The organism is Pseudomonas sp. MF6776, from assembly GCF_016613125.1.
In the GTDB taxonomy this organism is placed as follows: domain Bacteria; phylum Pseudomonadota; class Gammaproteobacteria; order Pseudomonadales; family Pseudomonadaceae; genus Aquipseudomonas; species Aquipseudomonas iridis.
The window spans coordinates 230,687-286,787 of the sequence record NZ_JAENSQ010000001.1 but is presented as its reverse complement, the minus strand read 5'-3'; the positions used below and the strand labels follow the sequence as shown (position 1 = coordinate 286,787).

Here is a 56,101-nt window from a genome sequence, read left to right as displayed (position 1 = left end):
ACGTCGGTGACTTCGGCGCGAGTCGGGGCAGGGGAGAAGCGCATCGACTCGAGCATCTGCGTCGCGACGACGACAGGTTTGCCGAGTTCGCGGCAGGTGGTGATGATGTTTTTCTGGATCTGCGGCACGCTCTCGGCCGGGACTTCTACGCCCAGATCACCGCGAGCCACCATGATCGCGTCGCTCAGTTCGGCGATTTCACGCAGTTGCTCAACCGCCGACGGCTTCTCGATTTTCGCCATCAGGAACGCTTTGTCACCGATCAGTGCGCGGGCCTCGAGAATGTCTTGCGGGCGCTGCACAAACGACAGCGCGACCCAATCCACACCCAGCTCCAGACCGAAACTCAGGTCACGGCGATCCTTGGCGGTCAACGGGCTGAGTTCGAGCACCGCTTGTGGCACGTTCACTCCTTTGCGATCCGACAGTTCGCCGCCATTGAGCACGGTGGTGTCGATCGCGTCGGCGTATTTGGTGACCACGCGCAGGCGCAGTTTGCCGTCGTCGAGCAGCAGATCCATGCCCGCTTCCAGCGCTTCGATAATCTCCGGATGGGGCAGGTTGACCCGGCGCTCATCGCCCGGTGTTGCGTCCAGATCGAGGCGGAATGCCTGGCCGCGATGCAACTGCACCTTGCCGTCAGCGAATTTACCGACGCGCAGTTTCGGCCCTTGCAGGTCCATCAGAATGCCCAGCGGATAGTTGAGCTGGCGCTCGACTTCGCGGATCCACTGATAGCGCTTGGCGTGGTCGGCGTGATCACCGTGGCTGAAGTTGAGGCGGAAGATGTTGACCCCGGCCTCGACCAGTTCGCGGATAGCGTCGATGCCATCGACCGCAGGCCCGAGGGTGGCGAGGATTTTGACCTTTTTATCAGGCGTCATGATTTAGAGTTCTCAAGGATCAGAATGGCGCGGAAGTCGTTGACGTTGGTGCGGGTCGGCTCGGTGACGATCAGCGCGTCGAGTGCCTGGAAGTAGCCGTAGCCGTTGTTGTTATCCAGTTCGTCGCTGGCGCTCAGGCCAAGGGCGGCGGCGCGGGCGTAGCTGTCCGGGGTCATGATGGCGCCGGCGTTGTCTTCCGAGCCGTCGATGCCGTCAGTGTCACCGGCCAAGGCGTAGACGCCGGGCTGGCCCTTGAGGCTGTCGGTCAGGCTCAGGAGGAATTCGGCATTGCGGCCGCCACGGCCATTGCCGCGCACGGTCACGGTGGTTTCGCCGCCGGAGAGAATCACGCAAGGTGCGGCCAGTGGCTGGCCGTGGTTGATGATCTGGCGGGCGATGCCGGCGTGGACTTTCGCCACTTCGCGCGACTCACCTTCCAGGTCGCCGAGGATCAGCGTGCTGAAACCGGCCTGACGGCATTTCACCGCTGCGGCATCCAGCGATTGCTGCGGGCGGGCGATCAACTGGAAATGACTGCGAGCCAGGCTTGGGTCGCCGGGTTTGACGGTTTCCGACTCGGGGCTTTGCAGCCAGGTGCGTACCGATGCCGGGATTTCGATGCCGTAGCGCTTGATGATCGCCAAGGCTTCGGCTGACGTGCTCGGGTCGGCCACGGTCGGGCCGGAAGCGATGACCGTGGCGAGGTCGCCCGGTACATCGGAAATCGCATAGGTATAAACAGTCGCCGGCCAGCAGGCCTTGCCGAGTCGGCCGCCCTTGATCGCCGAGAGGTGCTTGCGCACGCAGTTCATCTCGCCGATGGTCGCGCCGGATTTGAGCAGGGCTTTGTTGATCGACTGCTTGTCGGCAAGCGTGATGCCTTCGGCTGGCAGGGCGAGCAGGGCAGAGCCGCCACCGGACAGCAGGAAGATCACGCGGTCGTCTTCGGTCAGGTTGCTGACCAGGTCCAGCACGCGTTTGGCTACGGCCAGACCGGCAGCGTCCGGCACTGGATGCGCGGCTTCGACCACTTCGATTTTTTCGCACGGGGCGCCGTGACCGTAACGGGTCACAACCAGGCCAGATACTTCACCCTGCCAGCAGCGCTCGACCACTTGCGCCATGGCGGCGGCGGCTTTGCCGGCGCCGATGACGATCACCCGACCGGTACGATCGGCTGGCAGATGGGCTTCGAGGACTTGCTGCGGATGGGCCGCGTCAATGGCTGTAGCAAACAGCTCGCGCAGCAGTTGTTGCGGATCGACCGACATGGCGGGCTCCCGGAATTCTTGTTATTCGAAAGGGCAACTCAGATCCCTTGTGGGAGCGAGCCTGCTCGCGAAGGCGGTGTGTCAGCCAACATGGATGTTGAATGTGCAACCGCTTTCGCGAGCAGGCTCGCTCCCACAGGGTTTGCGTAGGCTTTATTTCTTGTCGCGAATCGAGAAGTTGGCCATGTGTTCCAGACCCTTGATCAGCGCCGAGTGGTCCCAGTTGCTGCCACCGATCGCCGCGCAGGTGCTGAACACTTGCTGAGTGTTGGCGGTGTTCGGCAGGTTGATGTTCAGCTCCTTGGCGCCTTGCAGGGCCAGGTTCAGGTCCTTCTGGTGCAGGCTGATGCGGAAGCCTGGATCGAAGGTGCCTTTGATCATGCGCTCGCCGTGTACTTCGAGAATTTTGGACGAGGCGAAACCACCCATCAGCGCTTCACGCACCTTGGCTGGATCCGCACCGTTTTTCGAAGCAAACAGCAGCGCTTCGGCGACGGCCTGGATGTTCAGGGCAACGATGATCTGGTTGGCGACCTTGGCGGTCTGACCGTCGCCATTGCCACCGACCAGAGTGATGTTCTTGCCCATGGCCTGGAACAGCGGCAATGCGCGTTCGAAGGCATCGGCGTCGCCACCGATCATGATGCTCAGGGTCGCGGCTTTGGCGCCGACTTCACCGCCGGACACTGGCGCGTCGAGGTATTGCGCGCCTTTCTCGTTGATTTTCGCTGCGAAAGCTTTAGTGGCGGTCGGCGAGATCGAGCTCATGTCGATGACGATTTTGCCTTTGCTGATGCCGGCCGCAACGCCGTCGGCGCGGAACAGCACGTCATCGACCTGCGGGGTATCCGGGACCATGACGATGATGAATTCAGCTTCCTGCGCGACTTCGCGCGGGTTGGCCAGAGCGACGGCGCCAGCGGCAACCAGGTCGGCAGGCGCGGCGTCGTGGTGCGCCGACAGGAACAGGCTGTGACCGGCTTTCTGCAGGTTCGCCGCCATTGGGTGGCCCATGATGCCGGTGCCGATAAATCCGATTTTAGCCATGAGAAAATCCTCTTGTTTTTGTCTTGCTCAAGCAAATAGGGGGAGTTGCTTTTATGTGGGAGCGAGCCTGCTCGCGAATGCGATATGCCAGGCGCCACTGATGGTGAATGTGCCGGCCTCTTCGCGAGCAGGCTCGCTCCCACAGGGTTTTTGCAGTGTTCTTAAATCGCGTTGTGGGTTTTCAGCCAGCCCAGACCCGCCTCAGTGGTGGTCAGTGGCTTGTATTCACAGCCAACCCAACCCTGATAACCGATGCGATCAAGGTGTTCGAACAGGAAGCGGTAGTTGATTTCACCGGTGCCTGGTTCGTTGCGCCCCGGGTTGTCCGCGAGCTGCACATGGTTGATCTCGCCCAGGTGCGATTGCAGGGTGCGGGCCAGATCGCCTTCCATGATTTGCATGTGATAGATGTCATATTGCAGGAACAGATTGGCGCTGCCGACCTGCTCGCGAATCGACAGGGCTTGCGCCGTGTTGTTCAGGTAGAAGCCCGGAATGTCACGGGTGTTGATCGCTTCCATCACCAGTTTGATGCCCGCCGCTTGCAGCTTGTCGGCGGCGTACTTGAGGTTGGCGACAAAGGTCTTTTCAACGGTGGCATCGTCAACGCCCTGCGGACGAATACCGGCCAGGCAGTTGATCTGGGTGTTGCCCAGCACTTGTGCGTAAGCAATCGCCAGATCAACCCCGGCGCGGAACTCTTCAACCCGATCAGGCAGGCACGCGATACCGCGCTCGCCCTTGGCCCAGTCACCGGCCGGCAGGTTGAACAGCACTTGGGTCAGACCGTTGGCGTCGAGCCTGGCCTTGATTTCGGCAGAGCTGAAGTCGTACGGGAACAGGTATTCAACACCACTGAAACCAGCCTTGGCGGCGGCGTCGAAACGGGCAAGGAAATCCTGTTCGGTGAACAGCATGGACAGGTTGGCTGCGAAACGCGGCATGGTGGTCTCCCGTAAATCTTGTGAGGTTCCTCTCGTGGGAGCGAGCCTTCTCGCGAAAGCGGTCTGTCAGCCAACATCGGTGTTGGATATGAAGTCGTCTTCGCGAGCAGGCTCGCTCCCACAAGGAGAGCGGTCAGCAGTTAATCAAGCAGCGAAATCGCCGTTGGCGCATCGTTGCCGACCAGCGCCAGGTCTTCGAATTCGTTGACGGCGTTGATCTCGGTACCCATGGAGATGTTGGTCACACGCTCCAGAATGATCTCGACGATCACCGGCACCTTGAACTCTTCGATCATTTGTTCGGCCTTGCGCAGGGCAGGGGCGATTTCCGATGGTTCGAACACACGCAGTGCCTTACAGCCCAGGCCTTCGGCAACTGCGACGTGGTCAACACCGTAACCGTTGAGTTCTGGCGCGTTGAGGTTATCGAAGGACAGCTGCACGCAGTAGTCCATTTCAAACCCACGCTGTGCCTGACGAATCAGGCCCAGGTACGAGTTGTTCACCACGACGTGGATGTAAGGCAGTTTGAACTGAGCGCCGACCGCCAGTTCTTCGATCATGAACTGGAAGTCATAGTCCCCCGACAGGGCCACGACTTTACGGCTCGGATCGGCCTTGACCACGCCCAGTGCGGCCGGAATGGTCCAGCCCAACGGACCAGCCTGACCGCAGTTGATCCAGTGACGCGGCTTGTAGACGTGCAGGAACTGCGCGCCGGCAATCTGCGACAGACCAATGGTACTGACGTAGCAGGTGTCTTTGCCGAACACCTGGTTCATCTCTTCATACACGCGCTGCGGTTTGACCGGCACGTTGTCGAAGTGGGTCTTGCGGTGCAGGCTGGCTTTGCGCTGCTGGCAATCCTGCAGCCAGGCACTGCGGTTTTTCAGCTTGCCGGCCGCTTGCCACTCACGGGCGACTTCGATGAACACGGTCAGCGCGGCAGCGGCGTCGGACACGATGCCCAGATCCGGTGTGAATACGCGGCCGATCTGCGTGCCTTCGATGTCGACGTGAATGAACTTGCGACCTTCGGTATAGACGTCAACCGAACCGGTGTGACGGTTGGCCCAACGGTTACCGATACCCAACACCACGTCGGATTTCAGCATGGTCGCGTTGCCGTAGCGGTGCGAAGTCTGCAGACCGACCATGCCGACCATCAACGGGTGATCGTCCGGGATGGTGCCCCAGCCCATCAGGGTCGGGATGACCGGGATGCCGGTCAGTTCAGCGAATTCAACCAGCAGATCGCTGGCATTGGCGTTGATGATGCCACCGCCGGCCACCAGCAATGGACGCTCGGCCTGATCCAGCAAAGCCAAAGCTTTTTCAACCTGAACGCGGGTCGCGGTCGGCTTGGCCAGCGGCAGAGGCTGGTAAGCGTCAATGTCGAATTCGATTTCAGCCATCTGCACGTCGAACGGCAGGTCGATCAGCACCGGGCCTGGACGGCCGGAGCGCATTTCAAAGAACGCTTTCTGGAACGCGTACGGCACTTGGCCCGGTTCCAGAACAGTGGTCGCCCACTTGGTCACTGGCTTGACGATGCTGGTGATGTCGACAGCCTGGAAGTCTTCCTTGTGCATACGGGCGCGGGGTGCCTGGCCGGTAATGCACAGGATTGGAATCGAGTCGGCCGAGGCGCTGTAGAGCCCGGTGACCATGTCGGTACCGGCAGGGCCGGAAGTCCCGATGCACACGCCGATGTTGCCGGCCTTGGTGCGGGTATAGCCCTCGGCCATGTGCGAGGCGCCTTCAACGTGGCGAGCAAGGACGTGATCGATGCCACCGACTTTCTGCAAGGCGGAGTACAGCGGGTTGATTGCAGCGCCCGGAATGCCAAAAGCGGTATCAACCCCTTCACGGCGCATCACCAGAACGGCGGCTTCGATTGCTCTCATTTTGCTCATGGTTTTGTGCCTCTTTACGTTTTGTAATTGTATACAAGTGGCTTTGCGCAGAGTTTATTCACGGCGGACGGCGCAGGTCAATCCATTTTCTCAAGCGACTGTTTCATTCGTCGGAAGCCGGTTCTGCTGTGGCTTTTCGTCGCATGTGGCGCTTTTCGAGAATTATTGTATACAAAAAAATAACTCATTGTGTTCTATTTGTTGTATCGGACTGCGGCACTTAAGCGCAGCTCCACGACTTTCCCTATAACAAAATGAGGACGGCACCATGAGCGCTTTAACCTTGAAAGTCGCAGTCAACCTGGTCAACGAGGCCATCAGCGCAGGGCGGGGCATCAATGCCGCGCCGTTGACCATCGCGGTACTCGATACCGGCGGCCACCTGATCACCTTGCAACGCGAAGACGGCGCCAGCCTGCTGCGCCCGCAGATCGCCATCGGCAAAGCCTGGGGCGCGATTGCGCTGGGCAAGGGCTCACGCCTGCTGGCAGTGGATGCTCAACAACGCCCGGCGTTCTTCGCGGCACTCAACAGCACGGGGCAGGGCAGCGTCGTGCCGGCACCGGGCGGTGTGTTGATCCGCGATCAGGCGGGGAATTTGCTGGGTGCGATCGGGATTAGCGGCGACCTGTCGGACATTGATGAGCAGGTGGCGATCAAAGCGGTGCAGGCGCTGGATTTGAGGGCGGATGGGGGGGTGGCTGCTTGATCTTAAGCGTCTGACCGATAGTCATCGCTGGCAAGCCAGCTCCCACAAGGTTTTGTGTAGTTCACCCGTTCTGCGTTCAACACAAAAACCTGTGGGAGCTGGCTTGCCAGCGATGGCGGCCTGATGGACACATGAAGAAAAAAGACTAAGTCAGCCAGATGGATCACTGAGGTCTAGCCTTCTGATGAACTCATCATGAAGGGGCAATGGATTGCCTGATCTCCCCGCATCACATCGTCTGCGAGCCGGCCGTTATGCCGAGCCCAACAGAGTCTATCTACTGACAACCAATACACTGAATCGCGAGCCGGTTTTTGCCGATTTTGCGTTGGGTAGATTGGTAGTTCACCAATTGCGCCGGGCACAAGATCTTGGGTTGGCAAAATCACTGGCGTGGGTAGTCATGCCTGACCACTTTCATTGGCTCGTTGAGCTGGAGAGCTGCTCACTGCGCAAGCTGATGCGCGAGACCAAGTCCCTGATTACTCGGGAGGTGAATCTTTGTAGTGGCAGAAGTGGGCAGCTATGGCAACAGGGCTATCATGACCGGGCACTTCGAAAGGAGGATGATTTGGTGAAAATGGCGCGGTATATCGTCGCCAACCCACTGCGGGCTGGTCTGGTTGAGAAGCTGGGCGACTATCCGCTGTGGGATGCCATTTGGATTTGATCTGACACCGGGTTGCCCCTATCGCTGGCAAGCCAGCTCCCACAGGGACCAGTGTCGTTCACAGAATTTGTGTTCGGCACAGAAACCTGAGGGAGCTGGCTTGCCAGCGATGGCCGCGACTCGGTCTCAATCCGGCTCACACCCCTTCAACACCAACCGAGTTATGGTCTGCGCCGCCGCTTCATAATCCGCTTCATCCAGTTTGTCCTTGCCGGTGATCGCCGAGATCTGCCAGTCGAAGTCGGCGTAGGTCTGGGTGGCGGCCCAGATGCTGAACATCAGGTGGTTGGGGTCGATCGGGGCAATCTGGCCGCGGTCGATCCAGGTCTGGATGCAGTCGATGTTGTGCTTGGCCTGGCCGTTGAGCTGCTCGACCAGGTCGGCACTCAGGTGCGGGGCGCCGTGCATGATTTCGCTGGCGAACACCTTGGAAGCGAAGGGCAGGTCGCGGGAGATGCGGATCTTCGAGCGGATGTAGCCGCTGAGCACTTCGCTCGGCACGCCGTCCGCGTTGAACGGAGTCGAAGCCTGCAAGATCGGCACGATGATGCTTTCCAACACCTCGCGGTAGAGGTTTTCCTTGGACTTGAAGTAGTAGTAGACGTTGGGCTTGGGCAATCCTGCCTTCGCGGCGATGTCGCTGGTTTTTGTCGCAGCGAAGCCCTTGTCGGCAAACTCCTCACTGGCAGCACGCAGGATCAGTTCTTTGTTGCGCTCGCGGATTGTGCTCATAAACCCGGTGGTTCCTTGCCTGTTCTGGCGGTGGCGCATGGTAGCACCGGCCTCGCGCAGCGCTCAACAATGCCCCATGTGGCCTGCGGTCGCGTTATGCTTCGCAACATTCATACATAGAAGGAAACAGGATTCATGGCAGGAAGCAGTTTGCTGGTGCTGATCGACGATATCGCCGCCGTACTGGATGACGTTGCGTTGATGACCAAAATGGCCGCCAAGAAGACCGCCGGGGTGCTCGGCGATGATTTGGCGCTCAACGCCCAGCAGGTCTCCGGCGTGCGCGCCGAGCGGGAAATCCCGGTGGTGTGGGCGGTGGCCAAGGGCTCGTTCCTCAACAAACTGATTCTGGTGCCGTCGGCGCTGGCGATCAGTGCGTTCGTGCCGTGGCTGGTGACGCCGCTGTTGATGGTCGGTGGTGCGTATCTGTGCTTCGAAGGTTTCGAAAAGCTCGCGCACAAATTTCTGCACAGCAAGGCTGAAGATGACGCCGATCACGCGCAACTGAGCGCGGCCGTAGCCGATCCTGCGACTGATCTGGTGGCGTTCGAGAAGGACAAGATCAAAGGCGCGATCCGCACCGACTTCATCCTTTCGGCAGAAATCATCGCCATCACCTTGGGTGCTGTGGCTGGCGCCACGCTGACCCAGCAAGTGATCGTGCTGTCCGGCATCGCTATTGTCATGACCATCGGTGTGTATGGCCTGGTGGCCGGCATCGTCAAACTCGACGACCTGGGTCTGTGGCTGACCCAGAAGCCTGGGCAAATGGCCAAAAAAATCGGCAACGGCATTCTCGTCGCCGCGCCCTACATGATGAAGGCTCTGTCGGTGATCGGCACGGCGGCGATGTTCCTGGTCGGCGGCGGCATCCTGACCCACGGCGTGCCTGTGGTTCATCACTGGATTGAAAACGTCGGCGCAGCGGCGGGTAGCGCAGGGTTTGTGGTGCCGGTGCTGCTCAATGGTGTGGCGGGGATTATTGCCGGTGCGGTGGTGCTGGCGGTTGTGTCGGTAATCGGCAAGATCTGGAAAGCTGTGAAAGGCTAAAAAGATCGCAGCCTGCGGCAGCTCCTACAGGGTGTACTCCATCCCAATGTAGGAGCTGCCGTAGGCTGCGATCCTTTGATCTTCATGAAAAAAGGCCATTCGACTCGCATCGAATGGCCTTTTTTGTACCTGCCGAATCTACTCGGCAATCTGCAACTTGCGCGACTCGGTGTACACGTAGCGCACTTTCTCGTACTCGAACGGCGAGTTCAGCTGACCGTAGCGGAAGCCGGTCTGGTAGCGCTTGTCCACCGCGCGCAGGGCCCAGACTTCCGGGTGGTTGGAGCTGACTTCCGAGACGTTGAGGAAGTTGATCGCCGATTCGGTGGTGTAGTCCACGGCCAGACCTGCGGTGTCACGGAGGTTGGATGGGCCGAAAATTGGCAGGACGAAATAGGCGCCGCCCGGGACGCCGTAGAAGCCCAGAGTCTGACCGAAGTCTTCGTTCTGACGCGGCAGGCCCATGGCGGTGGCCGGGTCCCACAGGCCGGCGATGCCGATCGTGGTGTTGAGCAACAGGCGCGCGGTGGTTTCCATCGAGCGCTGGCCTTTGAACTGCAGCAGACTGTTGACCAGGTTCGGCACATCGCCAAGGTTGTTGAAGAAGTTGCTTACGCCGGTGCGCAGGAAACCTGGCGTGACGTAACGATAGCCGTCGACTACAGGCAGGAACACCCATTGGTCGAAGCGATAGTTGAAGTGGTAAACCCGACGGTTCCACGACTCCAGCGGGTCATAGACGGCCAGCGCATTGAGCGTCGAACGTTCGAATTCACGCTGGTCCAGGCCCGGGTTGAACTTGAGTTTGGACAGCGGTTCCTTGAAACCGTCACTGTCGACCACCACCGGTGCGTTGGCTTTGCTGTTGTCGGCCTGGGCCACGCCTGCACAGAGGAACGCTGCTACCAGCAGGAGATATTTAGCCACGGAAGAACTCCAGCATCGCGTCGCTGTTGACGCGGTAGTTAATGTTGCCGCAATGGCCGCCCAGTGGATAAACGGTCAGGCGATCACCGAAGGTCTTGCGCAGGAAGCCGAGGTCGCCCGGGCCGAGAATCACGTCGTCGGCGTTGTGCATCACCGCGATTTTCGGGCTGTCGTGCAGGTAATCCTTGAGTGCGTACAGGCTGACCTGGTCGATCAGTTGCAGCAGGCTGCCGCCGTCGGTGCGCGCGCGCCACATCGGAATGACCTGTTCGGTCAGGTAGCAATCGAAGTCGCATTGCAGCGCACGCTTGAGGAACGGCGTGAGGCTGGTGCCTTCAGTGATCGGGTATTTCGGCGGGGTGATCAGGCCGCGACGGTTGATCAGGTCCGAGGTAAAGGCAATGTCGGCTGCCGAGAAGCGGAACGAAGTGCCGATCAGCATCGCCATCTGCTCGTTGCTCAGATGCTGCTTGGACTGCTGGAAGTCGTAAAGCAGGGCGTCATTGAGATCGATGTAGCCTTTCTGCTGGAAGTAGCGGGTCAGCTTGGCCAGCACCAGTTCATAAAAGGTGGTGCTGTTGTTGATGCCTTTAACCTCGGTCTGCACGAGTTTGTCGAGGTTGGTGATCGAGGTGTAGAGATTGACGGGCGGATTGAGCAGCAGAACTTTCTTGAAGTTGAAGCTGCGTCGGGTCTCGTCCAGGTGCGCGACGAATGCGGCATCCAGCGCACCGAGGCTATAACCGGTGAGGTAATAGTCGGTGACCGGCACATCCGGATTTTGCGCCCGTACGGCCTGCATCACCCGGTACATGTCTTCGGCGTCTTCTTTGGTAATACCCGGCGTAGCGAAGCGGGACGCAGCGCTGATGAAGTCGAAGCTGGTCGGTGAAGACAGCTGCACGACGTGGTAGCCGGCCTTGTAGTAGAGCTTTTTCAGGTATTCGTTGAGCGTGCTGTCGAAGCGCGCGCCGGTGCCGGCGATCAGGAAGATCAGCGGCGCGGGTTTGTCCTGTTCGGCGATGCGGTAGGTCAGCTTCTTCACCGGCCAGAAGTTGTCCGGCAGGATGAACTCGCGCTCCGGACGCAGAGTGACGCTGCGGTCCGATTGATTGATGTCGTCGTCCAACGGCAGTTCCGGGCGCAAGTCCGGCGGAGTCGTGGCGATGGTCGCCTCGAACGGGTTGGTCAGGGGATAGCCATAACTGGCGGCGTCGATATCCACCGCCAGTGCGGACGCACTCAAAATAAGGCCGCTAAACAGCGCGGCGAAGCGCAAGGAATGGAGCATGACTGGATCCCTAAGAGGAAGGTGCCGAATGAAGTTCGCAGGCTATGACCACCGCGCTTGCGCCAAAGTGCCATGCCGCGGCACCAAACAGGCAGAATTCGGAGTAATAGTAGCTGGACGATACACTTTGCACTGATTGGATGACTAGTTAACAGTTGTTATTGCTTGCGTATGGTTGGCGGCGGATTAAGCTGGCCGCCGATTTCCGAAGATTGGAGTGCTTCATGTCCCGCCGCTTGCCCGTGATTCTGTTACTCGTTTTGTTGCCATTGTGGCTGGCCGCCAGCTACGGCGCGCGTTATGGCTTCATGGAGGATGGCAAATGGGTGGGGATTTGCGTCGATGAGGCCAGCCGTTGGGAATGTCAGCTGCGAGCCAATCTTGGGCTGATGATTCACTTCAAGGTATTGGGCTGGGCGGCACTGAGCTGTGCGCTGATCGGTTTTGTCGTGCCGGGGCGGGCAGGGTGGTGGTTGGCGGTGTTGGCGCTGGTGTTCGGGCTGCCGGCACTGGCGTTGTACAACACGACGTTGGCGGTGTTTGCCGGGGTGATTGCGGGGCTGCGTCTCGTCCGGGCGTCCCGTAGCGCATAACGGTCAGTCATCGCGGGCAAGCCCGCTCCCACAGGGTATTGGGGAACACCCAGATCTAATGTGGGAGCGAGCCTGCTCGCGAAGAGGCCGGCACAAACGCTGAAGATCAGCGGGTGCGAACGCGAAGGCAGCGCCACAAAGCCACAACCATCAACCCGCTGACCAGTGCCCAACCCCAGGCCTGCTGATTCTGCATGCCTTCCAGATACAACTGCGGTGCAATGCCGGCGCCTATGATGAACGTCAGCAGAGCAATCTCCCGACGCGGCACGTTCACCGGTCGGCACAGATAAACCAGCGCCGGCAGCACAAATGCCATGCTGGCAAAGCTGCGATAACGTGCATCGAACACCATCTCGAGCATCATCACCGCCGCCGCAAATCCGGCGGCCGCCACCAGCCATCCGGCACGCCGTTCCAGCAGATTGAAGATGCGCTCACGCCAGCCCGTACGAGCGCTCAGGGTCAGCGCAGCATGCGCCAGCACCAACAGATTCAAGGCCGTCAGCAAGCCCACCCACAGCCATTCGCTGGCAAATCGTGTGGTCACAAATGCCAGATCACCCCAGGCCCCGATCGAGCAAGCGGCGAGGGCGCCCAACAGCGGCAGCACCAATGCCGAGCGCGTATTGCGCACCCGACCACCGAGAAACAGGGTGCCAAGGAAAATCAGACCGCCGACCGCCAGCCACTGCTTCCAGTGCGGCACGTTCGTCACCGGCCCCGCGAGTATGCCTTTGTCCTGACGGTCGGCATCGAACAGCCCCCAATACCCGCCAACCGCGCCTTCACTGGCACGCTTCCATGGCTGATCGAAAGCTTCGATCAGGTTGTAATGCCAGCCTTCTTTCTCGGCCATGGCAACAAAACCACGAATGAACTTTGCTTCGTTGACCCGGCTCGGCAGTGCCGTCTCGCGCTGGCGACCTTCACTCGGCCAGCCGGTTTCGCCAATCATCACGTCCTTGGGCGCGAACTTGTTGCCGAATACCTGGCGCACCTGCGCCACATGCTGCAGCGCCGCATCGATATTCGACGGATCGTCTTCCCAGTACGGCAGCAAGTGAATGGTCAGGAAATCCACCGCTGGCGCGACTTCCGGGTGCTTGAGCCAGAATTCCCAGACATCGGCGTACGTCACCGGTTGTTTGATCTGACTTTTGACCTTGTTGATCAGCTTCACCAGCTGTCCGCCGGTGACTTCCTTGCGCAGCAACACTTCGTTGCCGACGATCACCGAGCTGACCACGTCCGGGTTGGCGTTGGCCGATGCGATCAGTAGGTCGACTTCCTTCTCGCTGTCCACCGGGTTGCTGTTGACCCAGGCGCCGATCATCAATTTCAGGCCATGTTTACGCGCCAGATCCGGCAGTGCTTCAAGGCCGGTCATCGAGTAGGTGCGGATGCATTCGAAGCGGGTGGCGAGCAGGGCGAGGTCGGCGTCCATGCGCTCCGGGCGCAACTTGAACGGTACGTCGAATGGCGACTGGTCTTTGTCGAACGGGGTGTAGGAGGCGCATTGCAGCTTGTGCGTCGGTGTCGCGGCGTCCGGCAGGATCACCGGTTTGCCGAGGCCATACCAGAAGCCGCCGAAGGCAAACAGTCCGAGCAGGCAGGCGAAGAGATAAGGGAGAAAAGGAAAGCGGGACGTCGCGGACATGGTCAGGCCGAGTGGCTGCAAAGCGACGCATGTTACCTGCATTTATCCGGCGGTAGGGGGCTCGCATGATTTTGACATGCAAAGTTCGGGCGGATTATTTGGCGTCATTTATATAGACGTGGTTAATGGCCTTCTAATGTCGTTTCTCGTTGCCTTGAGGTCGCTGGCAGAGCAGGTCGCCTCGGGCGTCAGGTTGATGATCGAAGTCGTCAGTAACCCTTATTGATAAATCGCGCTGATGTTCGAATGAGTGTGCGGTCGGGCGTGATGGGGGCGCTGTGCACCATAACAATACGTTGACGATGCCCGGCATCCGTCGGGCGCAGCATTTCGGGGAAGTAACGATGAAGATGCGACGACTTTTAAGCGCAGGTGCCGTTCTGGCGCTTGCGATGAGCTCCACTTTCGCCAGCGCTGAAAAACAGACCCTGAACATCGGTTACGTTGACGGCTGGTCCGACAGCGTCGCGACCACCCACGTGGCGGCCGAAGTGATCAAGCAGAAACTCGGCTACGACGTGAAACTGCAAGCCGTCGCCACCGGGATCATGTGGCAAGGTGTGGCCACCGGCAAACTCGACGCCATGCTCTCGGCCTGGCTGCCGGTAACCCATGGTGATTACTGGACGAAGAACAAGGATCAGGTCGTCGACTACGGCCCGAACTTCAAGGATGCAAAAATCGGCCTGATCGTGCCGGAGTACGTCAAAGCCAAATCCATCGAAGACCTGAAAACCGACGACACCTTCAAAAATCGCATCGTCGGCATCGATGCCGGTTCAGGTGTGATGCTCAAGACTGATCAGGCGATCAAGGACTACGGCCTCGACAAATACTCGCTCAAGGCCAGTTCCGGCGCCGGCATGATCGCCGAACTGACCCGCGCCGAGAAGAAAAACGAATCCATCGCCGTCACCGGTTGGGTCCCGCACTGGATGTTCGCCAAATGGAAACTGCGCTTCCTCGACGACCCGAAAGGCGTTTACGGTGCAGCTGAAACCGTGAACAGCATCGGCAGCAAAGAGCTTGATGCCAAAGCGCCGGAAGTGGCGAAGTTCCTGAAAAACTTCCAGTGGGCCTCGAAAGACGAAATTGGCGAAGTGATGCTGGCGATTCAGGACGGTGCAAAACCTGACGCCGCCGCCAAAGCCTGGGTAGCCAAGCACCCGGAGCGCGTGGCTGACTGGACTAAATAACCTGATATAGCTTTTTCACCGCGAACCCTGTGGGAGCGGGCTTGCCCGCGATAGCGGTCTGTCAGTTGGCTAATCAGTCGACTGGCATGACGCAATCGCTGGCAAGCCAGCTCCCACAGTTTTTTATATGTGCTTGAGAATGGCAAAGCTGTCATGGCGTTCTACTACTAAGGTCGTCTGGAACCTGTCTCGCAGCCGCATACAGTGGATATCGTTCCAACAATAATCTGTGCTGCGAGGATAAAAACAATGAACGACAGCATTTACCTCTCGATTCAAAACAGTCCCCGATTCAAGGAACTGGTTAGCAAGCGAGAAAAGTTCGCCTGGATTCTTTCAGCGATCATGCTTGGGCTTTACTCCGGTTTCATCCTTCTGATTGCTTACGGGCCGCATCTTCTGGGCGCGAAGATCAGTCCTGAGTCCTCCATTACCTGGGGCATTCCTATCGGTGTCGGGCTGATTCTTTCGGCCTTCATCCTGACCGGCATCTACGTAAAGCGCGCCAATGGCGAGTTCGACGACCTGAACAATGCGATTCTCAAGGAGGCTCAGCAATGATCCGGCGTCTACTGGCTCTATTGAGCGTTGCAGCTTTCGCACCGGGTGCCTGGGCGGCTGATGCCTTGACCGGTGAGGTGGCCAAGCAGCCGCTGAACATTCCCGCAATCCTGATGTTCGTGGCATTTGTCGGCGCCACTTTGTACATCACCTACTGGGCCTCGAAGAAAAACAACTCCGCGGCCGACTACTATGCAGCGGGCGGCAAGATCACCGGATTCCAGAACGGTCTGGCAATTGCCGGTGACTACATGTCGGCGGCGTCCTTCCTGGGGATTTCCGCGCTGGTGTTCACCTCCGGCTACGATGGCCTGATCTACTCGATCGGCTTCCTGGTGGGCTGGCCGATCATTCTGTTCCTGATCGCCGAGCGTCTGCGTAACCTGGGTAAATACACCTTTGCCGACGTGGCGTCCTACCGCCTCGGGCAAACCCAGATTCGCTCGCTGTCCGCCTGCGGTTCGCTGGTGGTGGTGGCGTTCTACCTGATCGCGCAAATGGTGGGTGCGGGCAAGCTGATCCAGCTGCTCTTTGGTCTGGATTACCACGTTGCGGTGATTCTGGTCGGTGTGCTGATGTGCATGTACGTGCTGTTCGGCGGCATGCTGGCAACCACCTGGGTGCAGATCATCAAGGCTGTGTTGCTGCTGTCGGGTGCATCGTTCATGGCACTGATGGTGATGAAGCACGTCAACTTCGACTTCAACACGTTGTTCTCCGAGGCGATCAAGGTGCACGCCAAAGGCGAAGCGATCATGAGCCCGGGCGGTCTGGTCAAGGATCCGGTTTCGGCATTCTCGCTGGGTCTGGCGTTGATGTTCGGTACCGCTGGCCTGCCGCACATCCTCATGCGCTTCTTCACCGTGAGTGATGCAAAAGAAGCCCGTAAGAGCGTGCTGTACGCTACCGGGTTCATTGGCTACTTCTACATTCTGACGTTCATTATCGGCTTCGGCGCGATCCTGCTGGTCAGCACTAACCCGGCCTTCAAAGATGCTGCTGGCGCGCTGTTGGGCGGCAACAACATGGCGGCGGTGCACCTGGCCAACGCGGTCGGCGGTAGCATCTTCCTTGGCTTCATCTCGGCGGTTGCCTTCGCGACCATCCTTGCTGTAGTGGCAGGTCTGACCCTGGCGGGTGCTTCGGCGGTTTCTCACGACCTCTACGCCAGCGTTATCAAAAAGGGCAAGGCGAACGAGAAGGACGAAATTCGCGTTTCGAAGATCACCACGATTGCCCTGGCGGTGCTGGCGATTGGTCTGGGTATCCTCTTCGAGAGCCAGAACATTGCGTTCATGGTTGGCCTGGCGTTCTCCATCGCGGCGAGCTGTAACTTCCCGGTACTGCTGCTTTCGATGTACTGGAAGAAGCTGACGACTCGTGGGGCGATGATTGGTGGCTGGTTGGGTCTGGTCAGCGCTGTTGGCCTGATGATTCTCGGCCCGACCATCTGGGTGCAGATTCTGCATCATGAGAAGGCGATCTTCCCTTATGAGTACCCGGCGCTGTTCTCGATGATCATTGCGTTTGTGGGGATCTGGTTCTTCTCGATCACTGACAAGTCGGCGGCTGCGGACCGGGAACGTGCGTTGTTCTTCCCTCAGTTTGTGCGTTCGCAGACAGGGTTGGGGGCGAGTGGGGCGGTTTCGCACTAAGGCTTTTGGATTGATTGGGTAAGTTGAGTTAGACAGAAATGCCCCGGTCGAGAGATCGGGGCATTTTTTGTGGGCGGTTATCGGGCTTGGGCTGTTTTTGGATTGTGGCGAGTTTGCCCCTCACCCCAGCCATCTCGGCTTTTAATCTTTTGCCCTCTTCGGCAGACCGTGCTTCGGGGGGGGGGCAAAGCTAATGTTTGCTTATCGGCGCCTGGGAAAGTGAGTCGCTGTAAGAGCAAAACCGCCAGCGGCGGCACCCGCAGCAACGGATATGCCCACAAACCAAACCCTGAACCCCCATAAACAAAAACGGCCCCTATATGAATAGAGGCCGTTTCCGGTGCAACGCTAAGACTTTATCGCAAGACAAATCTTATTTGCGGTCTTCCAGCTTGGTAATGTCACGCGACTCGTAGCCGGTGTACAACTGGCGCGGACGGCCAATCTTGTAAGGGCTCGAGAGCATCTCTTTCCAGTGGGAGATCCAGCCAACAGTACGTGCCAGCGCGAAAATCACAGTGAACATGCTGGTTGGAATGCCGATCGCCTTGAGGATGATCCCCGAGTAGAAGTCGACGTTCGGGTACAGCGAGCGTTCGATGAAGTACGGGTCGGTCAGCGCAATCTCTTCCAGGCGCATGGCCAGTTGGAGTTGCGGATCGTTGTTGATGCCCAGTTCCTTCAATACTTCGTCGCAGGTCTGCTTCATTACAGTCGCGCGAGGATCGCGGTTCTTGTAAACGCGGTGACCGAAGCCCATCAGCTTGAACGGGTCGTTCTTGTCCTTGGCCTTGGCGATGAACTTGTCGATGTTGGACACATCGCCAATTTCGTCCAGCATGGTCAGAACGGCTTCGTTCGCACCGCCGTGGGCAGGGCCCCACAGTGCGGCGATACCGGCGGCGATACAGGCGAACGGGTTGGCACCCGAAGAGCCCGCCAGACGCACGGTGGAGGTCGATGCGTTCTGCTCGTGGTCGGCATGGAGGATGAAGATCTTGTCCATGGCCTTGGCGAGCACCGGGCTGATCGGTTTGATCTCGCACGGGGTGTTGAACATCATGTGCAGGAAGTTTTCCGCGTACGTCAGGTCGTTGCGCGGGTACATCATGGGTTGACCCATGGAGTACTTGTAAACCATCGCTGCCAGGGTCGGCATCTTCGCAACCAGACGGATCGCGGAGATTTCGCGATGCTGCGGGTTATTGATGTCGAGGGAGTCGTGGTAGAAGGCCGAGAGGGCGCCGACTACGCCGCACATGACGGCCATCGGGTGGGCGTCGCGACGGAAACCGTTGAAGAAGGTTTTCAGCTGCTCGTGAACCATGGTGTGGTTTTTCACGGTGCTGACGAACTGGGCCTTCTGTTCTGCGGTCGGCAGTTCACCGTTGAGCAGCAGATAGCAGGTTTCCAGGTAGTCCGACTTTTCAGCCAGCTGTTCGATCGGGTAGCCGCGGTGCAACAGAATGCCGTTGTCGCCGTCGATATAGGTGATCTTCGATTCGCACGAGGCGGTCGACATGAAACCCGGGTCGAAAGTGAAGCGGCCCGTGGCCGTCAGGCCCCGAACATCAATAACATCGGGACCAACGGTGCCGGTTAAAATGGGCAGCTCGACGGGGGCTGCGCCCTCGATGATCAACTGCGCTTTTTTGTCAGCCATGTGGCCTCCTATTTATGCTTGAACCATCAGACAGACCCCCCACGCAGGGCCCGCACCACTATAGTGAGATAAATTCGAATGTCAATTTGCCTAAAGTCTTGCTCCAGAAGGCTTTAACTGCCCTTTTTCCTCGAAATTGACTGCCATTTACGCCTTTTATACGACTTGTGCAATGCGCTATTTGGGGTAGGTGATTGCGTTGTCATTAGTAGCCTAACTGTCTATACTCGGCCACCGACCGCCAAGGGCTTTTGGGCCTGCTTTATTGGGGGTCGCATCCCTGGGTGGTGGTTACCTGACCAGTGCACTCCCCAACAACTTTGCCCTGATTGTTAGGGGCTCTTCAGTGTGAAAAAAAAGCCGTGAAAAGCCAACGACCTGTAAACCTAGACCTAAGGACCATCAAACTCCCCATCACCGGCGTTACGTCGTTTCTTCACCGTGTTTCCGGCATCATCCTCTTCCTGGGCCTGGGCTTCATGCTTTATGCATTGGGCAAATCCCTGGATTCCGAGGAAGGTTTTGCCGAGGTGAAGGCATGCTTGACCAGCCCGCTGGCCAAGTTCGTAGCATGGGGCCTCCTGTCCGCTCTGCTGTATCACCTGGTAGCCGGTGTGCGCCACTTGATCATGGATATGGGCATCGGTGAGACGCTGGAAGGCGGCCGCCTGGGCTCGAAAATCATCGTCGCCATTTCCGTGGTGCTGATCGTTCTGGCAGGAGTTTGGATATGGTAACCAGCGTTACGAACCTTTCGCGTTCGGGCCTCTATGACTGGATGGCGCAACGTGTGTCTGCGGTTGTTCTCGCGGCTTATTTCATCTTCCTGATCGGATACCTTGCAGCGAATCCGGGCATTGGTTACGACCAGTGGCATGGCCTGTTCGCCCACAACGGGATGCGTATCTTCAGTCTGCTGGCCCTCGTTGCCCTTGGCGCTCACGCCTGGGTCGGCATGTGGACCATCGCGACCGACTACCTGACGCCAATGGCGCTGGGCAAGTCCGCGACCGCAGTACGTTTCCTTTTCCAGGCAGTATGCGGCGTTGCGATGTTCGCTTACTTCGTCTGGGGTGTGCAGATTCTCTGGGGTATCTGATTCATGGCTAACATTCCAACGATTTCTTTCGACGCCATCATTATTGGTGGCGGCGGTGCTGGCATGCGCGCTGCGCTGCAACTGGCACAGGGTGGTCACAAGACTGCCGTGATCACCAAGGTTTTCCCGACTCGTTCGCACACTGTATCGGCTCAGGGTGGCATCACCTGCGCGATCGCTTCTGCCGATCCGAACGATGACTGGCGCTGGCACATGTACGATACCGTCAAGGGCTCCGACTACATCGGTGACCAGGACGCTATCGAATACATGTGTCAGGAAGGCCCGGCTGCTGTTTATGAGCTGGACCACATGGGAATGCCGTTCTCGCGTACCGAACAGGGCCGCATCTACCAGCGTCCGTTCGGCGGTCAGTCGAAGGATTACGGTAAAGGCGGGCAGGCTGCCCGTACTTGCGCCGCTTCCGACCGTACCGGTCACGCACTGCTGCACACCCTTTATCAGGGCAACCTGAAAGCCGGTACCACGTTCCTGAACGAGTACTACGCTGTCGACCTGGTGAAAAACGCTCAAGGCGAGTTCGTCGGTGTGATCGCTATCTGCATCGAAACCGGTGAAACCACCTACATCCGCGCCAAGGCTACTGTTCTGGCAACCGGCGGTGCAGGTCGTATCTACGCGTCCACCACCAACGCCCTGATCAACACCGGTGACGGCGTCGGCATGGCTCTGCGTGCGGGTGTGCCGGTACAGGACATCGAAATGTGGCAGTTCCACCCAACCGGCATCGCCGGCGCCGGTGTACTGGTTACCGAAGGTTGCCGTGGTGAAGGTGGATACCTGATCAACAAGCACGGCGAGCGTTTCATGGAGCGTTATGCTCCGAACGCCAAAGACCTTGCCGGTCGTGACGTTGTTGCCCGCTCGATGGTTAAGGAAATCATCGCGGGTAACGGTTGCGGTCCGAATGGCGACCACGTGCTGCTCAAACTCGATCACCTGGGTGAAGAAGTGCTGCACAGCCGTCTGCCAGGCATCTGCGAACTGTCGAAGACTTTCGCACACGTTGACCCGGTTGTTGCTCCGGTTCCGGTTGTTCCGACTTGCCACTATATGATGGGCGGTGTTCCGACCAACATTCATGGCCAGGCGATCACCCAGAACGCTGAAGGCGTGGACGAGATCATTCATGGTCTGTTCGCCGTCGGCGAAGTGGCTTGCGTATCGGTTCATGGTGCCAACCGTCTGGGCGGCAACTCGCTGCTCGACCTGGTGGTGTTCGGCCGCGCTGCCGGCCTGCACCTCGAGAAAGCATTGACTGACGGCATCGAATACGATGACGCCACCGAAGCTGATATCGACGCTGCCCTGTCGCGCCTCAATGCACTGAACAGCCGTACCGATGGCGAAGACGTTGCTACGCTGCGTCGCGAGCTGCAAAGCTGCATGCAGAACTACTTCGGCGTATTCCGTACCGGCGAATACATGCAGAAAGGTATTGCCCAGCTGGCAGACCTGCGCACCCGTATCGCCAACGTGAAAATCAACGATAAGTCGCAGGCGTTCAACACTGCACGTATCGAAGCGCTTGAGCTGCAAAACCTGCTGGAAGTCGCTGAGGCTACTGCCATTGCGGCTGAAGTCCGTAAAGAGTCCCGCGGCGCGCACGCCCGTGAAGACTTTGAAGATCGTGATGACGAAAACTGGCTGTGCCACACCCTGTACTTCCCGGGTGACAAGCGCGTTGCCAAGCGTGCCGTGAATTTCTCGCCGAAAACTGTTCCGACTTTTGAACCTAAGATTCGGACTTATTAAGGGTGGCCGCCATGTTGCAAGTCAGCGTTTATCGTTACAACCCTGATCAGGACGCCGCGCCGTTCATGCAGGAATTCCAGGTTGATACCGGTGGTAAAGACCTGATGGTGCTGGACGTGCTGGCCCTGATCAAAGAGCAGGACGAGGGTTTCTCCTATCGTCGCTCTTGCCGTGAAGGTGTTTGCGGTTCCGACGGCATGAACATCAACGGCAAAAACGGCCTGGCGTGCATCACGCCGCTGTCCGCTGTCGTAAAAGGCAACAAGTTGATCGTTCGTCCGCTGCCAGGTTTGCCGGTTATCCGTGACCTGGTTGTCGATATGAGCATCTTCTACAAGCAATACGAGAAGGTTAAGCCATTCCTGCAGAACGACACGCCGGCTCCGGCCATCGAGCGTCTGCAGTCCCCTGAAGAGCGTGAAAAGCTCGACGGTCTGTACGAGTGCATTCTGTGCGCTTGCTGCTCGACCTCTTGCCCGTCCTTCTGGTGGAACCCGGACAAGTTCCTGGGCCCGGCCGCACTGCTGCAAGCTTATCGCTTCCTGGCAGACAGCCGTGACACCAAGACGTCCGAGCGTCTGGCTTCGCTGGATGACCCGTTCAGTGTTTTCCGCTGCCGGGGCATCATGAACTGCGTCAACGTATGTCCGAAAGGCCTGAACCCGACTAAGGCCATCGGTCACATCCGTAACATGCTGCTTTCTAGCGGCGTGTGATTCAGCTGCTGTAACCGCTGCACCGTAGAGGCTGTGGCGCGGGCTTCAACCCGCGTCATGGCTATAACCAGAGCAGCAGCCACAAGCTGCGGCTCTTATTTTGAAGAAATGAGACAAGCAGGGGCATCCGGGCTGGTACCCGGACTATCAGTGTGATCCTAAGTGGCTTGTTTTAGTCGCTGCATTCGGACTTCTGCAAGTTTGCTCGGTGTCGACATCGATGGTGTTCCCCTAACCGAGGGTGACCAAGCATGCAAGAAAGCGTGATGCAGCGCATGTGGAACAGCGCCTACCTTTCAGGTGGAAACGCTGCCTATGTGGAAGAGCTTTATGAGCTCTACCTGCACGACCCTAACGCTGTGCCAGAAGAGTGGCGCACCTACTTTCAGAAGCTGCCTGCCGACGGCGGCTCTGCCACTGATGTTTCGCACTCCACGATTCGCGATCATTTCGTGCTGCTGGCAAAGAACCAGCGCCGCGCTCAACCGGTTTCCGCCGGCAGCGTGAGCAGTGAGCACGAGAAGAAGCAAGTTGAAGTGCTGCGATTGATCCAGGCCTACCGTATGCGTGGCCACCAGGCAGCCCAGCTTGACCCGCTGGGGCTGTGGCAGCGTCCTGCACCTGCAGACCTGTCGATCAATCATTACGGCTTGACCAATGCCGATCTTGATACGACCTTCCGTGCCGGCGACCTGTTCATCGGCAAAGAGGAAGCGAGCCTACGCGAAATTCACGAAGCGTTGCAGCAGACATATTGCCGCACCATCGGCGCTGAATTCACGCACATCACCGATTCCGAGCAGCGTCACTGGTTCCAGCAGCGTCTGGAAAGCGTGCGCGGCCGTCCAACGTACTCCGCCGACATCAAGAGCCACCTGCTCGAGCGCGTCACCGCCGGCGAAGGTCTGGAAAAATACCTGGGCACCAAATACCCGGGTACCAAGCGTTTCGGTCTGGAAGGCGGCGAAAGCCTGATTCCGATGCTCGACGAGCTGATTCAACGCTCCGGTTCGTATGGCACCAAGGAAGTCGTGATCGGCATGGCCCACCGTGGCCGTCTCAACGTGCTGGTCAACACCTTCGGCAAGAACCCGCGCGAGCTGTTCGACGAGTTCGAAGGCAAGAAGAAGGTCGAGCTGGGTTCCGGTGACGTTAAATACCACCAGGGCTTCTCGTCCAACGTGATGACCACCGGTGGTGAAGTTCACCTGGCCATGGCGTTCAACCCGTCCCACCTGGAAATCGTTTCCCCGGTGGTCGAGGGTTCGGTTCGTGCCCGTCAGGATCGTCGTAACGACCCTACCGGTGAGAAGGTTCTGCCAATCTCCATCCACGGCGACGCGGCATTTGCCGGCCAGGGCGTGGTGATGGAAACCTTCCAGATGTCGCAGACCCGCGGTTTCAAGACCGGCGGTACCGTGCACATCGTGATCAACAACCAGGTTGGTTTCACCATCAGCAACCCGCTGGACTCGCGTTCCACCGAGTACGCGACCGACGTTGCGAAAATGATCCAGGCACCGATCCTCCATGTGAATGGCGATGATCCGGAAGCCGTATTGTTCGTGACTCAGCTGGCCATCGACTACCGCATGCAGTTCAAGCGTGACGTGGTGATCGACCTGGTCTGCTACCGTCGTCGCGGCCACAACGAAGCTGACGAACCAAGCGGCACCCAGCCTCTGATGTATCAGCAGATCACCAAACAGCGCACCACCCGTGAGCTGTACGCTGACAGTCTGACTCAGAGCGGTGTGCTCGACGCTGAGCGTGTTCAGGCGAAAGTCGACGAATACCGCAACGCGCTGGACAACGGTCTGCACGTAGTAAAAAGCCTGGTCAAAGAGCCGAATAAAGAGTTGTTCGTGGACTGGCGTCCGTATCTGGGCCACGCCTGGACCGCGCGTCACGACACTCGCTTCGACCTCAAGACCCTGCAGGAACTGTCCGCCAAGCTGCTGGAAATTCCGGAAGGCTTCGTGGTTCAGCGCCAGGTCTCGAAAATCTACGAAGACCGTCAGAAGATGCAAGCCGGCGGCCTGCCGATCAACTGGGGTTACGCCGAAACCATGGCGTACGCGACCCTGGCGTTCGAAGGTCACCCGATTCGCATGACCGGTCAGGACATCGGCCGCGGTACGTTCTCGCACCGTCACGCTGTTCTGCACAACCAGAAAGATGCGGGCACTTACATTCCGCTGCAGCACTTGTACGACGGTCAGCCACGTTTTGATCTGTACGACTCGTTCCTGTCGGAAGAAGCCGTTCTGGCGTTCGAATACGGTTACTCGACCACCACGCCGGATGCGCTGGTGATCTGGGAAGCCCAGTTCGGCGACTTCGCCAACGGTGCCCAAGTGGTTATCGACCAGTTCATCACCAGTGGCGAGCACAAGTGGGGCCGTCTGTGCGGTCTGACCATGCTGCTGCCGCACGGTTATGAAGGTCAGGGTCCTGAGCACTCTTCGGCTCGTCTGGAGCGTTACCTGCAATTGTGCGCCGAGCACAACATTCAGGTAGCGGTACCGACCACGCCGGCTCAGATCTACCACTTGCTGCGTCGTCAGGTGATTCGCCCGCTGCGCAAACCGTTGATCGTCCTGACTCCGAAGTCGCTGCTGCGCCACAAGCTGGCTGTCTCGACCCTGGAAGATCTGGCCGAGGGTTCGTTCCAGACCGTTATCCCGGAAATCGACGTATTGGACCCGAACAAGGTCGAGCGCGTTGTTCTGTGTAGCGGCAAGGTCTACTACGACCTGCTGGAAAAACGCCGTGCCGAAGGCCGTGAAGATATCGCCATCGTGCGTATCGAGCAGCTGTACCCATTCCCTGAGGACGACTTGATTGAAGTCCTGGCTCCGTACACCAACCTCAAACATATCGTTTGGTGTCAGGAAGAGCCGATGAACCAGGGTGCCTGGTACTGCAGTCAGCACCACATGCGCCGCATCGTTGGCAAACACGACAAATCTCTCGTACTCGAGTACGCGGGCCGTGATGCCTCTGCTGCACCTGCTTGTGGTTACGCATCGATGCACGCCGAGCAGCAGGAAAAACTGCTGCAAGCCGCGTTTACCGTTTAACGCCTTCGCGCACCTGAAACCGAATTTAAGGAACTACAGATAATGGCTATCGAGATCAAAGCCCCCACTTTCCCGGAATCGGTTGCCGATGGCACCGTTGCCACCTGGCACAAGCAACCGGGCGACGCCGTCAAGCGTGACGACCTGATCGTCGACATCGAAACTGACAAAGTCGTACTGGAAGTTCTGGCGACTGCCGACGGCGTACTGGGCGCTATCGTCAAGAACGAAGGCGACACTGTTCTGTCCGACGAAGTCCTGGGCTCCATCGAAGCGGGCGGCGCTGCTGCCGCTGCTCCGGCTGCCGCTGCTGCTCCGGCCGCTGCCCAAGCTGCTGCTGCACCTGCTGCCGGCACCGACGAAGATGCTATCGCCGCGCCTGCTGCACGCAAACTGGCTGAAGAAAACGGCATCAACCTGGCGTCCGTCAAAGGCACCGGTAAAGATGGCCGTGTAACCAAGGAAGACGTGGTTGCCGCTGTTGAAGCCAAGAAAGCTGCTCCGGCCGCCGCTCCTGCCAAGGCTGCTGCACCATCGGCTGCTGCTCCTGTGTTCGCCGCTGGCGACCGCATCGAGAAGCGCGTTCCGATGACCCGCGTTCGTGCCACAGTGGCCAAGCGTCTGGTTGAAGCTCAGTCGAACATGGCGATGCTGACCACTTTCAACGAAGTCGACATGACTGAAGTCATGGCGCTGCGTTCGAAGTACAAGGACCTGTTCGAGAAGTCGCACAACGGCGTACGTCTGGGCTTCATGTCGTTCTTCGTGAAGGCTGCTACCGAAGCGCTGAAACGCTTCCCGGCTGTCAACGCTTCGATCGACGGTGCCGACATCGTTTACCACGGCTATGCCGACGTAGGTGTTGCTGTTTCCAGCGACCGCGGTCTGGTGGTTCCGGTTCTGCGTAACGCCGAACTGATGAGCCTGGCTGAAATCGAAGGCGGCATCGCCACCTTCGGCAAGAAAGCCCGTGACGGCAAACTGTCGATGGACGAGATGACCGGTGGTACCTTCACCATCACCAACGGTGGTACCTTCGGTTCGATGATGTCGACCCCGATCGTCAACCCGCCGCAGGCAGCGATTCTGGGCATGCACAACATCATCCAGCGTCCGATGGCCATCAACGGTCAGGTCGTTATCCGTCCGATGATGTACCTGGCACTGTCCTACGATCACCGTCTGATCGATGGCAAAGAAGCTGTGACCTTCCTGGTGACCATCAAGAACCTGCTGGAAGACCCAGCTCGTCTGTTGCTGGATATCTAAAAAGCAGCTGCAAGCTTTCAGCTACAAGCCTCAAGCTCAAGGCGAGCGGGTGGGCTTGCAGCTTGAAGCTTGCGGCTTGAAGCTTTTCGCTAAAGAGGATTTTTTGAATGTCGCAGAAATTTGACGTAGTAGTGATCGGTGCTGGCCCTGGTGGCTATGTGGCTGCCATCAAGGCCGCGCAGCTGGGTCTGACCACTGCCTGCATCGAGAAGTACACCGACGCCGAAGGCAAGCAAGCCCTGGGCGGCACCTGCCTGAACGTCGGCTGCATTCCTTCCAAGGCGCTGCTCGACAGCTCCTGGAAATACAAGGAAGCGAAAGAAAGCTTCAACGTTCACGGTATCTCGACCGGCGAAGTCAAAATGGACGTTGCTGCGATGGTTGGCCGCAAGGCTGGCATCGTCAAGAACCTGACCGGCGGCGTTGCCACTCTGTTCAAGGCCAACGGCGTTACTTCGATCCAGGGCCACGGCAAACTGCTGGCCGGCAAGAAAGTCGAAGTCACCAAGCCAGACGGCTCGGTAGAAATCATCGAAGCTGAAAACGTCATCCTGGCACCAGGTTCGCGTCCGATCGACATCCCACCGGCTCCGGTTGATCAGAACGTCATCGTCGATTCGACTGGCGCACTGGAATTCCAAGCCGTACCTAAGCGTCTGGGCGTTATCGGCGCTGGCGTAATCGGTCTGGAACTGGGTTCGGTTTGGTCGCGTCTGGGTTCGCAAGTGGTTGTCCTCGAAGCACTGGACACCTTCCTGATGGCAGCGGACACCGCTGTTTCCAAGGAAGCGCTGAAAACCCTGACCAAGCAAGGTCTGGACATCAAGCTGGGCGCTCGCGTTACCGGTTCTAAAGTGAATGGCGACGAAGTCGTTGTGAACTACACCGATGCCAACGGCGAACAGACCATTACTTTCGACAAGCTGATCGTAGCCGTTGGTCGCCGTCCGGTGACCACTGATCTGCTGGCTGCCGACAGCGGTGTGACCCTGGACGAGCGCGGTTTCGTGCACGTTGACGATCACTGCGCTACCACCGTACCGGGCGTTTTCGCCATCGGTGACGTGGTTCGCGGCATGATGCTGGCTCACAAGGCTTCGGAAGAAGGCATCATGGTTGTCGAGCGCATCAAGGGCCACAAAGCCCAGATGAACTATGACCTGATCCCTTCGGTTATTTATACTCACCCGGAAATCGCGTGGGTTGGCAAAACCGAGCAGGCCTTGAAAGCTGAAGGCGTTGAAGTTAACGTCGGCACCTTCCCGTTCGCCGCTTCCGGCCGTGCCATGGCCGCCAACGATACCGGTGGTTTCGTCAAGGTCATCGCTGATGCCAAGACTGACCGCGTATTGGGCGTGCACGTAATTGGTCCGAGCGCTGCAGAACTGGTTCAGCAGGGCGCGATCGGTATGGAATTCGGCACCAGCGCTGAAGACCTGGGCATGATGGTTTTCTCCCATCCGACCCTGTCTGAAGCCTTGCACGAAGCTGCTCTGGCTGTGAATGGCGGCGCCATCCACATTGCCAACCGCAAGAAGCGTTAACAGACAATAAGAAACCACGGCGGTAACGGCCCGTCGTGAGCCTTGCGAGCAAGACTCACCGCGGAATGTCCGCTGGACGCAGTCTTGCGTAGCTCAGCTACGCAAGCAGCAGTCAAAGGTGGCGCGGCACTCATCACGAGTGCAGCGCCGAATGCGCAGTACCTAACGAAGACGGTAAAAAGCATGAATCTTCACGAGTATCAGGGTAAGCAGCTGTTCGCTGAATACGGCCTGCCAGTTTCCACTGGTTACGCAGTAGACACCCCAGAAGCAGCAGCAGAAGCTTGCGACAAAATCGGCGGCAGCGAGTGGGTTGTCAAAGCCCAGGTCCACGCCGGTGGTCGCGGTAAAGCGGGCGGCGTTAAGCTGGTTCGCAGCAAAGAAGACGCCAAAGCCTTCGCACAGCAGTGGCTGGGCAAGCGTCTGGTGACTTACCAGACTGACGCCAATGGCCAGCCAGTCACCAAGATCCTGGTTGAATCGTGCACTGATATCGCTAAAGAGCTGTACCTGGGCGCTGTCGTTGACCGTTCGAGCCGTCGCATCGTGTTCATGGCTTCCACCGAAGGTGGCGTGGACATCGAGAAAATCGCTCACGACACTCCAGAAAAAATTCTGAAAGCCACTATCGATCCACTGGTTGGCGCTCAGCCGTTCCAGGGTCGCGAGCTGGCATTCCAGTTGGGTCTGGAAGGCAAGCAGGTTGCTCAGTTCGCCAAGATCTTCGTAGGTCTGGCCAAACTGTTCAAGGATCACGACCTGGCTCTGCTGGAAGTGAACCCGCTGGTGATCAAGGCTGACGGCGATCTGCACTGCCTCGACGCCAAGATCAACATCGACGCCAACGCAATGTACCGTCAGCCTAAGCTGAAGACTTTCCACGATCCGTCGCAAGACGATCCGCGCGAAGCGCACGCTGCCAAGTTCGAACTGAACTACGTAGCGCTGGAAGGCAACATCGGCTGCATGGTCAACGGTGCTGGCCTGGCCATGGGTACCATGGACATCGTCAACCTGCATGGCGGCAAACCAGCCAACTTCCTCGACGTAGGTGGTGGTGCTACCAAGGAACGCGTAACTGAAGCGTTCAAGATCATCCTGTCCGACACCAACGTCGCTGCAGTACTGGTCAACATCTTCGGCGGTATCGTTCGTTGCGACATGATTGCCGAAGGCATCATCGGCGCTGTGAAAGAAGTCGGCGTGAAAATCCCGGTTGTTGTTCGCCTTGAAGGCAACAACGCTGAGCTGGGCGCTAAAGTACTGGCAGAAAGCGGTTTGAACATCATCGCTGCTACCAGCCTGACCGACGCTGCTCAACAAGTTGTTAAAGCTGCGGAGGGCAAATAATGAGCGTCCTGATCAATAAAGACACCAAAGTTATCTGCCAGGGTATTACCGGTTCGCAAGGTAGTTTCCACACCCAGCAAGCCATTGAATACGGCACCAAGATGGTTGGTGGCGTTACTCCTGGTAAAGGCGGCACCGAGCACCTGGGTCTGCCAGTGTTCAACACCGTGAAAGATGCTGTTGCTCAAACTGGCGCCACCGCCAGCGTGATCTACGTTCCAGCTCCTTTCTGCAAGGACTCGATCCTGGAAGCGGCTTTCGGCGGCATCAAGCTGATCGTCTGCATCACCGAAGGCATTCCTACCCTGGACATGCTGGACGCTAAAGTTAAGTGCGACGAGCTGGGCGTAGTCCTGATCGGCCCTAACTGCCCGGGCGTTATCACCCCAGGCGAATGCAAGATCGGCATCATGCCAGGTCACATTCACTTGCCAGGCAAGGTCGGTATCGTTTCGCGTTCCGGCACCCTGACCTACGAAGCTGTGAAGCAGACTACTGACGCCGGTTTCGGTCAGTCGACTTGCGTCGGCATCGGTGGTGACCCGATCCCGGGTTCGAACTTCATCGACATCCTGAAGCTGTTCCAGGAAGACCCGAAGACCGAAGCGATCGTGATGATCGGTGAGATCGGCGGTTCGGCTGAAGAAGAAGCGGCTGCCTATATCAAGGCACACGTGACCAAGCCGGTTGTTTCCTACATCGCTGGTGTGACTGCTCCTCCGGGCAAGCGCATGGGCCATGCTGGCGCAATCATCTCTGGCGGCAAAGGCACTGCAGACGAGAAGTTTGCTGCCCTGGAAGACGCAGGCGTTAAAACCGTGCGTTCGCTGGCAGACATCGGCAAGGCTTTGTCCGAGCTGACCGGTTGGGCTGTCAAGTAAGCTTCCCGCTTAGCTGACGCTTTACCAAACAAAGGCCACCTTCGGGTGGCCTTTGTCGTTTCAGAGCGGTTGCAAGCTTCAAGTTGCTAGCTACAAGACAAAAGCTTGCCGCTTGAAACTTGTAGCCTGGAGCGGCTTTTCATACATAAACGCGACACGGAAACGTCGGGTATCGGATAGTTCGCCCTCTAACAGTGCGTTTGTCAGGCAAATTCGTTAGGCTAGCAGCCATTTTTGCGTCTGCCGCCCACAAGGCATGCACCGCGCGTTACGGGTCAGTCCCATACGGATCGACAGCATTTCCCTAATCCCACAGGGCAATCCCCCTCTAAATTCCGATTCAGTAGTGTGGTATTTCCTTAATGAAAGTTTTGAAAGGTCAGGACATCCTGGCACTCGGTTTTATGACGTTTGCCCTGTTCGTTGGGGCCGGTAACATCATCTTCCCGCCTATCGTCGGTTTGCAGGCCGGACCTCACGTCTGGATGGCGGCGCTGGGCTTCTTGATCACCGCAGTCGGTTTGCCGGTAATCACCGTGGTTGCGCTGGCCAAGGTCGGTGGAGCGATGGATGCCCTGAGCAGCCCGATCGGCAAAATTGCCGGTGGTGTGCTGGCTGCCGCGTGCTACCTGGCGGTCGGCCCGCTGTTCGCTACCCCGCGTACTGCAACCGTGTCGTTCGAAGTGGGCCTGGCGCCGTTGACCGGCGAGAGCCCGTTGGCGCTGTTCCTCTACAGCTCGGTTTATTTCCTGCTGGTGTTCTTCATCTCGCTGTATCCGGGTCGTTTGCTGGATACCGTAGGGCGTTTCCTCGCGCCGCTGAAGATCATCGCGCTGGCCGTGCTGGGCATCGCTGCCTTCGCCTTGCCGGCCGGTGATATCGGTCACGGCACACCCGAATACGTGGCGGCACCGTTCTCCCAAGGTTTCATCAATGGTTACCTGACCATGGATACCCTCGGCGCATTGGTGTTCGGTATCGTCATCGTTAACGCGATTCGCTCCCGTGGCGTCGAGTCGCCAGCGCTGATCACCCGTTACGCGATCATCGCCGGGCTGATTGCCGGTGTCGGTCTGGCGCTGGTGTATGTCAGCCTGTTCCGTCTCGGTTCGGGTAGCCATGAAGTGGCTGTCGGTGCCACCAATGGTGCGGCGGTATTGCACGCTTATGTGCAACACACCTTCGGTTCGTTGGGCAGCGGTTTCCTTGCGGTGCTGATCTCGCTGGCGTGTCTGGTGACGGCGGTGGGCCTGACCTGCGCCTGCGCCGAGTATTTCAGCCGTGTGCTGCCACTGTCCTACAAGACGCTGGTGATCATTCTTGCTGTGTTCTCCCTGTTGGTGTCCAACCTGGGCCTGACGAACCTCATTGCCTTCTCGATTCCTGTGCTGACGGCGATTTACCCACCGTGCATCGTTCTGGTCGCCCTGAGTTTCTGCTCGAGCTTCTGGAACGAGCAGGTGCGCATCGTCGGCCCGGTCATGCTGGTGTCGTTCCTGTTCGGCTGCATTGACGCGCTCAAAGGCGCCGATCTGGCAGGCTGGATGCCTGGACCGCTTGCAACGCTGCCACTGAGCGAGCAGGGCCTTGCATGGCTGATCCCGTCCGTGATCACGCTGGTGTTCGCCGTGGCGATCGATAGCGCCCTGGGCAAACGTCGTAGCGCTATCGCCTGACGTTCATCAGGCCCGTCATAAGCGGGCCGGTGACGCTTAAACAGAAATGCCCCGTATCAATCGATACGGGGCATTTTTTATGGGCATAAGGCAGTGTCTTTTTCCGTGAGCTAGCGTCGAAGGGTTGCTTAGGTTCACTCCTACAGGAATCGTGTTCACACATCACAAGGAACCGCATGTCGTTCATCCAGGCCAATCTGATTCATCTGCTCGCCGCACTCTGGTTTGTCATCTGCTGGGGCGGCTATACCCGTTACGCCGGCTGGAAGGCTCGCGACACCGCGTGTCTGGCCAGCGTGCTGCACCTGTACCGCGAAGACTGGATGCGCCGCATGTTGCTGCGCGACAACCGCATCGCGGACGCCAGCGTGATCGGCAACCTGGAGCGTAACGCCTCGTTCTTTGCTTCCAGCACCCTGATTATCCTTGCAGGTATCCTCACCGTGCTGGGCGCTTCCGACCGTGCGGTGTCATTGCTGGCGGATATTCCGATGGTGCAGCAGGCCTCGCAAGGCATGTCGGAGATCAAGTTGCTGTGCCTGGCAATGGTATTTGTCTACGCGTTCTTCACGTTCAGCTGGTGCATGCGCCAGTACAACTTCGCGGCGATTCTGGTGGGCTCGGCGCCGATGATCGGTGAGCGACAAGTCTCGGAGCTGGAGCGCAAAGCCTTCGCTTCGCGAGCGGCGCGGGTGATTTCGATGGCGGCCAACCAGTTCAACTTCGGCCTGCGCTCGTACTACTTCGGCATGAGTATGCTGGCGTGGTTTGTCAGCCCTTGGTTGTTCATGCTGATGACTGCCGGAGTGGTCGTCGTCTTGTATCGCCGCGAGTTTCATTCCGACGTTCTGGATGTCATGGTCTATACCCCTACAGAGGCGCCCATTCCCGAGGCGAACAAAGAGGTCGTTTCATGAGTATTCCGTTCTGGTGTGTGTTTATAAGTGCCCTGTTGATTTATATCGCGCGCCTGCCGGTGGGCAAGGCCATGAAAGAGCAGGGCGGTTACAACAACCACCTGCCGCGTCAACAGCAGGCACAGCTCACTGGTTACGGCGCGAGAGCGCTGGCGGCGCACCAGAACAGCATCGAGGCATTCATATTGTTCGCAGTGGGGGTGCTTATGGCGCATACCACGCAAACAGCGGGATGGCTGATCGATACGTTGGCGATCATTTTTGTAATCGCGCGGATCCTCTACTTGTGGCTCTACCTGGCTGACAAGCCTGCATTGCGCAGCTTGATCTGGCTGGTCGGCCTGGTGTGTTCGTTGTTGCTGATGATTAGTCCGACTTTTAAAACTGTTCTGCTCTAAAAAGTCATTGCCTATAAAATGCAGGCAAAAGAAAACCCGCACTTGGCGGGTTTTCTTTTGTCACACCAGAAAGCGGATTATTGCTATTTGGCGGCTTCTTCTTGTGCAGCGGCCTTCGATTCGGCCTGAGCTTTGGCAGCTTCGGCGTTTTCTTTCGCAGCGTCGTTCACTTTATCCTGAGCTTTGTTCATGTCTTGCTGAGCTTGTTCAGCATGTTGGTTTGCATCTTGAGCTTTGTCCTCGGATTTTTTATCGCAGGCAGCGAGACCGAGGGAAGCGGTCAACATCAAGGCAATAGCTAAAGTCTTACGCATGGGGTGTTTCTCCTTATGGAAAATAACTACTGGCCTTAAGAACTCGGCGCCAAGGGTTAAGTTCCTCATTTGTTTCAGATATATAAGATCTTTTTTCAGTGGAACTTTTGCGGTTTTTCTCACTACTGGCAAAAGGCTCTAACAAGAGTAATTATCATATGGCTGAAAACCCCGTTTTTGAGCGTGCGACGCGATTTCTTTCTGCGTTGCGACACTGCCAGGTCCTAGGGTTGCAAGTGCACAGCGCCTCTGCCGATGGGCTCACGGTGATCCTGCCATACAGCACGAAAATCGTCGGTAACCCGCAGACAGGCGTGATACACGGTGGCGCTATCACTTCTTTGATGGACACCGCGTGCGGCATGTCGACCCTGTGCGTACTGCCGGAATTCGAAGTCTGCCCGACCCTCGATCTGCGCATCGACTACATGCACGCCGCAGAACCCCATAAAGACGTTTACGGCTTCGCCCAGTGCTATCGAGTGACGACCGATGTGATCTTCGCTCGCGGCTTCGCCTACCAGGATGATCCCGAGCAGCCGATTGCCCACGTCGTTGGCACTTTCATGCGCATGGGCAAAAACATCAGGGGCACCAAGGGTTTTGGTGGCGCTATCAGGGGAGAGGGCCAATGAGCGACGACCTCAAGGATCAGTTGCAGAGGGCCCATGCGCAAGGCGACTACGCACCGCTGCTCAAGTTGATTCCGTACGCCGGGCTGATCGGCATCGAGTGCTCTCGCGTTGGCGATGACTTGCTGTTTAAACTGCCGGCGAATAAGGACAACATTGGTAACCCTTTATTGCCGGCGATTCATGGCGGGGTGATTGCCGGGTTCATGGAACTGGCCGCAGCCCTGCATTTATTGATTTTTACCGGGGCGCCGGACGTACCGAAGATCATCGATTTTTCCCTCGATTACCTGCGCGCCGGGCAGTTTCGCGACACCTGGGCCAGGTGTCAGGTCTGCCGGCAGGGGCGGCGGGTGGCGAACGTTGCGATCACGGCGTGGCAAAGTACCGAAAGCGAACCGATTGCCACGGCTCGGGCGCATTTCAAAATCGATGAGCCCTTGAAATCCTGAACACTGCCCCAAACTCAGATGACAACCCGCCGCAGACCATTCGGGTCGCGGCCAATGCCATCTGATTGGAGTTTGATGACCATGAGTGTGGAAACTCAAAAGGAAACCCTGGGCTTCCAGACCGAGGTGAAGCAGCTGCTGCACCTCATGATCCATTCGCTGTATTCCAACAAGGAAATCTTCCTTCGCGAATTGATCTCGAACGCCTCTGACGCTGTCGACAAGCTGCGCTTCGAAGCCCTGGCCAAGCCTGAGTTGCTCGAAGGTGGCGCAGATCTGAAAATCCGTGTGAGCTTCGACAAGGACGCCAAGACCGTCACCCTCGAAGACAACGGTATCGGCATGAACCGTGACGATGTGATCGCCCACCTGGGGACCATCGCCAAGTCGGGCACCGCCGATTTCATGAAGAATCTGTCGGGTGATCAGAAAAAAGATTCGCACCTGATCGGCCAGTTCGGTGTTGGCTTCTACTCGGCCTTCATCGTTGCCGACCAGGTTGACGTGTACAGCCGTCGCGCCGGCACTCCGGCCAGCGAAGGCGTGCACTGGTCGTCGAAAGGCGAGGGCGAGTTCGAAGTCGCCACCATCGAAAAGCCTGAGCGCGGCACTCGCATCGTCCTGCACCTGAAAGCTACAGAAGACGAGTTCGCCGATGGCTGGCGTCTGCGCAACATCATCAAGAAGTACTCCGACCATATCGCTTTGCCGATCGAGCTGCCGAAAGAAGTCACGGCTGCCGAAGGCGAAGAGGCGCCAGCGCTCGAGTGGGAAACCGTCAACCGCGCCAGTGCCCTGTGGACTCGTCCACGCACCGAAGTGAAGGACGAGGAATACCAGGAGTTCTACAAGCACATCGCCCACGATTTCGAGAACCCGCTGGCCTGGAGCCACAACAAGGTTGAAGGCAAACTCGAATACAGCTCGCTGTTGTACGTGCCGGCCCGCGCACCGTTCGATTTGTATCAGCGTGAAGCGCCGAAAGGCCTGAAGCTGTACGTGCAACGCGTGTTCGTAATGGATCAGGCCGAGTCTTTCCTGCCGCTCTACCTGCGCTTCATCAAAGGCGTGGTCGACTCCAACGACCTGTCGCTGAACGTGTCGCGGGAAATTCTGCAGAAAGACCCGATCATCGACTCGATGAAGTCGGCGCTGACCAAGCGTGTGCTCGACATGCTGGAAAAACTGGCGAAGAACGAGCCTGAGCAATACAAGGGCTTCTGGAAGAACTTCGGTCAGGTCATGAAAGAAGGCCCTGCAGAAGACTTCGCCAACAAGGAAAAAATCGCGGGTCTGCTGCGTTTCGCGTCGACCAACGGCGACGACGGCGAGCAGATCGTCGGTCTGGCTGACTACCTGGCACGCGCCAAAGAAGGTCAGGACAAGATCTACTACCTCACCGGCGAAACCTACGCGCAGGTCAAAAACAGCCCGCACCTGGAAGTCTTCCGCAAGAAAGGCATCGAAGTGCTGCTGCTGACCGACCGTATCGACGAGTGGCTGATGAGCTACCTCAGCGACTTCGACGGCAAGTCCTTCGTTGACGTGGCACGCGGTGACCTGGACCTGGGCAATCTGGACTCGGAAGAGGACAAGAAAGCCGCAGAAGAGGTCGCCAAGTCCAAAGAAGGTCTGGTCGAGCGTCTGAAAACCGCGCTGGGTGATTGCGTCGCTGAAGTGCGGGTTTCCCATCGTCTGACCGATTCGCCGGCCATTCTGGCCATCGGCGAGCAGGACCTGGGTCTGCAAATGCGTCAGATCCTCGAGGCCAGCGGTCAGAAGGTGCCGGATTCGAAGCCTATCTTCGAATTCAACCCGAGCCACCCGCTGATCGAGAAACTCGACGGCGAGCAGAGCGAAGAGCGGTTTGGCGATCTGTCGCACATCCTCTTCGATCAGGCAGCCCTGGCTGCCGGCGACAGCTTGAAGGACCCGGCCGCTTATGTGCGCCGCCTGAACAAGCTGCTGGTCGAACTGTCGGTTTGATGAAGTTGTAAAAAAACCCGCTTCGGCGGGTTTTTTCATTCTGGTGTTCAAGTAATCAGGAGTCAGAAATGAGCCAAGTCACAGTACGTTCCGTGATCTATCAGATTGATGGCCAGCCTTATGAAGGTCGGCTTGCATTCGACGCCGAGCACAAAGGCGCGCGTCCGGGTTTGTTGATGGCGCCGAACTGGATGGGCGTCAGCGCTGGCGCTGAAGAAATCGCCAGGTCGGTGGCGGCCAAGGGCTACGTGGTGTTGATCGCTGATGTCTACGGTCAGGCCGTGCGTCCGCAGAACGCTGATCAGGCCGGTGCGGCGATGATGCCGCTCAAGGATGATCGTGCACTGCTGCGCACGCGTATGCAGGCTGCGTTCGAGCAGTTGCAGACCCAGGGCGAAGCGGCAGTCGATACGTCGAAGCTGGCGGTGTTCGGTTTCTGCTTTGGCGGTTGCTGTGCGCTGGATCTGGCGCGCACCGGTGCGCCGGTGAAAGCGGCGGTGTCGTTCCATGGCACGCTGGATTCACCGAATCCTGCGGATGCGCAGAACATCAAAGGCTCGGTGCTGGTGCTTCACGGCGCGTCCGATCCGTTGGTGCCGAAGGAGCAGTTGCCGGCCTTCGAAGACGAGATGAACGCGGCGAAGGTGGATTGGCAATTGCTGAGCTACGGCGGTGCGGTGCACTCGTTTACCGACCCGCACGCCAATGTGCCGGGCAAGATGATGTACGACGCGAAGACGGCCAAACGGGCGTTCAAGTCGATGCATGATTTGCTGGATGAAGTGTTCAGCGGTTGATTCAGTTGTCAGGCACTGACTCGGGCGGTGTCTGACAGGGCCTCATCGCTGGCAAGCCAGCTCCCACAGTTATCGAGCCGTTAGCAAAGCCTGTGTTCGACGCGAAAACCTGTGGGAGCTGGCTTGCCAGCGATGGCTGACTCAAGGCAATACAAGTTTCAGGGCAGTTCGATCCGCTCGCTTTCCCCCGGCACCGTCGGCCATTCCCCGGCCGCCCATTTGCGCCGAGCCTCATCAATCGCCGCCGGATCGCTCGCAACAAAATTCCAGTTGATCCGCCTTGGGCCATCCAGCGGTGCGCCGCCGAACACCACCGCGTGAACCTCGCTCTCGGCAAACAGACTCATTTCTTCCCCAACCGGCAACACCACCAGCGCGTGGGGTTCGACCGTTTCGCCGTTCAGTTGTGCATCGCCACCCAATACATACAGCGCCCGCTCTTCATGCTCTGAGGGAATCAGCAATGTGGTCGCCGTTTGCATCTTCACTTCGGCATACAACGTAGGAGAAAGCACCGGGACTGGCGATTCCAGACAAAAGCCTGACCCGGCAATCATCCGAATCTGCACGCCGAGGTTATCGCTGACTGGCAAGGTTGCTGCCGGGTGATGACTGTAATGCCCCGGGCCTTGTTCGTGATCCTTGGGCGAGGCCAGCCATATCTGCAAACCGTGCATCGTGAAACTCTGATCCCACAGCGGCTCCGGCGTGCGTTCAACGTGGGCAATCGCGCTGCCGGCGGTCATCCAGCTGACATCGCCAGCGCTGACTACCTGATCGGAGCCTAGGCTGTCCTTGTGCTGGAGTTGGCCTTCAAACAGATAGGTCAGTGTCGACAGGCCAATGTGCGGATGCTGTCGGATGTTCATGCCTTTGCCCGTCGGATAAACCGTTTCGAGCATGTGATCAAAAAACACGAATGGCCCGACGCTGCGGCATTTGGCTGACGGCAACGGACGAAGAATCGGCTGGCCTTCGACGTCTTCGGCTCGCGGGCGGATGATCAGGGGTTGCGTGTCCATGGTGCATTCCAGGCTGAGCGGGTGATGCCAGAAGCATAACCCGCCGCTGGCATCAGGATGGTTATTGGCTGTCGAAGCCTTGTGGGGCATGGGTTTCGATGCTGACTTCGCTGGTGGTCATGAGCTTGTGGATCGGGCAGCGGTCGGCGACTCGCAGCAGTTCCTTGCGCTGGGCGTCTGTGAGCACGCCTTTGAGGGTGAGGGTGACGTGCAGGGCGTATTTGCCTTTCTGCTCTTCACTGTTATCGCGTTTGACCTCAACACCCACGCCGGTCAGCGGGATGTCTTTCTTCTTCGCGTACATCTTCAGGGTCAGGGCCTTGCAGGCGCCGAGTGCGGCGTCGAAGTAATCGTGCGGCTCTGGCGCCGTGCCTTCGCCGCCGGCAGAGGCCGGTACGTCGGCAAACAGTTCGTGTTCATCGATCTGGACAGTGTGACGAAAACCTTCAGCGGAGACGGTATTGACGGTAACGGTCATGTGAACCTCACTGGCAGTAGGAAAAGTCGTTCGATCAAAAAGACCTTGCAGTTATAGAGCATTGCCAGCGGCACGCGTTCCACTTTCCTGCGGGATGAACCCTTGGGGGCAGGGCGGGGTCTAGGCTATGCCTACTTGTCGGAGATTAATTGTGTCCCTGTATCGTTTGAGTCTTGCCTGCCTGCTGGTGTTTGCCGGTAACGCCGGCGCCCGCGAATACACCTACAGCGATGCGCACCTGCACTACGTGGATTTTTTCCAGGAAACCGCCGGCATGCCGAAATTGCTGACGGCCATGAAGGAAAACTCCATTGAGCATGTGATGATTTCCGGCATTCCCGTGGCGAAGAAGTGGCATGAGGATGAACCGAAACGTCCGCGCTATTACGCCGGTGATGATGCCGACGCCTATTGGTACAGCGCCACCGACGTGATCGTCGCTGATGCAGTGCAAAAACTGACGCCTGAGCAGCGACCCTACTTTCATCCGTTTCTGTCAGGCTTCAACCCTAACGACAAGAACTCCGCCGCACATATTCAGCGCATGCTCGAACTCTATCCGGGGCTGTGGCAAGGCATTGGCGAAGTCTTCACGCGGCATGACGACCTGACGGCGCTGACGTCCGGTGACACGCCGCGCGCCAACAACGAGGCGATGACCAAGATTTATCATCTGGCGGCAGAAAACGATCTGCCGGTAATGGTGCATTCCAACATCACTTCCAAACGTGAGAGAAATCCGCTTTACCTGCAGGAAATCGAAGAGCCGCTGCGTAATCACCCGCACACACGGTTCATCTGGGCGCACGCCGGCACCAGCGCGGAAATTCATCGGCACCAGACACAACTAGACTTTCTCCTGCCGACCCTCACACGCATGCTCGAGGCATATCCGAATCTGTTCATTGATCTGTCGTGGAGCATGCTCACGCCGTATCTGCTGGATGAACAGGGCAAGCCACGCCCGGAATGGCTGGCGCTGGTAAAGAAATACCCGGAGCGCTTCATGCTCGGCTCGGATGTCGTAGGGCGATTCAACAAGCTCGGTGAGGAAATGCACAGCTTCGCGCCTTTCCTCGATGCGCTTCCCGAAGAAATTGCACAAAAGGTCGCTCGCGATAACTTCCTGGCGATATTGCCGCGAACAGCGCTCAAGTCCGACAAAATCGCGCTGAATCGTTAATGCCGAGGGTTAGAAGTATTAAGGCGTTTTGATATCACGTTTTCGTCTTACGCAAATTTCTTCCGGGCCGATACCTTCTAGAGCAACCCGCTGTAGGTTGATGCAGCGCTTTTGGAAGGAAGCCAAATTAATGAGTATCCGTAGTCTCAATATTGCCCCGCGTGCCGGCCTCGGTTTTGGCCTATTGGCGTTGATGGTGTGCGCCCTCGGGGCGTTCGCTCTGCTGCAAATGTCGAACATGCGCGCCCAGTCCGACGAGGTCGACAACAACTGGCTGCCGAGTGTGATGGCGGTCGGCGAGATGAGTCAGGACATGTTGCGCCTGCGCGCGCTGACCATGCGCCTGTTGCTCAATCGTGATCCGCAGGCGTTGCAGCAGAATGTGGCCAAGCTAGATGAGCTGCGCGGGGTGCTGAGTGAGGCCCAGCAGCGTTATGACGTGCTGATCGTGCTGCCTGAAGAGCGCCAGTTATTCGATCGCTTCAAGGTGGCCGAGCATCAATATCTGGAGCTTCAGGCGCAAGTCTTGCAGTTGTCCGCGCAGAACCGGGTGGAGGAGGCGGCGCGCATTCTCAATGGCGAGATGAGCCCGTTGGCCGATGAAATCGCCGTCGTCCTGCGTCAGTTGGTCGAACTGAACAAACACAATGCCAATCTCGCTACCGAGGGCGCGCGGCTGGTGTTCACTCAGTCACGGGTTTGGGTCGGGGTCATGATCGGCGTTACCGCGCTGATCACCATCGGCCTGGCGCTGTTGCTGACGCGCAGCATCGTCTTGCCATTGGCGCAGTCTTTAGGCGTGGCGCAAGTCGTGGCCGGCGGCGACCTTACCGGTGACATCAATATTTCCGGCAAGGACGAGCCGGCGCGGCTGCTGCAAGCGCTCAAAAGCATGCAGCACAATCTGCGCGACACGATTCGGCAAATTTCCGAGTCGTCCAGTCAGTTGGCTTCGGCGTCGGAAGAGCTGAGTTGCGTCACGGAAGACGCTACGCGTGGGCTGCACCAGCAGAGTCTGGAAATCGAACAGGCGGCGACAGCGGTAAATCAGATGACCGCGGCAGTGGAGGAGGTGGCCAGCAATGCTGTGGCGACCTCCGAGGCCTCGCGCGAATCCGACCGCATTGCCCAGCATGGTCGCCAGCAGGTGCAGCAGACCGTATCGTCAATCGAATCCCTCGCCGAGGATGTGACGGCCAATGCGACGCAGATGGAAGATCTGGCGCAGAAGGTTCATGGCATTAGCAAAGTGCTTGATGTGATCCGCTCGATCGCCGAGCAGACCAACCTGCTGGCGTTGAACGCGGCGATCGAAGCCGCACGGGCTGGCGATGCCGGGCGCGGTTTTGCAGTGGTCGCGGATGAGGTGCGGGCGCTGGCGCATCGCACTCAGCAGTCGACTCAGGAAATCGAGCAGATGATCGGTGGCATTCAGCAAGGCACGGATTCAGCGGTCGGTTCGATGCAGCAGAGCAATGTGCGGGCGCGTGCGACGCTGGACCTGGCCAAGTCGGCCGGCACAGCGCTGGAGGAAATTGCTTCGGCATTCACCGTGATCAACGAGCGCAATCTGGTGATCGCCAGTGCTTCGGAAGAGCAAGCGGCAGTGGCGCGGGAGGTGGATCGCAATTTGATGAATATCCGTGATCTGGCGATGCAGACGTCGGCGGGTGCGAATCAGACCAGTGCGGCGAGCCAGGAGTTGTCGCGATTGGCAGTGGATTTGAACAGCATGGTGGCCAGGTTTTCAGTTTGAGTGTGTGGTGAGCCCGGGGTTGCCCTCGCCCTAACCCTCTCCCTCGGGAGAGGGCTGGGGTGAGGGGCGAGCCTTGCACCATTCTTCAGACCAACATTCAGGCAATAAAAAGCCCCGCAATCGCGGGGCTTTTTCACATCACTTCGGATCAGCTGCCTTTCACAGCCTTGCCGTTGACCGTACCGTCCTGGAGCATGATGTTGTACTCCTTGCCGTCGGTTTCAACTTGTTGCAGGCGAACCAGCAGGTAATCCCAATCCTTGGCGAACCAAAGGACGGTGATGCGCTTGCTTTGTGTCGGGTCGCGTACGCGCTCGACCTTGATCGCATCGATCTTGCCTGCCTTGGTGTCGACTTTTTCCGAGCCAAGCACGCGGAAATCATAGGTATCGATCTCGCCGTCATCGACCACTTGGTAGCTCATGGTCTTCTTGCCGGCGGCGACATCATGTTGCAGTGCCAGCTGATAAGTCGATTTGTCGACCATGCCACGGTTCAGCGGGATTTTCACCGCATCGCCACGGTCGGTGCCGGTGACCAGTTTGTTGGTCCAGTCGAAGTCCAGATCAGCCTTCTTCGCTTTGCCCAGACCGCCACGTTCGAAGTGGTAGGACTGCGGCAGCAGCGTGTCCTTGTCCAGGGTCAGGGTGCTGGTCTCGGTGAGGCTGGCGATCATCATCGACGCCTTGAAGCTGAGCGTCCAGACACCTTTGGCATCCTTTGACAGGCTGCGCTCGGCAGTGCCGCTCATCGGCAGCTGTTTCCAGTCGGCGGTGTAGCTGGCGGAGAACGGTTGAAGGTCTGCCGCCTGCGCGAAAGGCAGGGCGAGCAGTGCGCAAGCAAATAGCAGGGCGCGACGCATAATATCTCCTAGTGTCGAATCAAATGGCCGCTGGCCGCGAGTAACTGGCCGTCCAGTGAAGCACCTTCGCCCCCGAGTGCAAGCCTGCCTTCGGCAAACCAGCGTACCGCCATGGGGTAGATCAAGTGTTCCTGAACATGCACTCGCTGCGCCAGACTCTGCGGCGTGTCGTGCAACTCTACCGGTATTACTGCCTGTACGACCAGTGGTCCGCCATCGAGTTCCTCGGTGACGAAGTGGACGGAGCAGCCGTGCTCGGTGTCGCCGGCCTCCAGCGCGCGCTGATGGGTGTGTAACCCTTTGTATTTGGGCAGCAGCGAAGGATGGATGTTGAGCAGGCGACCCTGATAGTGGCGTACGAAGTCAGCGCTGAGAATGCGCATGAAACCGGCCAGTACCACGAGTTTGGGATTGAATTCGTCGATCAGTTCGATCAGGGCAGCATCGAAGGCCTCGCGACCTTCGAAGGCCTTGTGATCCAGCGAGCGGGTGGCGATACCCGCGTCACTGGCGCGTTGCAGGCCGTAAGCGTCGGCGCGGTTGGAAATCACCGCAGCGATGCGGACCGGGCTTTCGCCGGTCCGCGTGCTGTCGATCAAGGCCTGCAAGTTACTGCCGGTGCCGGACAACAGCACCACGACATCACAGGTTGCGGACATTAATGAGCCTTAAGGTTCTTCAGTTCGACCTGAGCAGCGCCTTCGGCAGCGACTGCGATCTGGCCGATGACCCAAGGCTGTTCGCCAGCGTCACGCAGGGTGTTGAGCGCAACTTCAACGTGCTCCTGAGCCACGCAGATGACCATGCCGACGCCGCAGTTCAGAACGCGGTGCATCTCGGTCTCGTCAACGTTGCCTTTCTCTTGCAGCCAGTCGAACACGGCCGGGCGATTCCAGCTGGCGACGTCAACCACGGCCTGAGCGCCTTTTGGCAGAACGCGCGGGATGTTGTCGAGCAGGCCGCCACCGGTGATGTGGGCCATGGCTTTGACGGCGCCGGTGTCTTTGATCAGCTTGAGCAGCGGCTTCACATAGATACGGGTCGGGGCCATCAGCAGGTCGGTCAGCGGTTTACCGTCGAGCTGGATGTTTTCGATGTCGGAGCCGGACACTTCGATGATCTTGCGGATCAGCGAGTAGCCGTTGGAGTGCGGGCCGGACGAAGGCAGGGCGATCAGCGCGTCACCGGTGGCGACTTTCGAGCCGTCGATGATTTCGGCTTTTTCCACGACGCCGACGCAGAAGCCGGCCAGGTCGTAGTCTTCGCCTTCGTACATGCCAGGCATTTCAGCGGTTTCGCCGCCAACCAGCGAGCAACCGGACAGTTCGCAGCCGGCGCCGATGCCGGTCACAACCTGGGCGGCGGTCTCGACGTTGAGTTTGCCGGTGGCGTAGTAGTCGAGGAAGAACAGCGGCTCGGCACCGCACACCACCAGGTCGTTGACGCACATGGCGACCAGGTCGATACCGATGGTGTCGTGCTTGTTCAGGTTCAGGGCCAGGCGCAGCTTGGTGCCGACGCCGTCAGTGCCGGAAACCAGTACGGGCTGCTTGTAGCCGGCCGGGATTTCGCAGAGGGCGCCGAAACCGCCCAGGCCGCCCATGACTTCCGGACGCGCAGTGCGCTTGGCGACGCTCTTGATGCGTTCGACCAATGCTTCACCGGCGTCGATGTCTACACCGGCGTCCTTGTAGCTCAGGGAGGGTTGCTTGCTCATGATCCAGGCCTTTAGGGGGGATTCAGGGGTAACGACCGAGTTCAGCGGGGCGCCGAAGTCGATGGGGCGATAGCCTCACGCGAGTTTCGAGGTGCCCGGCTGTTGCCGGTCTGCGAAGGCGCGCGATTTTATCAGGCTTGAGGGGCAGCGGCCATCCTCGTACCGACGGGCAGGGCCATATCACCCGAAATTTTTTGCAATTGAGGCGTACGGCTGCCTGTATAAGGTGTGGCAATTAACCGTCTATCGTTATCACTGTGCAAAAACTTACCGCCGCCGTGTGAATGTTTGGTGCTGGCAGACTGTCACAGCCTTGCCAAATCGGTTCACGCGGCCTGTTCCAGCCGCTCCTGTCGACGGGAATTCTCCATGCGTTTTTGTAAATTGTTGTTTGTGGGCTGTTTGTCTGTGGTTAGCCTGGCGAGTCATGCCGAAAACCTCAAAGGCCTTTATCAAGTGCGTGAGCCGGTCCAGGGCCAGGCTCCGGAGGAGCGTGAACGCGCTACTCAGGCCGCGCTGGATACGTTGGTATTGCGCCTGACCGGTGACCCTAAAGCTGCGCAAAATCCGGGTTTGGCGGCCGTGCGCAAGGATCCGCAGCAGATCATCAGCCAGTTCGGTTTTGATGCCGGGCCGCCGGAGGTGCTGAAAGTCGATTTCGATCCGAGCAGTACCGAGCAGGCATTGCGTCGCGCCGGGTTATCCCTGTGGGGCGCCAGCCGGCCGTCGATACTGAGCTGGTGGCTGAACGACTCGGCCGAAGGTTCGAGTCTGGTCGGTGATGGCCAGGCTGCTGCCGCGCCGTTGCGCACGGCGGCTCAGCATCGTGGTTTGCCGTTGCGTTTGCCGCTGGCTGATCTGAGTGAACAACTGGTCGCCACGGCGCCGGCACTCGAAGGCACGGATGCAGCACCTTTGCGCGATGCGTCGGAGCGCTATAACGCTGACGCCCTGCTGGCTGTGCATGCGCGGGAAGAGGGTGGTCAGTGGCAGGCCAAATGGCATTTGTGGTTAGGTGATCAAAAAGAAGCGGGCAGTGTGCAGGGGGCGGATCAGGCAGCCATTGCGGATGCAGTGATGCTGGCGGTTGCCCAGCGCCTGGCGCCACGCTTTGCCGCCAAGCCTGGGGCAACCGGGCAGCAGACACTGGAAGTGCTGGGCATGAATCTGGAACGTTACGCAGCGCTGTTGCGGTTACTCGAACCGTTTGGCGTGCGTCTGCAAAGTGTAGATGGCGATCGTATCGTCTATCGGGTCAATGGCAGTGCCGATCAGATGCGCGCGCAGTTGTCGCTGGCCAGGTTGCAGGAACTGCCAGCCGAAGCTCCGGCTCAGGTGGCCGCGCCGCAGCCTGTGGTTGCGGGTGCGGCACCTGTCGCGGCGCCAGCCCCGGCACCTGCGGCGCCGTCATTGCGGTTTCGCTGGTAAGTCTTTCCTTATATAGAAACAGTAGGAGTTGTACATGGCCGATACGCGGCGTTGGTTCTGGCTCGGTGGGATAGTCCTGCTTTGCGTGTTTGTGTGGTTATTGCACTCGATCCTCACGCCGTTTCTGGTGGCGCTGTTGCTGGCGTATCTGTTCGATCCGCTGGTGGATCGGCTGGAGAAGCTCGGTTTGTCGCGCACCTGGGGTGTGATCGCGGTGTTCACGTTGTTCACGCTGATCTTCACCGCGCTGATGCTGGTGTTGGTGCCGATGCTCGCCAAACAGCTGCTGCGCCTGTACGAACTGGTGCCGCAAATGCTCGACTGGCTGCAGCACTCGGCGGTGCCGTGGGCGCAGTCGAAGCTGGGGCTGTCGGACGGCTTCTGGAAATTCGACAAGGTCAAGGCTGCGATCAGTGAGCACATGGGTCAGACCACCGATATTGTCGGCGTGGTGCTGAGCCAGGCGACGGCTTCGAGTCTGGCGCTGATCGGCTGGCTGGCCAATCTGGTGCTGATCCCGGTGGTGAGTTTCTACTTGCTGCGCGACTGGGACGTGATGATGGCCAAGATCCGCAGCCTGTTGCCGCGTGATCGTGAACCAACCATCGTCGCGCTGGCCGGTGAATGCCATGAGGTGCTCGGTGCATTCGTGCGCGGGCAGTTAATGGTGATGGTGGCGCTAGGGGTGATTTACGCGGCTGGGCTGATGATCGTCGGCCTGGAACTTGGGCTGTTGATCGGGTTGATCGCGGGGCTGGCGGCGATCGTGCCGTACATGGGCTTTGTGATCGGCATCGGTGCGGCGTTGGTTGCCGGGTTGTTCCAGTTTGGTGGTGATCTGTATCCGATGGTTGGAATCGTCGCGGTGTTCATGGTCGGTCAAGCCCTGGAAGGCATGGTGTTGACCCCATTGTTGGTAGGCGACCGGATCGGCCTGCACCCGGTGGCGGTGATCTTCGCGATCCTGGCTGGCGGCGAGCTGTTTGGCTTCACGGGTGTGTTGCTGGCGCTGCCGGTGGCGGCGGTGATCATGGTGCTGGTGCGCCACATGCACGACTTGTACAAGGACTCCGACATTTATAGTGGTGCTGACGAGCCGCAGCTGTAGCGCAGTTGGGCGACCCGGCGAATAGCCGGGTTGGCCCGTGTCTTGCGGGGAATAGTGGCTCGACTGCGTCAGAGAAACTGTCATAAAACCAGTGCGTTAACGCAAACCTTTGATTTTGCTTGGACTCTGTCGCATTGTGCGCTTAGCTTCACGGGTATAAACTTCGCCAACTTTACACAGAGGCCACTAACGGTTCCTTGAGAACTGTTCAGTCAGCATGAAACCGATTCAGCTGCCCCTAGGTGTGCGTCTGCGTGACGACGCCACCTTCATCAACTACTACCCAGGCGCCAATGCCGCTGCACTCGGCTATGTCGAGCGCTTATGCGAAGCCGACGCCGGCTGGACGGAAAGCCTTATCTATCTGTGGGGCAAGCACGGCGTAGGGCGTACGCATCTGCTGCAGGCTGCTTGCCTGCGTTTCGAGCAGATGGGTGAACCGGCGGTGTATCTGCCGCTGGCCGAGTTGATGGATCGCGGCACCGAAATTCTCGACAACCTTGAACAGTACGAACTGGTTTGCCTGGATGACTTGCAGGTGATTGCCGGCAAGGCTGATTGGGAAGAGGCGATGTTTCATCTGTTCAATCGTCTGCGTGACAGCGGTCGGCGCCTGCTGATCGCCGCGTCCACCTCACCACGTGAGCTGCCGGTCAAACTGGCTGACCTGAAATCACGCCTGACGCTGGCGCTGATTTTTCAGATGCGCCCACTTTCCGATGAAGACAAATTGCGTGCCCTGCAATTGCGCGCATCGCGTCGTGGTCTGCATCTGACCGATGAAGTCGGGCATTTTATCTTGACCCGTGGCACCCGCAGCATGAGCGCGCTGTTTGATCTGCTGGAACAGCTCGACCAGGCTTCCTTGCAGGCCCAGCGCAAGCTGACCATTCCCTTCCTGAAAGAAACCCTGGGCTGGTAGCTGACCCTTGCAGTCTGTGGCTTCCAGCGGGTTTCGGCGTATTTCAGGCGCCAGAAAATCCGCTTTTCTACACGGTGTGCAGAGCGCGTATCGGTTCAAATGGGCTTAAGCGCTTAGATGTAAGCGAGAAACCGAGAAGTCACAAAAAGATCGATTGAATTTGCAAATGAGGTTGATAGCGGGCATAGTCTCGCCTTCTTTACAACTATCAGCCACGGTCGTGCCCATGCTAAAGCGCTTCGCACCCCTCGTGCCTCTCGCACTCGTCACCCTGTTATACGGTTGCGCTGCTCATTCTCCAGTTCAAGAGCAGCCTCAGCAGGTCAAGAATTCCGTCACTGCCCAGTCTTCCGTTATTTATCAGGAAGAGCTGGACACCGAAAAAGAACTGTCGGATTTCAACGGCAACAAGCCTTACCAACTGCCAGTTCTGGCCGACAGTATCCTCGAACGCGGCATGTCCCTGATCGGTACCCGTTACCGTTTCGGCGGTACCTCTGAAGCCGGTTTCGATTGCAGTGGTTTCATCGGCTACCTGTTCCGCGAAGAAGCTGGCATGAACTTGCCACGCTCGACTCGCGAAATGATCAATGTGGATGCGCCGCTGGTTTCGCGCAAAAACCTTGAGCCGGGCGATCTGCTGTTCTTCGCCACCAATGGTCGTCGCGGCCGTGTCAGTCACGCCGGGATCTACCTGGGTGACAACCAGTTCATTCACTCCAGCAGTCGTCGCAGCGGCGGTGTTCGCATCGACAGCCTGGGTGACAGCTACTGGAGCAAGACCTTCATCGAAGCGAAACGCGCTCTGGCTAACGCTCCGACCGTCGTCACCGCTCGCAAGTAATTCCCCGATGCCGCGGCGTTCGCAGCGGCAATCAGGCTCCCGGCAACGGAGTAGACCTAGACTTTACAAGGTGAAGTTAAAGTCTTACTTGAAGTTTGCCGCGTAGCCGCTAGAATCCTGAATCTATATTGATGGCAAACCGCCTGCGTGCTGACGCAGGCGGTTTTGTTTTCTGCCCCTCCGGCAGAAAAAGCCGCAGCCAGATCAGGATGTTCTGCTTATGACCATGTCGGCCCGCCTCACATTGATCTTTTTTGCAGCGCTGCTCAGCGCCTGCGCCAGCCGTACGCCGCCACCAGCACCCGTGGTGCGCGCTCCGGTGGTATTCGGCCCCTCGCAATCATTCTCGCCCGCTGCTGAAGACGTGCTGTTTCGCGCGCTCGGTCTGGTGGGCACGCCTTATCGCTGGGGCGGCAATACGCCGGACTCGGGATTTGATTGCAGTGGGCTGATCGGTTTTGTTTACCGTGATGCGGCGGGTATTTTGCTGCCAAGAACCACACGCGATCTGATCGTGATGCAGGCGCCGAATGTGGGTAAGGAAGGTTTGCAGACAGGCGATCTGATCTTCTTCGCCACCAATGGCGGTTCGCAGGTCAGCCATGCGGGAATTTATGTCGGGGAAGGGCGCTTCGTGCATGCGCCGGCAACCGGCGGCACGGTGAAGCTCGATAGCCTGTCGAAGGCGTATTGGCAGAAAGCTTATCTGAGTGCCAAGCGGGTGTTGCAGCCGGAACATCTGGCGCATAACCCATAACAGGGACAACACCAAACCCAATGTGGGAGCGAGCCTGCTCGCGAAAGCGGTGTATCAGCCAACTCAATGTTGACTGATATCACGCCTTCGCGAGCAGACTCGCTCCCACAGTTGTTTCAGGGCGCATCTAAAATCACTTGGTGGCCGATACTCGCCACACTTTGTTGCCCACATCATCAGCCACCAGCAAGCCACCTTGCTGGTCGATCACTACGCCCACCGGGCGACCCAGTGCGTTCTCGTCCTTGTCGAGAAAACCGGTCAGTACATCCACTGGCTGGCCTGTTGGTTTGCCCGCCGCGAACGGTACGAAAATCACTTTATAACCACTGTGCGGCTTGCGGTTCCAGGACCCGTGCTGGCCGATGAATGCGCCTTCCTTGAACTGCGCTGGCAGCTTGTTGCCCTCGGCGAACGTCAGACCCAGCGAAGCTGTATGCGGGCCAACAGCGTAGTCCGGCGCAATGGCTTTGGCGACCAGGTCGGGGTTCTGCGGCTCGACGCGCACATCGACATGCTGGCCGTAATAGCTGAACGGCCAGCCATAGAAACCACCGTCCTTGACCGAGGTGATGTAGTCCGGCACCAGATCGCTGCCGATTTCGTCGCGCTCGTTTACTGCGGTCCACAACGCGCCACTGGTGGGCTCCCACGCGAGGCCGTTGGGGTTGCGGATGCCCGATGCGAAGATGCGGTGATTGCCGGTTGCGCGGTCCACTTCCCAGATTGCGGCGCGGCCTTCCTCTTTATCCAGACCGTTTTCGCCGACGTTACTGTTCGAGCCGACCGTGACGTACAGTTTGCTGCCGTCCTTGCTGGCGATGACGTTCTTGGTCCAGTGATGGTTGAGCGTGCCACCAGGCAGATCGACAACCTTGATCGGCTGCGTCTTGATTTCGGTTGCGTCGGGTTCGTAGTTGAAGCGCAACAGGCGATCGGTGTCGGCGACGTACAGGTCGTTGCCAACCAGCGTCATGCCGAACGGTGAATTGAGATTCTGCAGGAATACCGTGCGCGTTTCGGCCACGCCATCGTGGTCGGCATCGCGCAGCAGGGTAATGCGATTGGGGCTTGGTACGCCGGCGCCGGCCTTGCCCATGACTTTTTCCATGACCCAGCCGCGCACGCCTTTGCTGTCATCAGGTTTGGGCGGTGCGTTGGTTTCTGCCACCAGCACATCGCCATTGGGCAACACGTAGAGCCAGCGCGGATGATCGAGGCCTTCGGCAAACGCGGCGACTTGTGTGCCTGCCGCAGCGGTCGGTTTACCGCCCGCGGGCCAGCCGACCGCCGGGGCGATATTCACCGTCGGGATCAGGGTCTTGTTCGGTTCGGGCAGTTTCGGTGACGGGCCGGTGCCGTCGATGACCTGCAGGCTGGACGATTCACCACAGGCGGCGAGCCCTCCGGCGAGGGCGACGACGAAAACGAGTTGGGGCTTGCGCATTGCTGATCTTCCCTATGAATGCATTCCTAGTCATAGAGGATCGCACAAGCCCGATGGTTCAACTGCTCAGCCGCGGGCTTCTTTGAACAGCAAGGCAATGCCCGGGTGATAATTACCGGCCTCATTGCGCAATTTGCGATAGGCGTAGGGGAAATACCAGGCAACGGCGCAGGTGTGTTCCTTTTGCAGGTCGTCGACCATGTCCTGCAATTCTTCCGGACTGGCGCTGTGCTGGGCTTTTTGCGGGGCGACAAACAGGCAGCCGAGCTTGAGGTCGCTGGCGTAGCTGAGGCGTTTGGCGTCGTGGGTGATATCCAGCAGGGGTTGAGTCAGGTTGAGGTTGTTGACGCGTGGCCAGCGTTGCGTGGCCTGGATAAATGCGCGGTCTTCGGCACCCGCCAGAAACAGATCGGCGCGGGCGTTGCGCTCGCCTTCCTCGTTCTGCTTGCGGGTGGCGGTGTCGCGCAGTGTCACCAGTTCGGCCATCCATGCAGCCGCACAGAGCAATCCGAGATTGGCTTTCTCGTCGTGCCAGTAGGGCGTGTCACTGTCGCCGCGCACGGCATTGTAGCGGTCGATACAGTCAAACCAGCGTTCTAGTACCGGGCGCAGGAACTCCAGGCGCGGATTGCTGATGATCATGCCTTGCATGGTAATCATCCTTATTGTTGTGGTGTGCTTTTGCGGTAAAAGCATGGCTCTTTGATATCATTTGTTTCAGCGTGGCACAAGATTGGCGTCAGATAATTGATCGGCGGCAGTTATTCGCCCGATCCCCCCCTCTTTAATTGACGCTCCACCCCCAACCCTCTAACCTTCGCGGCTTGTTTCAGGTGCTCTGTGACCTGCGTCGACAGAGTGAAACAGGGAAGCCGGTGAGGGTTGTTTTCAAGCGAATAACAACCACGATCCCGGCGCTGCCCCCGCAACGGTAAATGAGTGAAAACTGCGTCTTGTGCCACTGCTTAACAGCGGGAAGGCGCGCAGTCAGGCGAACGCCGCTCATGAGCCCGGAGACCGGCCTGATCCATCCAGCGGCATCACGGTGGGCGATGCCAGGCTTTTTGCCGTCTATTCTTGTGCCTGCCCGCCGTTATCCAGCCTCAACGGAGAGCTCCCCCATGACTGATTCCCCCGAGCGTGACGAACGCCACCTGGCGCGTATGCAGCGCAAAAAAGCCGTGATCGATGAACGCATCGCCAACTCCCCCGACGAGTGCGGCCTGGTGCTGGTGCTGACCGGTAACGGCAAAGGCAAAAGCAGCTCGGCGTTCGGCATGCTCGCCCGCGCCATGGGCCACGGCATGCAGTGCGGCGTGGTGCAGTTCATCAAGGGTCGCAACAGCACTGGTGAAGAGCTGTTCTTCCGCCGCTTTCCCGAGCAGGTGCGTTTTCACGTGATGGGCGAGGGCTTCACCTGGGAGACTCAGGATCGCCAGCGCGACATCGCTGCCGCCGAAGCTGCGTGGGCGGTGTCGCGCGAGTTGCTGCGTGATCCGTCGATCGGTCTGGTGGTGCTCGATGAATTGAACATCGCCCTCAAGCACGGCTACCTCGATCTCGATCAGGTGCTGAGCGATTTGCAGGCGCGTCCGCCGATGCAGCACGTGATCGTCACCGGTCGCGGGGCGAAGCCGGAAATGATCGAGATGGGCGACACGGTCACCGAAATGGGCATGCTCAAACACGCCTTTCAGGCTGGCATCAAAGCGCAGAAGGGCGTCGAACTTTGAATCAGCCACGTCACTGCCCGGCGGTATTGATCGCCGCGCCGGCCTCCGGTCAGGGCAAGACCACCGTTACTGCCGCGCTCGCTCGTTTGCATCGCAATCAGGGGCGCAAGGTGCGCGTGTTCAAATGCGGCCCGGACTTCCTCGACCCGATGATCCTCGAGCGCGCCAGCGGTGCGCCGGTTTATCAACTCGATATGTGGATGGTCGGCGAGCAGGAAAGTCGTCGCCTGTTGTGGGAAGCTGCCGCCGAAGCCGATCTGATTTTGATCGAAGGCGTGATGGGACTGTTTGACGGCACACCGTCGAGCGCTGACCTGGCGCGGCATTTCGGTGTACCGGTGCTCGGCGTGATCGACGGCACCGCGATGGCGCAGACGTTTGGCGCATTGGCGCTGGGCCTTGCGCGTTATCAGCCGGACTTGCCGTTTGCGGGCGTGCTGGCCAATCGCGTGGGTACCTTGCGTCATGCGCAACTGCTTGAAGGCAGCCTCACCGAGGGTTTGCGTTGGTACGGCGCGCTGTCCCGCGAGACCGGGATCGAGCTGCCGAGCCGTCATCTGGGTCTGGTGCAGGCCAGCGAACTGAACGACCTGGATGTTCGCCTCGACGCCGCCGCCCAAGCGCTTGCCAGCAGTTGCGAGGTAGCGCTGCCACCGGCCGTGGAGTTCGCGGCGCCGGAAGTGATCGCTGCAGAACCGCTACTGCAAGGTGTGCGAATCGCTATCGCCCATGATGAGGCGTTTGCTTTCACCTACGGCGCCAGCCTCGATTTGCTGCGGGCGATGGGCGCCGAGTTGAGTTTCTTCTCGCCGATCCGCGACACGCAATTGCCTGAGGCGGACAGTCTGTATCTGCCGGGCGGCTACCCGGAATTGCACCACGTGGCGTTGTCGCAGAACACCGCGATGCTCGACGCGATCCGCGCGCACCATGCGGCGGGCAAACCATTGCTGGCCGAGTGTGGCGGCATGCTTTATCTGCTCGATTCGCTGACTGATGTCGAAGGCACCCGCGCCGAACTGGTCGGTTTGCTGAGCGGCGATGCGGTGATGCAAAAACGTCTGGCGGCGTTGGCGCTGCAAGCGGTTGATCTGCCGGAGGGCTCACTGCGTGGGCACACTTATCATCATTCCCTGACGACGACTGAATTGACCCCGATTGCTCGCGGCCTTAGCCCGAATGGCGGGCGTGGGGCGGAGGCGGTTTATCGCGATGGGCGAATGACCGCTTCTTATGTGCACTTCTACTTTCCGTCGAACCCTGCGGCTATCGCAGCACTGTTTGCACCTCAACTTGAGGCCGCCATCGCTGGCAAGCCAGCTCCCACAGTGGGCGGTGTAGTGCCTGAAGAGTCGCAATCCCATGGGGTAACTGGCAAGCCAGCTCCAAAAGGGAGCGGCGGAGTGCCTGAAGAATCGCAATCCCATGGGGTAACTGGCAAGCCAGCTCCCACAGTGGGCGGCGGAGTGCCTGAAGAAACGCCATCCCCTGTGGGAGCTGGCTTGCCAGCGATGGGGCCATGACAGACAACGCATTCTCTGAAGCCGAACGCGCAGCGGTCTACAAAGCTATCGCCGAGCGCCGTGACATGCGCCACTTCACCGGTGGCAGCGTCGCGCCGGAACTGTTGCGGCGCTTGCTCGAAGCCGCACATCAGGCCCCGAGCGTCGGCCTGATGCAGCCGTGGCGCTTCATTCGCATCAGCGACCGAGCCTTGCGCGGGCAGATCCAGAACCTGGTGGAAGAAGAACGCATCCGTACCGCTGTTGCCCTCGGCGAGCGCAGCGATGAGTTCATGACACTCAAGGTCGAAGGCATCAATGATTGCGCGGAAGTGCTGGTCGCCGCGCTGATGGACGATCGCGAAAAACACATCTTCGGTCGCCGCACACTGCCGGAAATGGACATGGCGTCACTGTCCTGTGCGATCCAGAACCTGTGGCTGGCGTCCCGCGCCGAGGGTCTGGGCATGGGCTGGGTCTCGCTGTTCGAGCCCCAGGCACTGGCCGATCTGTTGAAACTGCCGGAAGGCGCCAAGCCACTCGCGGTGTTGTGTCTGGGCCCGGTCAAGGAATTCTATCCGGCGCCGATGCTGGTGCTTGAAGGGTGGGCGCAGGCGCGTCCGCTCAATGAGTTGCTGTATGAAAATTATTGGGGAGTGAATCAATGAGTGTGGCGTTGTTGAGTGTCGCCGCCGTGGCGCTGGATGCGCTGCTGGGTGAACCGAAACGCTGGCATCCGCTGGTGGCGTTCGGCAACTTTGCCGGGCGCATCGAGCAACGTTTCAACGCCGGTGGCCGTGGCTGGCGCAGTCATGGCGTCACCGCGTGGGTGATCGCGGTGCTACCGCTGACGTTGCTCGCCACTGCGTTTTCCTGGGCGCCTTATGTTGGCTGGATCGTCGAGATACTCGCGCTGTATTGCGCCCTCGGCATGCGCAGCCTCGGCGAGCACGTCGAGCCGGTGGCCAAGGCGTTGCGCGCCGATGATCTGGATGAGGCGCGCAAGCGTGTCGGCTATCTGGTCAGCCGCCAGACCAGCGAACTCGACAGCACTGCGGTTGCCCGTGCTGCTACCGAATCGGTGCTGGAAAATGGCAGCGATGCGGTGTTTGCCGCGTTGTTCTGGTTTGCCGTGGCCGGCGCGCCGGGCGTGGTGCTCTATCGCTTGAGCAATACGCTTGATGCGATGTGGGGTTATCGCAACGAACGTTTCGAGCGATTTGGCTGGTGTGCGGCAAAAATCGACGACGTCCTCAACTACATTCCCGCGCGCCTCGTGGCGTTGACCTACGCGCTGCTGGGCAAAACCCGACTGGCCCTCAAGTGCTGGCGTACACAGGCGCCAAAATGGGACAGCCCCAACGCCGGCCCGGTAATGGCGGCAGGCGCGGGCGCGCTGGGCGTGGAACTGGGCGGCCCGGCGATCTATCACGGCGAACTGCATGAACGTCCGCAACTCGGCGAGGGCACACCTGCCGATGCCGATTCCATCGACCGTGGCTGGCAATTGGTCCAGCGCGGGGTATGGTTATGGCTGCTGATTCTTTGCGTGGGAGCTGAATTCTATGCTTGAGCACGGTGGCCGGCTGCGCAAGGCTGCACTCGATCACGGCATCGCCGAGGCTGATTGGCTGGATCTTTCCAGCGGTCTGGCGCCATGGCCGTTCCCGATCCCGGATATTC

At 58.8% G+C, this 56,101-nt stretch carries 52 protein-coding genes, 2 pseudogenes and 1 riboswitch (2 of these 55 cut by a window edge); of the genes and pseudogenes, 36 read left to right on the top strand and 18 right to left on the bottom strand.

Features of this window, described 5'->3' with window-relative positions; all coding sequences use genetic code 11:
* The 5 genes from pyk to gcl all read right to left on the bottom strand — a co-directional run.
* Positions 1-884: the 5' portion of a pyruvate kinase gene (gene pyk, locus JJD74_RS01265; protein ID WP_042558272.1), read on the bottom strand. It extends 532 nt beyond the left edge of the window; only the first 884 of its 1,416 coding nucleotides appear in the window; its start codon is at positions 882-884; the stop codon falls past the left edge of the window.
* Entirely contained in the window at positions 881-2,155 is a 1,275-nt protein-coding gene (locus JJD74_RS01260; RefSeq protein ID WP_200610762.1) for a glycerate kinase type-2 family protein, read from the bottom strand. The genes pyk and JJD74_RS01260 overlap by 4 nt, the downstream gene beginning before the upstream one ends.
* A gap of 153 nt (positions 2,156-2,308) precedes the next feature.
* The gene (locus JJD74_RS01255) at positions 2,309-3,202 is read right to left on the bottom strand and encodes a 2-hydroxy-3-oxopropionate reductase (protein WP_042558274.1); all 894 of its coding nucleotides are present in this window, start codon (positions 3,200-3,202) and stop codon (positions 2,309-2,311) included.
* Positions 3,203-3,363: 161 nt separating this feature from the next.
* On the bottom strand, positions 3,364-4,146 hold the full coding sequence (gene hyi, locus JJD74_RS01250) for a hydroxypyruvate isomerase (protein ID WP_016987505.1): 783 nt from the start codon (positions 4,144-4,146) through the stop codon (positions 3,364-3,366).
* A gap of 140 nt (positions 4,147-4,286) precedes the next feature.
* On the bottom strand, positions 4,287-6,062 hold the full coding sequence (gene gcl / locus JJD74_RS01245; RefSeq protein ID WP_200610760.1) for a glyoxylate carboligase: 1,776 nt from the start codon (positions 6,060-6,062) through the stop codon (positions 4,287-4,289).
* Positions 6,063-6,330: 268 nt separating this feature from the next.
* Here gcl and JJD74_RS01240 point away from each other — a divergent pair, with 268 nt between their 5' ends.
* On the top strand, positions 6,331-6,771 hold the full coding sequence (locus JJD74_RS01240) for a GlcG/HbpS family heme-binding protein (protein ID WP_115147802.1): 441 nt from the start codon (positions 6,331-6,333) through the stop codon (positions 6,769-6,771).
* 211 nt (positions 6,772-6,982) lie between these two features.
* Positions 6,983-7,441 (top strand): REP-associated tyrosine transposase, encoded by a 459-nt coding sequence (locus tag JJD74_RS01235; protein WP_200610757.1) that lies wholly within the window; start codon positions 6,983-6,985, stop codon positions 7,439-7,441.
* A 126-nt stretch (positions 7,442-7,567) separates the two neighbouring features.
* Here the strand turns inward: JJD74_RS01235 and JJD74_RS01230 are convergent, their stop codons facing one another.
* Complete coding sequence (locus tag JJD74_RS01230) at positions 7,568-8,173, bottom strand: TetR/AcrR family transcriptional regulator (protein ID WP_047300297.1); 606 nt, start codon at positions 8,171-8,173, stop codon at positions 7,568-7,570.
* Positions 8,174-8,308: 135 nt separating this feature from the next.
* On the opposite strand from JJD74_RS01230, the gene JJD74_RS01225 reads away from it, so the two are divergent.
* Positions 8,309-9,223, top strand: coding sequence for a DUF808 domain-containing protein (locus JJD74_RS01225; RefSeq protein ID WP_200610752.1), 915 nt, complete (start codon positions 8,309-8,311; stop codon positions 9,221-9,223).
* A 138-nt stretch (positions 9,224-9,361) separates the two neighbouring features.
* On the opposite strand, the gene JJD74_RS01220 is transcribed toward JJD74_RS01225, so the two are convergent.
* Entirely contained in the window at positions 9,362-10,150 is a 789-nt protein-coding gene (locus tag JJD74_RS01220; RefSeq protein WP_047300299.1) for an MlaA family lipoprotein, read from the bottom strand.
* Complete coding sequence (locus JJD74_RS01215) at positions 10,143-11,441, bottom strand: serine/threonine protein kinase (protein WP_042558282.1); 1,299 nt, start codon at positions 11,439-11,441, stop codon at positions 10,143-10,145. The genes JJD74_RS01220 and JJD74_RS01215 overlap by 8 nt, the downstream gene beginning before the upstream one ends.
* 224 nt (positions 11,442-11,665) lie before the next feature.
* Between JJD74_RS01215 and JJD74_RS01210 the strand changes: the two genes are divergently transcribed.
* Entirely contained in the window at positions 11,666-12,034 is a 369-nt protein-coding gene (locus JJD74_RS01210) for a hypothetical protein (RefSeq protein ID WP_200610751.1), read from the top strand.
* Between the two features lie 106 nt (positions 12,035-12,140).
* Here the strand turns inward: JJD74_RS01210 and JJD74_RS01205 are convergent, their stop codons facing one another.
* Positions 12,141-13,736, bottom strand: a complete 1,596-nt coding sequence (locus JJD74_RS01205; protein ID WP_200610750.1) for a glycoside hydrolase family 17 protein — start codon at positions 13,734-13,736, stop codon at positions 12,141-12,143.
* Between the two features lie 302 nt (positions 13,737-14,038).
* Here JJD74_RS01205 and JJD74_RS01200 point away from each other — a divergent pair, with 302 nt between their 5' ends.
* The 3 genes from JJD74_RS01200 (at position 14,039) to JJD74_RS01190 (ending at position 17,106) form a co-directional block, all read left to right on the top strand.
* A complete protein-coding gene (locus tag JJD74_RS01200; protein ID WP_042558285.1) occupies positions 14,039-14,890 on the top strand; it encodes a glycine betaine ABC transporter substrate-binding protein in 852 nt (283 codons plus the stop codon).
* Between the two features lie 249 nt (positions 14,891-15,139).
* Positions 15,140-15,451: a DUF485 domain-containing protein gene (locus JJD74_RS01195; protein ID WP_042558286.1), complete on the top strand. Its 312-nt coding sequence runs from the start codon at positions 15,140-15,142 to the stop codon at positions 15,449-15,451.
* On the top strand, positions 15,448-17,106 hold the full coding sequence (locus JJD74_RS01190) for a cation acetate symporter (RefSeq protein ID WP_042558287.1): 1,659 nt from the start codon (positions 15,448-15,450) through the stop codon (positions 17,104-17,106). Before JJD74_RS01195 ends, JJD74_RS01190 begins: the two co-directional genes overlap by 4 nt.
* Before the next feature lie 373 nt (positions 17,107-17,479).
* Here the strand turns inward: JJD74_RS01190 and gltA are convergent, their stop codons facing one another.
* The gene (gene gltA / locus JJD74_RS01185) at positions 17,480-18,769 is read right to left on the bottom strand and encodes a citrate synthase (RefSeq protein WP_042558288.1); all 1,290 of its coding nucleotides are present in this window, start codon (positions 18,767-18,769) and stop codon (positions 17,480-17,482) included.
* A 362-nt stretch (positions 18,770-19,131) separates the two neighbouring features.
* Here gltA and sdhC point away from each other — a divergent pair, with 362 nt between their 5' ends.
* The 12 genes from sdhC (at position 19,132) to JJD74_RS01125 (ending at position 33,478) form a co-directional block, all read left to right on the top strand.
* Positions 19,132-19,506, top strand: a complete 375-nt coding sequence (gene sdhC / locus JJD74_RS01180; RefSeq protein WP_080896000.1) for a succinate dehydrogenase, cytochrome b556 subunit — start codon at positions 19,132-19,134, stop codon at positions 19,504-19,506.
* Complete coding sequence (gene sdhD, locus JJD74_RS01175) at positions 19,500-19,868, top strand: succinate dehydrogenase, hydrophobic membrane anchor protein (protein ID WP_007977503.1); 369 nt, start codon at positions 19,500-19,502, stop codon at positions 19,866-19,868. Before sdhC ends, sdhD begins: the two co-directional genes overlap by 7 nt.
* Before the next feature lie 3 nt (positions 19,869-19,871).
* Positions 19,872-21,644, top strand: a complete 1,773-nt coding sequence (gene sdhA / locus JJD74_RS01170) for a succinate dehydrogenase flavoprotein subunit (RefSeq protein ID WP_042558290.1) — start codon at positions 19,872-19,874, stop codon at positions 21,642-21,644.
* 11 nt (positions 21,645-21,655) lie between these two features.
* A complete protein-coding gene (locus tag JJD74_RS01165) occupies positions 21,656-22,360 on the top strand; it encodes a succinate dehydrogenase iron-sulfur subunit (protein WP_007959035.1) in 705 nt (234 codons plus the stop codon).
* A 251-nt stretch (positions 22,361-22,611) separates the two neighbouring features.
* Positions 22,612-25,443 carry a 2-oxoglutarate dehydrogenase E1 component gene (locus JJD74_RS01160; protein ID WP_042558291.1) on the top strand — a complete coding sequence of 944 codons (2,832 nt, stop codon included), beginning with the start codon at positions 22,612-22,614 and terminating at the stop codon, positions 25,441-25,443.
* Positions 25,444-25,485: 42 nt separating this feature from the next.
* Positions 25,486-26,712, top strand: coding sequence for a 2-oxoglutarate dehydrogenase complex dihydrolipoyllysine-residue succinyltransferase (gene odhB / locus JJD74_RS01155; RefSeq protein ID WP_047300303.1), 1,227 nt, complete (start codon positions 25,486-25,488; stop codon positions 26,710-26,712).
* 107 nt (positions 26,713-26,819) lie between these two features.
* Positions 26,820-28,256, top strand: a complete 1,437-nt coding sequence (gene lpdA, locus JJD74_RS01150) for a dihydrolipoyl dehydrogenase (protein WP_042558293.1) — start codon at positions 26,820-26,822, stop codon at positions 28,254-28,256.
* A 183-nt stretch (positions 28,257-28,439) separates the two neighbouring features.
* Complete coding sequence (gene sucC, locus JJD74_RS01145) at positions 28,440-29,606, top strand: ADP-forming succinate--CoA ligase subunit beta (protein ID WP_007919879.1); 1,167 nt, start codon at positions 28,440-28,442, stop codon at positions 29,604-29,606.
* The gene (gene sucD, locus JJD74_RS01140; RefSeq protein WP_042558294.1) at positions 29,606-30,487 is read left to right on the top strand and encodes a succinate--CoA ligase subunit alpha; all 882 of its coding nucleotides are present in this window, start codon (positions 29,606-29,608) and stop codon (positions 30,485-30,487) included. Before sucC ends, sucD begins: the two co-directional genes overlap by 1 nt.
* A gap of 362 nt (positions 30,488-30,849) precedes the next feature.
* A complete protein-coding gene (gene brnQ / locus JJD74_RS01135) occupies positions 30,850-32,163 on the top strand; it encodes a branched-chain amino acid transport system II carrier protein (RefSeq protein WP_042558295.1) in 1,314 nt (437 codons plus the stop codon).
* Between the two features lie 176 nt (positions 32,164-32,339).
* Positions 32,340-33,080, top strand: coding sequence for a DUF599 domain-containing protein (locus JJD74_RS01130; protein ID WP_200610748.1), 741 nt, complete (start codon positions 32,340-32,342; stop codon positions 33,078-33,080).
* Positions 33,077-33,478, top strand: a complete 402-nt coding sequence (locus JJD74_RS01125; RefSeq protein ID WP_042558297.1) for an MAPEG family protein — start codon at positions 33,077-33,079, stop codon at positions 33,476-33,478. Before JJD74_RS01130 ends, JJD74_RS01125 begins: the two co-directional genes overlap by 4 nt.
* An 83-nt stretch (positions 33,479-33,561) precedes the next feature.
* Here JJD74_RS01125 and JJD74_RS01120 read toward each other — a convergent pair whose 3' ends face one another.
* Positions 33,562-33,792, bottom strand: coding sequence for a hypothetical protein (locus tag JJD74_RS01120; protein WP_200610746.1), 231 nt, complete (start codon positions 33,790-33,792; stop codon positions 33,562-33,564).
* Between the two features lie 158 nt (positions 33,793-33,950).
* On the opposite strand from JJD74_RS01120, the gene JJD74_RS01115 reads away from it, so the two are divergent.
* From JJD74_RS01115 to JJD74_RS01100, 4 genes are all read left to right on the top strand, one after another.
* Positions 33,951-34,427: a PaaI family thioesterase gene (locus JJD74_RS01115; RefSeq protein WP_042558298.1), complete on the top strand. Its 477-nt coding sequence runs from the start codon at positions 33,951-33,953 to the stop codon at positions 34,425-34,427.
* Positions 34,424-34,876, top strand: a complete 453-nt coding sequence (locus JJD74_RS01110) for a PaaI family thioesterase (protein WP_200610744.1) — start codon at positions 34,424-34,426, stop codon at positions 34,874-34,876. Before JJD74_RS01115 ends, JJD74_RS01110 begins: the two co-directional genes overlap by 4 nt.
* A gap of 81 nt (positions 34,877-34,957) precedes the next feature.
* Positions 34,958-36,862: a molecular chaperone HtpG gene (gene htpG / locus JJD74_RS01105; RefSeq protein WP_200610739.1), complete on the top strand. Its 1,905-nt coding sequence runs from the start codon at positions 34,958-34,960 to the stop codon at positions 36,860-36,862.
* Between the two features lie 68 nt (positions 36,863-36,930).
* On the top strand, positions 36,931-37,659 hold the full coding sequence (locus JJD74_RS01100) for a dienelactone hydrolase family protein (RefSeq protein WP_042558300.1): 729 nt from the start codon (positions 36,931-36,933) through the stop codon (positions 37,657-37,659).
* A 158-nt stretch (positions 37,660-37,817) separates the two neighbouring features.
* On the opposite strand, the gene JJD74_RS01095 is transcribed toward JJD74_RS01100, so the two are convergent.
* Both JJD74_RS01095 and JJD74_RS01090 read right to left on the bottom strand, forming a co-directional pair.
* Complete coding sequence (locus JJD74_RS01095; protein WP_200610729.1) at positions 37,818-38,681, bottom strand: pirin family protein; 864 nt, start codon at positions 38,679-38,681, stop codon at positions 37,818-37,820.
* A 61-nt stretch (positions 38,682-38,742) separates the two neighbouring features.
* Positions 38,743-39,159, bottom strand: a complete 417-nt coding sequence (locus tag JJD74_RS01090; RefSeq protein ID WP_200610727.1) for an OsmC family protein — start codon at positions 39,157-39,159, stop codon at positions 38,743-38,745.
* A 127-nt stretch (positions 39,160-39,286) separates the two neighbouring features.
* On the opposite strand from JJD74_RS01090, the gene JJD74_RS01085 reads away from it, so the two are divergent.
* The 3 genes and pseudogenes from JJD74_RS01085 (at position 39,287) to JJD74_RS31290 (ending at position 42,098) form a co-directional block, all read left to right on the top strand.
* A complete protein-coding gene (locus JJD74_RS01085) occupies positions 39,287-40,342 on the top strand; it encodes an amidohydrolase family protein (protein WP_234451607.1) in 1,056 nt (351 codons plus the stop codon).
* 100 nt (positions 40,343-40,442) lie between these two features.
* Positions 40,443-41,243, top strand: a pseudogene (locus JJD74_RS31295) (MCP four helix bundle domain-containing protein); the annotation flags it as partial.
* Positions 41,235-42,098, top strand: coding sequence for a methyl-accepting chemotaxis protein (locus tag JJD74_RS31290; protein ID WP_390896403.1), 864 nt, complete (start codon positions 41,235-41,237; stop codon positions 42,096-42,098). The pseudogene JJD74_RS31295 and the gene JJD74_RS31290, both read left to right, overlap by 9 nt.
* Before the next feature lie 148 nt (positions 42,099-42,246).
* Here the strand turns inward: JJD74_RS31290 and JJD74_RS01075 are convergent, their stop codons facing one another.
* The 3 genes from JJD74_RS01075 to purM are packed head-to-tail and all read right to left on the bottom strand — an operon-like array spanning position 42,247 to position 44,677.
* Positions 42,247-42,960: a DUF3108 domain-containing protein gene (locus JJD74_RS01075; RefSeq protein ID WP_042558305.1), complete on the bottom strand. Its 714-nt coding sequence runs from the start codon at positions 42,958-42,960 to the stop codon at positions 42,247-42,249.
* An 8-nt stretch (positions 42,961-42,968) separates the two neighbouring features.
* Positions 42,969-43,619, bottom strand: coding sequence for a phosphoribosylglycinamide formyltransferase (gene purN, locus JJD74_RS01070; RefSeq protein ID WP_042558306.1), 651 nt, complete (start codon positions 43,617-43,619; stop codon positions 42,969-42,971).
* Positions 43,619-44,677, bottom strand: a complete 1,059-nt coding sequence (purM, locus tag JJD74_RS01065; RefSeq protein WP_042558307.1) for a phosphoribosylformylglycinamidine cyclo-ligase — start codon at positions 44,675-44,677, stop codon at positions 43,619-43,621. Before purM ends, purN begins: the two co-directional genes overlap by 1 nt.
* Positions 44,678-45,046: 369 nt before the next feature.
* Here purM and JJD74_RS01060 point away from each other — a divergent pair, with 369 nt between their 5' ends.
* The 5 genes from JJD74_RS01060 (at position 45,047) to JJD74_RS01040 (ending at position 49,736) form a co-directional block, all read left to right on the top strand.
* Positions 45,047-46,105 carry a DUF2066 domain-containing protein gene (locus tag JJD74_RS01060; RefSeq protein ID WP_200610717.1) on the top strand — a complete coding sequence of 353 codons (1,059 nt, stop codon included), beginning with the start codon at positions 45,047-45,049 and terminating at the stop codon, positions 46,103-46,105.
* A 34-nt stretch (positions 46,106-46,139) separates the two neighbouring features.
* Complete coding sequence (locus JJD74_RS01055; RefSeq protein ID WP_115148239.1) at positions 46,140-47,213, top strand: AI-2E family transporter; 1,074 nt, start codon at positions 46,140-46,142, stop codon at positions 47,211-47,213.
* Positions 47,214-47,430: 217 nt separating this feature from the next.
* The gene (gene hda / locus JJD74_RS01050) at positions 47,431-48,135 is read left to right on the top strand and encodes a DnaA regulatory inactivator Hda (protein WP_042558310.1); all 705 of its coding nucleotides are present in this window, start codon (positions 47,431-47,433) and stop codon (positions 48,133-48,135) included.
* A 226-nt stretch (positions 48,136-48,361) separates the two neighbouring features.
* Positions 48,362-48,979 carry a C40 family peptidase gene (locus JJD74_RS01045; protein ID WP_042558311.1) on the top strand — a complete coding sequence of 206 codons (618 nt, stop codon included), beginning with the start codon at positions 48,362-48,364 and terminating at the stop codon, positions 48,977-48,979.
* Positions 48,980-49,199: 220 nt separating this feature from the next.
* Positions 49,200-49,736, top strand: a complete 537-nt coding sequence (locus JJD74_RS01040) for a C40 family peptidase (RefSeq protein ID WP_047300311.1) — start codon at positions 49,200-49,202, stop codon at positions 49,734-49,736.
* Positions 49,737-49,869: 133 nt separating this feature from the next.
* On the opposite strand, the gene JJD74_RS01035 is transcribed toward JJD74_RS01040, so the two are convergent.
* Positions 49,870-51,183, bottom strand: coding sequence for a PQQ-dependent sugar dehydrogenase (locus JJD74_RS01035; RefSeq protein ID WP_200610714.1), 1,314 nt, complete (start codon positions 51,181-51,183; stop codon positions 49,870-49,872).
* A gap of 66 nt (positions 51,184-51,249) precedes the next feature.
* Positions 51,250-51,834 carry a hypothetical protein gene (locus JJD74_RS01030; protein ID WP_115148241.1) on the bottom strand — a complete coding sequence of 195 codons (585 nt, stop codon included), beginning with the start codon at positions 51,832-51,834 and terminating at the stop codon, positions 51,250-51,252.
* Between the two features lie 163 nt (positions 51,835-51,997).
* A riboswitch (cobalamin riboswitch) is annotated at positions 51,998-52,223 on the top strand.
* A gap of 81 nt (positions 52,224-52,304) precedes the next feature.
* On the opposite strand from JJD74_RS01030, the gene cobO reads away from it, so the two are divergent.
* The 5 genes and pseudogenes from cobO to cobD all read left to right on the top strand — a co-directional run.
* Positions 52,305-52,916 carry a cob(I)yrinic acid a,c-diamide adenosyltransferase gene (gene cobO, locus JJD74_RS01025; protein ID WP_047300314.1) on the top strand — a complete coding sequence of 204 codons (612 nt, stop codon included), beginning with the start codon at positions 52,305-52,307 and terminating at the stop codon, positions 52,914-52,916.
* Positions 52,913-54,262, top strand: a pseudogene (locus JJD74_RS01020) (cobyrinate a,c-diamide synthase); the annotation flags it as partial. The gene cobO and the pseudogene JJD74_RS01020, both read left to right, overlap by 4 nt.
* A 173-nt stretch (positions 54,263-54,435) precedes the next feature.
* Complete coding sequence (bluB, locus tag JJD74_RS01015) at positions 54,436-55,086, top strand: 5,6-dimethylbenzimidazole synthase (protein WP_115148243.1); 651 nt, start codon at positions 54,436-54,438, stop codon at positions 55,084-55,086.
* A complete protein-coding gene (gene cbiB, locus JJD74_RS01010) occupies positions 55,083-55,991 on the top strand; it encodes an adenosylcobinamide-phosphate synthase CbiB (RefSeq protein ID WP_042558317.1) in 909 nt (302 codons plus the stop codon). Before bluB ends, cbiB begins: the two co-directional genes overlap by 4 nt.
* Positions 55,984-56,101: the 5' end (the start) of a threonine-phosphate decarboxylase CobD gene (gene cobD / locus JJD74_RS01005; protein WP_200610711.1), read on the top strand. 875 nt of this gene lie beyond the right edge of the window; 118 of the gene's 993 nt are visible here — the first part of the coding sequence; it begins with the start codon at positions 55,984-55,986; its stop codon lies off the right edge, out of view. The genes cbiB and cobD overlap by 8 nt, the downstream gene beginning before the upstream one ends.

Excerpts from the sequence above, each read along its gene's own strand:
- JJD74_RS01260 (WP_200610762.1), bottom strand. The coding sequence starts at position 2,155 with ATGTCGGTCGATCCGCAACAACTGCTGCGCGAGCTGTTTGCTACAGCC.
- JJD74_RS01255 (WP_042558274.1), bottom strand. The coding sequence starts at position 3,202 with ATGGCTAAAATCGGATTTATCGGCACCGGCATCATGGGCCACCCAATG.
- hyi (WP_016987505.1), bottom strand. The coding sequence starts at position 4,146 with ATGCCGCGTTTCGCAGCCAACCTGTCCATGCTGTTCACCGAACAGGAT.
- gcl (WP_200610760.1), bottom strand. The coding sequence starts at position 6,062 with ATGAGCAAAATGAGAGCAATCGAAGCCGCCGTTCTGGTGATGCGCCGT.
- JJD74_RS01240 (WP_115147802.1), top strand. The coding sequence starts at position 6,331 with ATGAGCGCTTTAACCTTGAAAGTCGCAGTCAACCTGGTCAACGAGGCC.
- JJD74_RS01230 (WP_047300297.1), bottom strand. The coding sequence starts at position 8,173 with ATGAGCACAATCCGCGAGCGCAACAAAGAACTGATCCTGCGTGCTGCC.
- JJD74_RS01225 (WP_200610752.1), top strand. The coding sequence starts at position 8,309 with ATGGCAGGAAGCAGTTTGCTGGTGCTGATCGACGATATCGCCGCCGTA.
- JJD74_RS01215 (WP_042558282.1), bottom strand. The coding sequence starts at position 11,441 with ATGCTCCATTCCTTGCGCTTCGCCGCGCTGTTTAGCGGCCTTATTTTG.
- JJD74_RS01210 (WP_200610751.1), top strand. The coding sequence starts at position 11,666 with ATGTCCCGCCGCTTGCCCGTGATTCTGTTACTCGTTTTGTTGCCATTG.
- JJD74_RS01205 (WP_200610750.1), bottom strand. The coding sequence starts at position 13,736 with ATGCAGGTAACATGCGTCGCTTTGCAGCCACTCGGCCTGACCATGTCC.
- JJD74_RS01200 (WP_042558285.1), top strand. The coding sequence starts at position 14,039 with ATGAAGATGCGACGACTTTTAAGCGCAGGTGCCGTTCTGGCGCTTGCG.
- JJD74_RS01195 (WP_042558286.1), top strand. The coding sequence starts at position 15,140 with ATGAACGACAGCATTTACCTCTCGATTCAAAACAGTCCCCGATTCAAG.
- JJD74_RS01190 (WP_042558287.1), top strand. The coding sequence starts at position 15,448 with ATGATCCGGCGTCTACTGGCTCTATTGAGCGTTGCAGCTTTCGCACCG.
- gltA (WP_042558288.1), bottom strand. The coding sequence starts at position 18,769 with ATGGCTGACAAAAAAGCGCAGTTGATCATCGAGGGCGCAGCCCCCGTC.
- sdhD (WP_007977503.1), top strand. The coding sequence starts at position 19,500 with ATGGTAACCAGCGTTACGAACCTTTCGCGTTCGGGCCTCTATGACTGG.
- sdhA (WP_042558290.1), top strand. The coding sequence starts at position 19,872 with ATGGCTAACATTCCAACGATTTCTTTCGACGCCATCATTATTGGTGGC.
- JJD74_RS01165 (WP_007959035.1), top strand. The coding sequence starts at position 21,656 with ATGTTGCAAGTCAGCGTTTATCGTTACAACCCTGATCAGGACGCCGCG.
- JJD74_RS01160 (WP_042558291.1), top strand. The coding sequence starts at position 22,612 with ATGCAAGAAAGCGTGATGCAGCGCATGTGGAACAGCGCCTACCTTTCA.
- odhB (WP_047300303.1), top strand. The coding sequence starts at position 25,486 with ATGGCTATCGAGATCAAAGCCCCCACTTTCCCGGAATCGGTTGCCGAT.
- lpdA (WP_042558293.1), top strand. The coding sequence starts at position 26,820 with ATGTCGCAGAAATTTGACGTAGTAGTGATCGGTGCTGGCCCTGGTGGC.
- sucC (WP_007919879.1), top strand. The coding sequence starts at position 28,440 with ATGAATCTTCACGAGTATCAGGGTAAGCAGCTGTTCGCTGAATACGGC.
- sucD (WP_042558294.1), top strand. The coding sequence starts at position 29,606 with ATGAGCGTCCTGATCAATAAAGACACCAAAGTTATCTGCCAGGGTATT.
- brnQ (WP_042558295.1), top strand. The coding sequence starts at position 30,850 with ATGAAAGTTTTGAAAGGTCAGGACATCCTGGCACTCGGTTTTATGACG.
- JJD74_RS01130 (WP_200610748.1), top strand. The coding sequence starts at position 32,340 with ATGTCGTTCATCCAGGCCAATCTGATTCATCTGCTCGCCGCACTCTGG.
- JJD74_RS01125 (WP_042558297.1), top strand. The coding sequence starts at position 33,077 with ATGAGTATTCCGTTCTGGTGTGTGTTTATAAGTGCCCTGTTGATTTAT.
- JJD74_RS01120 (WP_200610746.1), bottom strand. The coding sequence starts at position 33,792 with ATGCGTAAGACTTTAGCTATTGCCTTGATGTTGACCGCTTCCCTCGGT.
- JJD74_RS01115 (WP_042558298.1), top strand. The coding sequence starts at position 33,951 with ATGGCTGAAAACCCCGTTTTTGAGCGTGCGACGCGATTTCTTTCTGCG.
- JJD74_RS01110 (WP_200610744.1), top strand. The coding sequence starts at position 34,424 with ATGAGCGACGACCTCAAGGATCAGTTGCAGAGGGCCCATGCGCAAGGC.
- htpG (WP_200610739.1), top strand. The coding sequence starts at position 34,958 with ATGAGTGTGGAAACTCAAAAGGAAACCCTGGGCTTCCAGACCGAGGTG.
- JJD74_RS01100 (WP_042558300.1), top strand. The coding sequence starts at position 36,931 with ATGAGCCAAGTCACAGTACGTTCCGTGATCTATCAGATTGATGGCCAG.
- JJD74_RS01095 (WP_200610729.1), bottom strand. The coding sequence starts at position 38,681 with ATGGACACGCAACCCCTGATCATCCGCCCGCGAGCCGAAGACGTCGAA.
- JJD74_RS01090 (WP_200610727.1), bottom strand. The coding sequence starts at position 39,159 with ATGACCGTTACCGTCAATACCGTCTCCGCTGAAGGTTTTCGTCACACT.
- JJD74_RS01085 (WP_234451607.1), top strand. The coding sequence starts at position 39,287 with ATGCCTACTTGTCGGAGATTAATTGTGTCCCTGTATCGTTTGAGTCTT.
- JJD74_RS31290 (WP_390896403.1), top strand. The coding sequence starts at position 41,235 with ATGCAGCACAATCTGCGCGACACGATTCGGCAAATTTCCGAGTCGTCC.
- JJD74_RS01075 (WP_042558305.1), bottom strand. The coding sequence starts at position 42,960 with ATGCGTCGCGCCCTGCTATTTGCTTGCGCACTGCTCGCCCTGCCTTTC.
- purN (WP_042558306.1), bottom strand. The coding sequence starts at position 43,619 with ATGTCCGCAACCTGTGATGTCGTGGTGCTGTTGTCCGGCACCGGCAGT.
- purM (WP_042558307.1), bottom strand. The coding sequence starts at position 44,677 with ATGAGCAAGCAACCCTCCCTGAGCTACAAGGACGCCGGTGTAGACATC.
- JJD74_RS01060 (WP_200610717.1), top strand. The coding sequence starts at position 45,047 with ATGCGTTTTTGTAAATTGTTGTTTGTGGGCTGTTTGTCTGTGGTTAGC.
- JJD74_RS01055 (WP_115148239.1), top strand. The coding sequence starts at position 46,140 with ATGGCCGATACGCGGCGTTGGTTCTGGCTCGGTGGGATAGTCCTGCTT.
- hda (WP_042558310.1), top strand. The coding sequence starts at position 47,431 with ATGAAACCGATTCAGCTGCCCCTAGGTGTGCGTCTGCGTGACGACGCC.
- JJD74_RS01045 (WP_042558311.1), top strand. The coding sequence starts at position 48,362 with ATGCTAAAGCGCTTCGCACCCCTCGTGCCTCTCGCACTCGTCACCCTG.
- JJD74_RS01040 (WP_047300311.1), top strand. The coding sequence starts at position 49,200 with ATGACCATGTCGGCCCGCCTCACATTGATCTTTTTTGCAGCGCTGCTC.
- JJD74_RS01035 (WP_200610714.1), bottom strand. The coding sequence starts at position 51,183 with ATGCGCAAGCCCCAACTCGTTTTCGTCGTCGCCCTCGCCGGAGGGCTC.
- JJD74_RS01030 (WP_115148241.1), bottom strand. The coding sequence starts at position 51,834 with ATGCAAGGCATGATCATCAGCAATCCGCGCCTGGAGTTCCTGCGCCCG.
- cobO (WP_047300314.1), top strand. The coding sequence starts at position 52,305 with ATGACTGATTCCCCCGAGCGTGACGAACGCCACCTGGCGCGTATGCAG.
- bluB (WP_115148243.1), top strand. The coding sequence starts at position 54,436 with ATGACAGACAACGCATTCTCTGAAGCCGAACGCGCAGCGGTCTACAAA.
- cbiB (WP_042558317.1), top strand. The coding sequence starts at position 55,083 with ATGAGTGTGGCGTTGTTGAGTGTCGCCGCCGTGGCGCTGGATGCGCTG.